Annotated in this window: 53 protein-coding genes, 1 tRNA gene and 2 pseudogenes; 34 read left to right on the top strand and 22 right to left on the bottom strand. The window is 47.5% G+C overall.

Annotated features, from left to right (window positions below):
- Positions 1-113 precede the first annotated feature (113 nt).
- The 13 genes from O3276_RS16860 (at position 114) to O3276_RS16805 (ending at position 12,900) form a co-directional block, all read left to right on the top strand.
- Positions 114-257, top strand: a complete 144-nt coding sequence (locus O3276_RS16860; RefSeq protein WP_269672369.1) for a hypothetical protein — start codon at positions 114-116, stop codon at positions 255-257.
- A gap of 134 nt (positions 258-391) precedes the next feature.
- Positions 392-2,608, top strand: a complete 2,217-nt coding sequence (locus O3276_RS16855; protein WP_269672368.1) for a class I SAM-dependent DNA methyltransferase — start codon at positions 392-394, stop codon at positions 2,606-2,608.
- Positions 2,605-3,738: a restriction endonuclease subunit S gene (locus O3276_RS16850; protein WP_269672367.1), complete on the top strand. Its 1,134-nt coding sequence runs from the start codon at positions 2,605-2,607 to the stop codon at positions 3,736-3,738. The genes O3276_RS16855 and O3276_RS16850 overlap by 4 nt, the downstream gene beginning before the upstream one ends.
- Entirely contained in the window at positions 3,735-4,784 is a 1,050-nt protein-coding gene (locus O3276_RS16845) for a type I restriction endonuclease (RefSeq protein ID WP_269672366.1), read from the top strand. Before O3276_RS16850 ends, O3276_RS16845 begins: the two co-directional genes overlap by 4 nt.
- Positions 4,714-6,984 carry a type I restriction endonuclease subunit R gene (locus O3276_RS16840; protein ID WP_269676009.1) on the top strand — a complete coding sequence of 757 codons (2,271 nt, stop codon included), beginning with the start codon at positions 4,714-4,716 and terminating at the stop codon, positions 6,982-6,984. The genes O3276_RS16845 and O3276_RS16840 overlap by 71 nt, the downstream gene beginning before the upstream one ends.
- Before the next feature lie 124 nt (positions 6,985-7,108).
- The gene (locus tag O3276_RS16835) at positions 7,109-7,717 is read left to right on the top strand and encodes a hypothetical protein (RefSeq protein ID WP_269672365.1); all 609 of its coding nucleotides are present in this window, start codon (positions 7,109-7,111) and stop codon (positions 7,715-7,717) included.
- Between the two features lie 422 nt (positions 7,718-8,139).
- On the top strand, positions 8,140-8,391 hold the full coding sequence (locus O3276_RS25830) for a helix-turn-helix transcriptional regulator (RefSeq protein WP_442876528.1): 252 nt from the start codon (positions 8,140-8,142) through the stop codon (positions 8,389-8,391).
- 2 nt (positions 8,392-8,393) lie between these two features.
- Positions 8,394-9,269, top strand: a complete 876-nt coding sequence (locus O3276_RS16830) for a toprim domain-containing protein (RefSeq protein ID WP_269672364.1) — start codon at positions 8,394-8,396, stop codon at positions 9,267-9,269.
- Positions 9,262-10,941, top strand: coding sequence for an AICE element replication initiation protein (locus tag O3276_RS16825; RefSeq protein ID WP_269672363.1), 1,680 nt, complete (start codon positions 9,262-9,264; stop codon positions 10,939-10,941). The genes O3276_RS16830 and O3276_RS16825 overlap by 8 nt, the downstream gene beginning before the upstream one ends.
- Positions 10,938-11,324, top strand: coding sequence for a hypothetical protein (locus tag O3276_RS16820; RefSeq protein ID WP_269672362.1), 387 nt, complete (start codon positions 10,938-10,940; stop codon positions 11,322-11,324). Before O3276_RS16825 ends, O3276_RS16820 begins: the two co-directional genes overlap by 4 nt.
- Positions 11,321-11,719, top strand: a complete 399-nt coding sequence (locus O3276_RS16815) for a terminase small subunit (protein ID WP_269672361.1) — start codon at positions 11,321-11,323, stop codon at positions 11,717-11,719. Before O3276_RS16820 ends, O3276_RS16815 begins: the two co-directional genes overlap by 4 nt.
- Positions 11,720-11,804: 85 nt before the next feature.
- A complete protein-coding gene (locus O3276_RS16810) occupies positions 11,805-12,470 on the top strand; it encodes a recombinase family protein (protein WP_269672360.1) in 666 nt (221 codons plus the stop codon).
- Positions 12,471-12,495: 25 nt separating this feature from the next.
- Positions 12,496-12,900, top strand: a complete 405-nt coding sequence (locus O3276_RS16805; RefSeq protein ID WP_269672359.1) for a hypothetical protein — start codon at positions 12,496-12,498, stop codon at positions 12,898-12,900.
- 170 nt (positions 12,901-13,070) lie between these two features.
- On the opposite strand, the gene O3276_RS16800 is transcribed toward O3276_RS16805, so the two are convergent.
- Positions 13,071-13,961 (bottom strand): hypothetical protein, encoded by an 891-nt coding sequence (locus O3276_RS16800; RefSeq protein ID WP_269672358.1) that lies wholly within the window; start codon positions 13,959-13,961, stop codon positions 13,071-13,073.
- Positions 13,962-14,152: 191 nt separating this feature from the next.
- Here O3276_RS16800 and O3276_RS16795 point away from each other — a divergent pair, with 191 nt between their 5' ends.
- Positions 14,153-14,572, top strand: a complete 420-nt coding sequence (locus O3276_RS16795) for a hypothetical protein (RefSeq protein WP_269672357.1) — start codon at positions 14,153-14,155, stop codon at positions 14,570-14,572.
- 277 nt (positions 14,573-14,849) lie between these two features.
- Here O3276_RS16795 and O3276_RS16790 read toward each other — a convergent pair.
- The 3 genes from O3276_RS16790 to O3276_RS16780 form a co-directional block, all read right to left on the bottom strand.
- A tRNA-Thr gene (locus O3276_RS16790) sits at positions 14,850-14,925 on the bottom strand.
- A gap of 186 nt (positions 14,926-15,111) precedes the next feature.
- Positions 15,112-17,916 carry an ankyrin repeat domain-containing protein gene (locus tag O3276_RS16785; RefSeq protein WP_269672356.1) on the bottom strand — a complete coding sequence of 935 codons (2,805 nt, stop codon included), beginning with the start codon at positions 17,914-17,916 and terminating at the stop codon, positions 15,112-15,114.
- A gap of 447 nt (positions 17,917-18,363) precedes the next feature.
- A complete protein-coding gene (locus tag O3276_RS16780; RefSeq protein WP_269672355.1) occupies positions 18,364-18,663 on the bottom strand; it encodes a hypothetical protein in 300 nt (99 codons plus the stop codon).
- Between the two features lie 453 nt (positions 18,664-19,116).
- On the opposite strand from O3276_RS16780, the gene O3276_RS16775 reads away from it, so the two are divergent.
- Positions 19,117-20,253: a hypothetical protein gene (locus O3276_RS16775; protein ID WP_269672354.1), complete on the top strand. Its 1,137-nt coding sequence runs from the start codon at positions 19,117-19,119 to the stop codon at positions 20,251-20,253.
- Between the two features lie 925 nt (positions 20,254-21,178).
- On the opposite strand, the gene O3276_RS16770 is transcribed toward O3276_RS16775, so the two are convergent.
- The 4 genes from O3276_RS16770 to O3276_RS16755 form a co-directional block, all read right to left on the bottom strand.
- Positions 21,179-23,248: an ankyrin repeat domain-containing protein gene (locus tag O3276_RS16770; protein ID WP_269672353.1), complete on the bottom strand. Its 2,070-nt coding sequence runs from the start codon at positions 23,246-23,248 to the stop codon at positions 21,179-21,181.
- A 170-nt stretch (positions 23,249-23,418) separates the two neighbouring features.
- Complete coding sequence (locus tag O3276_RS16765) at positions 23,419-25,149, bottom strand: ankyrin repeat domain-containing protein (RefSeq protein ID WP_269672352.1); 1,731 nt, start codon at positions 25,147-25,149, stop codon at positions 23,419-23,421.
- Between the two features lie 172 nt (positions 25,150-25,321).
- Positions 25,322-26,716, bottom strand: a complete 1,395-nt coding sequence (locus tag O3276_RS16760) for an LDL receptor domain-containing protein (protein WP_269672351.1) — start codon at positions 26,714-26,716, stop codon at positions 25,322-25,324.
- A gap of 551 nt (positions 26,717-27,267) precedes the next feature.
- Positions 27,268-29,052, bottom strand: coding sequence for a TNF receptor-associated factor family protein (locus O3276_RS16755; RefSeq protein WP_269672350.1), 1,785 nt, complete (start codon positions 29,050-29,052; stop codon positions 27,268-27,270).
- 265 nt (positions 29,053-29,317) lie between these two features.
- Between O3276_RS16755 and O3276_RS16750 the strand changes: the two genes are divergently transcribed.
- Both O3276_RS16750 and O3276_RS16745 read left to right on the top strand, forming a co-directional pair.
- Complete coding sequence (locus O3276_RS16750; protein WP_269676008.1) at positions 29,318-29,671, top strand: nuclear transport factor 2 family protein; 354 nt, start codon at positions 29,318-29,320, stop codon at positions 29,669-29,671.
- Between the two features lie 363 nt (positions 29,672-30,034).
- Positions 30,035-30,910, top strand: coding sequence for a protein kinase domain-containing protein (locus O3276_RS16745; protein ID WP_269672349.1), 876 nt, complete (start codon positions 30,035-30,037; stop codon positions 30,908-30,910).
- Between the two features lie 290 nt (positions 30,911-31,200).
- Here O3276_RS16745 and O3276_RS25825 read toward each other — a convergent pair whose 3' ends face one another.
- The 4 genes from O3276_RS25825 to O3276_RS16730 form a co-directional block, all read right to left on the bottom strand.
- Positions 31,201-31,308 carry a group II intron maturase-specific domain-containing protein gene (locus tag O3276_RS25825; RefSeq protein WP_442876604.1) on the bottom strand — a complete coding sequence of 36 codons (108 nt, stop codon included), beginning with the start codon at positions 31,306-31,308 and terminating at the stop codon, positions 31,201-31,203.
- Between the two features lie 23 nt (positions 31,309-31,331).
- Positions 31,332-31,457 carry a hypothetical protein gene (locus tag O3276_RS16740; protein WP_269672348.1) on the bottom strand — a complete coding sequence of 42 codons (126 nt, stop codon included), beginning with the start codon at positions 31,455-31,457 and terminating at the stop codon, positions 31,332-31,334.
- A gap of 44 nt (positions 31,458-31,501) precedes the next feature.
- On the bottom strand, positions 31,502-32,857 hold the full coding sequence (locus O3276_RS16735; protein ID WP_269672347.1) for a protein kinase family protein: 1,356 nt from the start codon (positions 32,855-32,857) through the stop codon (positions 31,502-31,504).
- 316 nt (positions 32,858-33,173) lie between these two features.
- Positions 33,174-33,521, bottom strand: coding sequence for a helix-turn-helix domain-containing protein (locus O3276_RS16730; protein ID WP_269672346.1), 348 nt, complete (start codon positions 33,519-33,521; stop codon positions 33,174-33,176).
- 584 nt (positions 33,522-34,105) lie between these two features.
- Between O3276_RS16730 and O3276_RS16725 the strand changes: the two genes are divergently transcribed.
- Entirely contained in the window at positions 34,106-34,297 is a 192-nt protein-coding gene (locus O3276_RS16725) for a hypothetical protein (RefSeq protein WP_269672345.1), read from the top strand.
- 97 nt (positions 34,298-34,394) lie between these two features.
- The gene (locus O3276_RS16720; RefSeq protein WP_269672344.1) at positions 34,395-35,273 is read left to right on the top strand and encodes a reverse transcriptase domain-containing protein; all 879 of its coding nucleotides are present in this window, start codon (positions 34,395-34,397) and stop codon (positions 35,271-35,273) included.
- Between the two features lie 69 nt (positions 35,274-35,342).
- Here O3276_RS16720 and O3276_RS16715 read toward each other — a convergent pair whose 3' ends face one another.
- Positions 35,343-35,900, bottom strand: coding sequence for a DUF6680 family protein (locus tag O3276_RS16715; protein ID WP_269672343.1), 558 nt, complete (start codon positions 35,898-35,900; stop codon positions 35,343-35,345).
- 529 nt (positions 35,901-36,429) lie between these two features.
- Between O3276_RS16715 and O3276_RS16710 the strand changes: the two genes are divergently transcribed.
- A complete protein-coding gene (locus O3276_RS16710) occupies positions 36,430-37,410 on the top strand; it encodes a transposase (RefSeq protein WP_269672342.1) in 981 nt (326 codons plus the stop codon).
- Between the two features lie 360 nt (positions 37,411-37,770).
- Here O3276_RS16710 and O3276_RS16705 read toward each other — a convergent pair whose 3' ends face one another.
- A complete protein-coding gene (locus O3276_RS16705; RefSeq protein WP_269672341.1) occupies positions 37,771-38,163 on the bottom strand; it encodes a helix-turn-helix domain-containing protein in 393 nt (130 codons plus the stop codon).
- Positions 38,164-39,065: 902 nt separating this feature from the next.
- Between O3276_RS16705 and ltrA (O3276_RS16700) the strand changes: the two genes are divergently transcribed.
- The 6 genes and pseudogenes from ltrA (O3276_RS16700) to O3276_RS16675 all read left to right on the top strand — a co-directional run bounded on the left by ltrA (O3276_RS16700) (position 39,066) and on the right by O3276_RS16675 (position 44,481).
- Positions 39,066-40,328, top strand: coding sequence for a group II intron reverse transcriptase/maturase (gene ltrA, locus O3276_RS16700; protein ID WP_269672318.1), 1,263 nt, complete (start codon positions 39,066-39,068; stop codon positions 40,326-40,328).
- A gap of 670 nt (positions 40,329-40,998) precedes the next feature.
- Entirely contained in the window at positions 40,999-42,261 is a 1,263-nt protein-coding gene (gene ltrA / locus O3276_RS16695; RefSeq protein WP_269672340.1) for a group II intron reverse transcriptase/maturase, read from the top strand.
- 585 nt (positions 42,262-42,846) lie between these two features.
- Positions 42,847-43,026 (top strand): hypothetical protein, encoded by a 180-nt coding sequence (locus O3276_RS16690; protein ID WP_269672339.1) that lies wholly within the window; start codon positions 42,847-42,849, stop codon positions 43,024-43,026.
- A complete protein-coding gene (locus O3276_RS16685) occupies positions 43,019-43,198 on the top strand; it encodes a hypothetical protein (RefSeq protein ID WP_269672338.1) in 180 nt (59 codons plus the stop codon). Before O3276_RS16690 ends, O3276_RS16685 begins: the two co-directional genes overlap by 8 nt.
- A gap of 334 nt (positions 43,199-43,532) precedes the next feature.
- Entirely contained in the window at positions 43,533-43,910 is a 378-nt protein-coding gene (locus O3276_RS16680) for a phage integrase N-terminal SAM-like domain-containing protein (protein ID WP_269672337.1), read from the top strand.
- Positions 43,910-44,481: pseudogene (locus O3276_RS16675) on the top strand (integron integrase). The gene O3276_RS16680 and the pseudogene O3276_RS16675 overlap by 1 nt, the downstream one beginning before the upstream one ends.
- Positions 44,482-44,939: 458 nt before the next feature.
- Here the strand turns inward: O3276_RS16675 and urtE are convergent.
- The 5 genes from urtE to urtA all read right to left on the bottom strand — a co-directional run bounded on the left by urtE (position 44,940) and on the right by urtA (position 50,514).
- Entirely contained in the window at positions 44,940-45,635 is a 696-nt protein-coding gene (gene urtE, locus O3276_RS16670; protein ID WP_269672335.1) for an urea ABC transporter ATP-binding subunit UrtE, read from the bottom strand.
- Between the two features lie 13 nt (positions 45,636-45,648).
- Positions 45,649-46,404, bottom strand: a complete 756-nt coding sequence (gene urtD / locus O3276_RS16665; protein WP_269672334.1) for an urea ABC transporter ATP-binding protein UrtD — start codon at positions 46,402-46,404, stop codon at positions 45,649-45,651.
- Complete coding sequence (urtC, locus tag O3276_RS16660) at positions 46,397-47,563, bottom strand: urea ABC transporter permease subunit UrtC (RefSeq protein WP_269672333.1); 1,167 nt, start codon at positions 47,561-47,563, stop codon at positions 46,397-46,399. The genes urtD and urtC overlap by 8 nt, the downstream gene beginning before the upstream one ends.
- A 3-nt stretch (positions 47,564-47,566) precedes the next feature.
- Positions 47,567-49,213, bottom strand: coding sequence for an urea ABC transporter permease subunit UrtB (gene urtB, locus O3276_RS16655; protein WP_269672332.1), 1,647 nt, complete (start codon positions 49,211-49,213; stop codon positions 47,567-47,569).
- A gap of 71 nt (positions 49,214-49,284) precedes the next feature.
- On the bottom strand, positions 49,285-50,514 hold the full coding sequence (urtA, locus tag O3276_RS16650; protein WP_269676007.1) for an urea ABC transporter substrate-binding protein: 1,230 nt from the start codon (positions 50,512-50,514) through the stop codon (positions 49,285-49,287).
- A 448-nt stretch (positions 50,515-50,962) separates the two neighbouring features.
- Here urtA and O3276_RS16645 point away from each other — a divergent pair, with 448 nt between their 5' ends.
- From O3276_RS16645 to O3276_RS16610, 8 genes are read left to right on the top strand one after another with little or no spacing between them, the layout of a single operon-like run.
- Positions 50,963-51,853: an urease accessory protein UreD gene (locus tag O3276_RS16645; protein ID WP_269672331.1), complete on the top strand. Its 891-nt coding sequence runs from the start codon at positions 50,963-50,965 to the stop codon at positions 51,851-51,853.
- Positions 51,854-51,883: 30 nt separating this feature from the next.
- Entirely contained in the window at positions 51,884-52,186 is a 303-nt protein-coding gene (locus O3276_RS16640) for an urease subunit gamma (protein ID WP_209204055.1), read from the top strand.
- 9 nt (positions 52,187-52,195) lie between these two features.
- Complete coding sequence (locus O3276_RS16635; protein ID WP_269672330.1) at positions 52,196-52,531, top strand: urease subunit beta; 336 nt, start codon at positions 52,196-52,198, stop codon at positions 52,529-52,531.
- Positions 52,528-54,246: an urease subunit alpha gene (gene ureC / locus O3276_RS16630; protein WP_442876527.1), complete on the top strand. Its 1,719-nt coding sequence runs from the start codon at positions 52,528-52,530 to the stop codon at positions 54,244-54,246. Before O3276_RS16635 ends, ureC begins: the two co-directional genes overlap by 4 nt.
- A 15-nt stretch (positions 54,247-54,261) precedes the next feature.
- Positions 54,262-54,753, top strand: a complete 492-nt coding sequence (ureE, locus tag O3276_RS16625; RefSeq protein WP_269672329.1) for an urease accessory protein UreE — start codon at positions 54,262-54,264, stop codon at positions 54,751-54,753.
- On the top strand, positions 54,737-55,411 hold the full coding sequence (locus O3276_RS16620; RefSeq protein WP_269672328.1) for an urease accessory protein UreF: 675 nt from the start codon (positions 54,737-54,739) through the stop codon (positions 55,409-55,411). Before ureE ends, O3276_RS16620 begins: the two co-directional genes overlap by 17 nt.
- A gap of 37 nt (positions 55,412-55,448) precedes the next feature.
- Positions 55,449-56,099, top strand: coding sequence for an urease accessory protein UreG (gene ureG, locus O3276_RS16615; protein ID WP_269672327.1), 651 nt, complete (start codon positions 55,449-55,451; stop codon positions 56,097-56,099).
- A gap of 46 nt (positions 56,100-56,145) precedes the next feature.
- Complete coding sequence (locus O3276_RS16610; RefSeq protein ID WP_269672326.1) at positions 56,146-56,349, top strand: HupE/UreJ family protein; 204 nt, start codon at positions 56,146-56,148, stop codon at positions 56,347-56,349.
- 264 nt (positions 56,350-56,613) lie between these two features.
- Here the strand turns inward: O3276_RS16610 and O3276_RS16605 are convergent, their stop codons facing one another.
- The 3 genes and pseudogenes from O3276_RS16605 to O3276_RS16590 form a co-directional block, all read right to left on the bottom strand.
- Complete coding sequence (locus tag O3276_RS16605; protein ID WP_269672325.1) at positions 56,614-56,907, bottom strand: HigA family addiction module antitoxin; 294 nt, start codon at positions 56,905-56,907, stop codon at positions 56,614-56,616.
- A pseudogene (locus O3276_RS25820) lies at positions 56,907-57,184 on the bottom strand (type II toxin-antitoxin system RelE/ParE family toxin). The gene O3276_RS16605 and the pseudogene O3276_RS25820 overlap by 1 nt, the downstream one beginning before the upstream one ends.
- Positions 57,185-57,321: 137 nt before the next feature.
- Positions 57,322-57,645 carry a helix-turn-helix domain-containing protein gene (locus O3276_RS16590; RefSeq protein WP_269672323.1) on the bottom strand — a complete coding sequence of 108 codons (324 nt, stop codon included), beginning with the start codon at positions 57,643-57,645 and terminating at the stop codon, positions 57,322-57,324.
- Between the last annotated feature and the right edge of the window lie 26 nt (positions 57,646-57,671).

The raw sequence follows: 57,671 nt of genomic DNA, 5'->3' as shown, positions 1-57,671 counted from the left end.
CCGAGCCAGGCGATAATCGAATTTCTTCATAATTATCCTCCTCATCTCAAGCCCCGGCGTACCTAGCGCAAAGCGCATGACCTTAAAACCAACAGAGAGGATGAGAGCGAACAATGAGTCAGAGTCAGCTAACAGCCATCTATAAATCACAATGTGACGCAGATGAGGATAAGCAACGAGATGTAGCCTATCGCCGGGAGCACATAAACTACCACTTTATTGGACCATGGATCAATAACCACAAAACACCGCTATAGAAGCCCTACTCCGCAACCAGTAGAATAATCCGTTTCATCATCACTGAGCAGGCTCTGAGCATTCCACGAACAATATTCTTATTCGGGGCTGCCATTATTGTCTTGAAAGTTGCGTTGAACGCCCTGGAGAAAGCATGTCCCAACTGGAAAATATCGAAGCCATCGAAAAACGACTGTGGAAGGCTGCTGACACGTTGCGTGGTAATTCTGAACTGGCCAGTAATGAGTATTTTCTGCCGGTAATGGGGTTGATTTTTCTGCGTCATGCTTACAGCCGGTTCCTTGCTGCACGGCGTGATATTGTTGCCAGCCTTCCCAGTCGTGGTGGCAAGACCCGTGATGTGACCAAGGAGGACTTTTCCGGGAAAGGGGCCATTTTCCTCAAACCGGAAGCTCAGTTCGATTACCTGGTTGCCCTGACCGATGCTGACGACCGCAGTGGTGCCATTATTCAGGCGATGGAGTCCATCGAGTCGGAATACAAAAACCTGGAAGGTCAGTTGCCCAAACAGGAATACCGCAATATCCCCAACGATGTTCTGAAAATCCTGCTGAACACCCTGAACCCGGAAGAACTGCAAACAGCCAGCGGTGATATTTTTGGCCGTATCTATGAATACTTCCTCACCCAGTTTGCCGATCAGGGGGCGCACGATGGTGGTGAGTTTTTTACGCCGGTGTCACTGGTGCAGTTGATCGTTAATATTCTGGAACCTGACCACGGCAAGATTTTTGACCCGGCCTGTGGCTCTGGCGGTATGTTTGTGCAAAGTGCCCACTTTATGGAGCGTCACAAGCAGAACCCTCAGCAGCTTACCTTTTTTGGCCATGAGAAAAACCGTGTGACCACTCGCCTGGCCAAAATGAATCTGGCGGTGCATGGCCTGGAAGGTAATGTAGAAGGGGGCGACAGTGCCATCACTTACTACAAAGACCCTCATGCCGGGCTATTCGGCACGGTGGATTATGTAATGGCCAATCCGCCGTTTAATGTGGATGAAGTGGCGGCGGACAAGGTAAAGAATGACCCTCGCCTGCCCTTCGGCCTGCCCGGAGAGAACAAAAGCAAAAAGGTGCCCAATGCCAACTATCTGTGGATTCAGTATTTCTACAGTTATTTGAACAGCACGGGCAAAGCGGGCTTTGTTATGTCCTCCCAGGCATCCAGCGCCGGGCGGGATGAAGCGACGGTGAGAGCCGATTTGGTCAAGACCGGTGATGTGGATGTGATGGTGGATATCCGGGGTAACTTCTTTTACACCCGTTCGGTGCCCTGCCAGCTCTGGTTTTTGAATAAGGCAAAACCGGCGCAGCACAAAGACAAGGTGCTGATGATTGATGCCCGTAATGTCTACCGCAAAATGACCCGCAAGATTTTTGACTTCAGCCCAGAGCAACAGCAGAACCTCACTGCGATTGTCTGGCTGTACCGGGGAGAGTATCGGCGGTTTATTAAGCTGGTGATTGAGTATCTGAATGAAACCCTGATTCGTTTGACCGATGCACTGTTACCAACCCAACATCAGCGGGGTTTGCTGTGGTGTGCGGTCAAAATGCAACGCCAATTGAAAACCCTGCGTGGTGCCGTGACCGATCTGGATACACCGCCTGACCTTGATCTGGAGGGTTTCAATCGCACCCTTGACCAGCTTTGCACCAGCCTGGCCGGATTAAAGCAGCAGGTTATTCCCTGTCGCCCGGCAGCCGGTGATCTGCCGCTGGATGACGTGCATCAGCTTGAGCAGGCCTACCGGCCTTTTGCCGACACCTGTCGTGATTTGATTAAGGATGTGGACCATGCCGTTAAGCTGGCAACAGGTATGACGCAACAGGCGATCCGCCAAATTCGGGAAGAATTGCTGGCTAAGGATGGGGAAGCCAATGAACTATCGGCGACCATGAAAGCCGGTACCGCCGATGTAGCCGCCATGGTCAGCCATGAGCAAAAGCTGAAAACCCTGAAGGATGAGATCAACGGTCTGGGCAAACGGCGCACTGAATTGCAGCGTAATGGCAAAGCCATTGAAGAGTGGCGTAAGGTGGCCGTTGAACAGCTTAAACAGGTGCGCTACTGCCACCAGCAGGCTCATTGGCTATTGTCCCGCTTTCCGGAAGCTCGCCTGTGTGATGTGGCAGGGCTGGTAAAGCTGGTCACACTGGCAGAGATTGAAGCCGCCGACTGGAGCCTGACGCCAGGGCGCTATGTGGGTGTGGCACCGGAAGCGGTGGATGCAGATTTTGATTTTGAGGCGGTGCTGAAAGATATCCATATTGAGATGGAAGGTCTGAATCAGGAAGCGGTGGAACTGGCGGCTAAGATTGCCCGTAACTTTGAGGGGTTGGGGGTATGATTAGACAAAAAAACCGCATTCCTCTAACGGAGTTAATAACGCTTCAAAGAGGGTTTGATCTGCCCGAGCGACTCCGAAAACCAGGTTCCGTTCCGGTAGTTGCATCCACATCCATCAATGGGTTTCACTCAGAGGCTAAAGTATCTCCACCAGGCGTTGTGATAGGTAGAAGTGGAAGTATTGGTGGAGGTCAGTACATTACAGAACCATTTTGGCCTTTAAACACAACACTATGGGTTAAAGACTTCAACGGTCATCACCCAAAATTTATTTACTATTTTCTTCGCAGTGTAGATTTTACAAGATTTAATGCTGGTTCAGGCGTTCCAACACTTAATAGAAACCACTTAGGCAGCATTCTAGCTCCAAATTTATCAATCGGTGAAGAAGAGAGTATTGCCGATTTTCTATCGACCTATGACCACCTGATCGAAAACAACCGTCGTCGTATTCAGTTACTGGAAGAATCTGCCCGGCTGCTTTATCAGGAGTGGTTTGTTCATTTACGCTTTCCCGGCCATGAGCATGCCAAGATAACGGATGGGTTACCGGAAGGCTGGGAGAAAACTTCAGCCAGTAATGCTATGGAAATAATGAGTGGTGGTACTCCAAAAACCAAAGTGGCTGAATACTGGAATGGTTCAATTCCATTTTTTACACCTAAAGACACCACAGACTGCGCCTTCACGTTTTCAACAGAAAAGACCCTGACGGAGCTTGGTTTAGACAAATGCAATAGCAAGCTGTATCCAAAATATACAGTATTCATCACTGCTCGCGGAACTGTTGGGAAGCTTAGTTTTGCTCAACAGCCAATGGCGATGAACCAGTCCTGCTATGCGCTTGAGGGCAAGAATGAGATCAGCCAACAATTCCTGTACTGTTCATTGAAATCATCCATAGAGCAATTCAGGGCAAGAGCCAGCGGCTCTGTCTTTGATGCGATAGTTGTGGATACATTTCATCGCATTCCATTTTTAAGGCCAACCCAGCCCCTGATCAATGAGTTTACCGAGATAGTAGGGCAAACTTTTGAGCAAGTTGACAAGTTAGCTTTGATGAATCGTAAACTCACCCAAGCCCGCGACCTGCTGCTACCCCGCCTAATGAACGGAGAACTAACCCCATGAAAAGGACGACCGAGGATGCCCTGGCACAAGAGCCCACAGCCGACTTTTTGCTTCAGGACCTGAACTGGAATGAGTCAATCTTTGCCCAGAATGAGGTTTTTGGTAAAGAAGGTACCCTTGGTCGTAAGTCCGATAGAGAAGTGGTGCTGACCCGCTATCTGGCAGAACAACTGATCAAACTGAACCCCGGCCTGCCGGATAGTGCTTATCGGGATGCATTGCAGGAGGTGGTCAGCATCAGCAGTTCATCGTCCATGCTGGCCGCCAACCAGGAGAAAGCGGCACTGCATAAAAAAGGGGTGAAGGTTACCTGTCAGGATGAAAACGGGCAGCGGGTGCAAAAGTATCTGCGGCTGTTTGATTTCGATAACCCGGAGAATAACCATTTCCTGGTGGTGCGGGAATTCTGGGTACGGGGCGATATCTACCGAAGACGGGCGGATATTATCGGCTTTGTCAATGGCATCCCGCTGGTGTTTATGGAGCTGAAGAATGTCCATAAAGAGCTGCGTGCCGCCTACGACCAGAACCTGTCTGACTATAAAGACACCATCCCCCATCTGTTTCATCACAATGCCTTTATTGTGCTGGGCAATGGCATTGAAGCCAAAATCGGCTCCCTGACCAGCCGGTATGAACATTTTAATAACTGGAAACGTCTGCACGAGGAGGAGCCGGGTGTGGTGGATATGGCCACACTGTTAAAAGGCACCTGTAGCAAAACCAACCTGATGGACCTGTTTGAGAACTTTATTCTGTTTGATGAGAGTTCCGGTGAGTTAATTAAGGTGGTGGCAGGAAACCATCAGTTTCTGGGGGTGAATGAAGCGGTTCAGGCGGTGGTTGAGCGGGAAGCGCGGGAACGGAAGCTTGGGGTCTTCTGGCATACCCAGGGCTCTGGCAAGTCCTATTCCATTGTTTTTTTTACCCGCAAGGTGCATCGCAAGCTGGGGGGGGAATTTTACCTTTCTGATCGTGACGGACCGGGACGATCTGGATACCCAGATTTACAGCACTTTTGCCGGGTGCGGGCTGGTCAACCATGACCAAGACCCCTGTGTTGCCGCAAGTGGTAATGACCTGCAACTGTTACTGGGACAACAAAAGAACTATGTGTTCACACTGGTACAGAAATTCAACAAGAAGGTAACGGTCCCCTATTCCAACCGTAACGACATTATTGTGGTGACCGATGAGGCACACCGCACCCAGTACGGCACCCTGTCGCTGAATATGCGTGACGCCCTGCCAAACGCCAGCTTTATTGGCTTTACCGGAACGCCGTTGTTCAGCGATGACCAGATTACCGCCAAGGTGTTTGGGGATTATGTCTCCACCTATGATTTCCAGCGGGCCGTTGAGGACGGTGCCACGGTACCTCTTTATTACGATGCCCGGGGCGAGGAACTGGTGTTTAAGGATGACGAAGGTAAGGAGCATTCGGTGGCCTCGCCCAAAGGGTTGAATGAGAAGATTGCCGAGAAGCTGGAAAAGCTTGAAATTGACGATGTGAATGTGGAGCAGCGCCTGGAGCGGGCACTGAAACGGGATTATCACATCATCACCGCTACCAGCCGACTGGACCAGATTGCACGGGATTTCGTCCGCCATTATGCCAACGGCTGGGAGAGCGGCAAGGCCATGATGGTGTGCATTGATAAAGTGACCTGTGCCCGTATGCACAAGCTGGTGATGTTCTACTGGGAAGAGCATATCCGGGAGCGGGAAGCCGACCTGAAGAACGCCAGGGATGAACAGGATAAGATCTGGCGCAAACGACAGATTCAGTGGATGAAAGAGACCCTGATGGCCGTAGTGGTCTCGGAAGAGCAGGGAGAGGTTCAGAAGTTTAAACAGTGGCACCTGGATATTCTCCCCCATCGCCAGCTGATGAAAGAGGGCTTTGCCCTGGCTGATGGCAAGCGACTGAATATGGAAGAGGCCTTTAAGAAAAAGGATCATCCCTTTCGGGTGGCCATTGTCTGTGCCATGTGGCTAACCGGGTTTGATGTGCCGACGCTCTCGACACTCTACCTGGATAAACCGCTGAAGGCCCATACGCTGATGCAGGCCATTGCCCGGGCTAACCGGGTGGCTGAAGGCAAGAGCAACGGGCTGATTGTGGATTACTGCGGCATTCTGAAAAGCCTGCGCAAAGCGTTGAGTACCTTTGCCGGACGGGGCGACGATGGCCGGGGTAAAGATGATGACGGAGTGGACCCAAACCATCCCAATACCGAGCTGCTGGATAAACTGGCCGAGGCGATTACCTTTGTCCGCAACTTTCTTAAGCAGCAGGGATTTGAGTTTGATGATCTGCTGAAGCAAACCGGGTTTGACCTAAATGCGGCCATTGATGAAGCCAAAGAGGCGATCAATGAGAATGACAAAACCCGCAAGCAGTTTGGCATTATGGCCCGGGAGGTGTTCAAGCTGTTCCGGGCCTGTATCAATGTCAGCGGGGTTCAGCAGTACCGGGATGAGCGGGATGCGATCCATATTGTCTACAAGCGGTTGCAGCAGGATCAGGAAAAGGCGGATATCTCCCATATTATTCAGGAACTGCACGGTATTGTGGACTCTGCCATTGAGACCCGGAGTGAGGTTCGGGATGAGGACGACCAGAGCCGTTTATACGATATCAGCAAGATTGATTTTGACCGGCTGAAAAGTGAGTTTGAAGCCTCAAAGCAGAAGCGTACCACCGTTCAGAGCCTGAAAACGGCCATTGACCAGCGGCTGCATAAGCTGATGATTCAGAACCCTCTGCGGACCGATTACCAGGATCATTACGAGCGGCTGGTGAAGGAGTACAACCAGGAAAAGAACCGGGTAGTGATTGAGAAAACCTTTGAAGAGTTGCTGAAGCTGGCAGACCAGCTGAACGATGAGCAGAACCGCGCCGTTCGGGAAGGACTGGATGAGGAGACCCTGGCGCTGTATGACATTCTCAGGAAACCTGACTTGAGCAAGAAAGAGATTGCCGCGATCAAGAAGGTGGCCACCGAACTGCTGGCCACCCTGAAGCGTGAGCGGCTGAAAGTGGCGAACTGGCGGGAGAAGGAGTCTGCCCGTGATGCGCTTCGTCAGCAGATTTATGATTTTCTGTATGATGACAAAACCGGGTTGCCCGTGGATAACTATGAGGAGGCGGATATTGAGCATTTGACGGATGGAGTTTATCAGCATATTTACCGGGTTTATCCTTCGTTGCCTTCGCCGGTTTATGGGGGCGCTGTGCATTAATTGCACTGCCAGTGCCTTATTCTTTAAATAAGGCACTATCTGAATTGATCAGGAATTTACCGTTGACGTTTATTCTATTATGATTCCAGTTTGTCATGTTTGAGAGCATTTGAGACAGGCTGTAATGAATAACAAAAAGATCAATCGGTTTATTAATATTGAAGAATTAGAAGAATGGATGAGCCGTAACAATAAAACCAGTCCAATACATATCGACTATACAACCATCATTGATTTTGAAGGTAAAAAGAAAGTCCTCCACAAAAAGACTGCACCAATCATCGATAAAAAACCACCAAGAAAGAAGAAAAGAAAAGATGACCGGCTTGTGATTCCCATCAGAGGTTACAGAGGAAACACTCTCCGAATACTCCGAAAAGAACTTATAAAATATGGGTATATCCCAAAGACGATTTCTTATCAGGAATTCTCGAATATATGGCATGGCTCAGGCGATAAGATTGAGTGGCTTGAGAAAAAAAATTCACTTGGGGTTTTCATTAAATCAATACCAATCACTGAAGGGGGAGAGTACGGAAAATGGCCTAGGCTAGCAAGAATATTCTGGTCGAAGAATTTCAAAATCACCAACTTACAACAGGACTCGGCAAGGGAGACAAAGCAGGTCATAGCTCATAGAAATATTTTTAATGGTATTTGGCAGAAGGCAACAAAAAAGATTCCTGAAGATAATCTGGCAACATTAAGTCAGAAAAGATTTATTTCGCTATGACGCACCGGTGTTGACTAATGCTTCCTAATCGTAAAACAAATGGAACAAAATTTGAGACACGTGATACACATGTGGGGAAAATAGAAGACAGTAATTAAAATAAAAATTACAAGTTAAACATAGTAGGTAAAAATAAAAAAATATACTCACATCTTTGCAAATAGAAGTATTAAAACCCTTTATGACAGTATAAGTATAAAAAATGACTAGCCTAGCATTCTCATTTCAAGAAGCTAGGCAAAAAAAACTTCAAATATATGATTCCATGTAATCTTTTTTCTTGTCACCAAATTCCACCAATGCAAAATAGTTTTGTCTACAGTGTTTCATGTTTATACAACAGAACCTATTTGATAAGTTGAATCTATCCTTCTGCTTCTAATGAGTATGAAAGGTGCTTAATTAATCGAATTGGAGTTTATATGATGGTCATACACAGGGACGTAAATACACCTGTCTGTTTATCGGAGACCAGCACACCTCGCCCTTCCCGCCAGATGATTCGCAGACAAAAAATCCTAGAGCACTTCGACCTCAGTCGCGCCACGCTCTACCGACTTCTGGCAGAGAAAAAGTTCCCAGCCCCCGTATACCTTCCTGGCGGAGGGGCACGTTGGATTTTGTCTGAGGTGGAAGCCTGGGCTGAACAACGCATTCAGGAGCGGGAGGTCTGATCATGAACTTTCCGGAAAAGTACCTGGCCGTCCTGGCAGACAACGCTCTTTCCCCTGCCAGGCCTATTAACTTTATCAATGATGGCAAAATCCATCGCTACTGCGTCATGGGCGACCGGGTTGGTAGCAAAAATGGCTGGTATGTACTGCATGGCTCAGAGGTCATGGTTGCAGGATCATGGAAAACTTCCCAGCAGGTGGTCGTTCACAATGCAGAGCTGCAAACATTATCAGCCCACGAACGGCAACAGCGACAGCGTGCCATTCAGGAAGCACAGTCCAAGGCTGCGGTTGAGCAGTTGCGGCAATACTCAGTGACTGCCCGCAATGTCAAAAGCCTCTGGGAGGGTTCTCCCATAGCCGACAAGGATCACCCATACCTGATCGACAAACGGGTATCAGCCTACGGGCTTCGCCAGACTGGGGATAACCTGCTGGTACCTCTCAGGGATGCCAGCGGGAAAATCTGGAGTGTTCAGTTCATCGAACCCAGTGGCAAAAAGTGGTTTGCCAAAGGTGGGCGTGTGCGCGGTTGTTTTCACTTGATTGGCGAACCGGGAACAAAGGGCACATTAATGGTCTGTGAGGGTTACGCCACCGGCGCGTCAATCTTCAATGTTCTCGACAATCCGGTATTTACTGCTTTTAACGCCGGAAACCTGATCCATGCAGCAAAGGCCATTAAAGAGGCTTACGGATCTTTCATTATCATGATGGCCGATAACGACCGCCAAACGCCGGGAAATCCGGGCATTACCCAGGCTATGAAAGCGGCACTTGCGGTAAATGGAAACATACTCTGGCCTCCTTTCAGCGAGGGTCAGCCGGGCACGGATTTTAACGACTGGCTGGTTCCTAAAGGAGTGGGCCATGAGTAAAAAAAATGACAGCCAGGTTTCACTTCAATCGTTGATGGAGTCTGCCGCTTCGTCGGCTCCCAATGCCTCAGTTCTGGATCGGATAATCACTTTGGCCAGAGCCAACTGTGATCTATTCACCGATGAAGCCGGGAAAGCCTATGCCTCATTCAGTAATAGCCGTGGTATTCGAGAGACCTGGGGAGTTGAGACCAGCGCATTTCGCAAGACTTTAAATCATTGGCACTACCAGGCTTGTCAGAAAGTGGCGAAGAAGGATGTCATCAGCGAATCCTGTGAGCAGTTGGCTGGCTTTGCCGCTCTTGAGGGTGTGAAGCACTCTGTTTTTATCCGCACCGCTTATGCTGATGATCACTATTATCTGGACCTCTGTAACGATGACTGGAGTGTTGTAGAAATATCCTCGTCGGGTTGGCAGGTTTTGCCTGTCAGCCCAGTGAAGTTTATCCGGTCCGATACGATGCAGCCCTTACCAGTACCTGTTGACGGAGGTGATATCAACGAGCTATGGCAATTGATGAATGTATCTGAGGAAGATCGCCTTTTGGTCTTAACCTGGATACTCGATTGTTACAGGCAGAATACGCAAAAGCTGGTACTGGAGCTTCTTGGTGGCCATGGTCGTGGAAAGAGTGAAACCACTCGGGTATTGCGGGGGCTTATTGACCCCAATACCGCATCTCTGCGTCGTATTTCCAGGCAGGATGAAGCGTTGTTTGTCAGTGCCCAGGCCAACTGGATACTGACCTATGATAATGTCAGTCATCTGACCGATGACCAGCAGGACTTACTGTGTCAGCTCTGTACCGGTGCGGCTTTTGTGAAACGAACGGCGTACTCTAATGCTGATGAAACGGTTCTGAGTGCCCTGCGACCTCAAATCATCAATGGTATAACACCTGTGGCCACCCGGCTTGATTTGATTGATCGCTGTATCAGTACTGAACTTCCACCTCTCCTGCCTGAAAAACGAACCAGTGAGACCGACCTGAAGCAGATGTTCGTAAAGGCTCAACCTTCTCTGCTGGGGTCATTGCTGCAATTACTTGCTGATGCACTTAAGCGCTTGCCAGATGTCCATATTGATGAGTTACCCCGGATGGCTGACTTCGCCTTGCTTGGTGAGGCTGTCTGCCAGGTCCTGGAGAGTAAGCTTCCGTTTATGGCCATTTTTCAGCGCAATAGCCATGCACTGATCTCCAGCAGTCTTGAGGGCAGCCCGGTGGCCAATACCCTGATGGCGTTCTGCCAGCAGTATGGGGAGGGTGTGGTATTCAGTGGCATTGTTAGCCACTTATTCCATCGTTTAGGCAGTTTCAAGTCCGATTACCATGGATGGCCAAAGAGTCCACGAGGATTTGGCAATGTGCTTCGTCGGGAGCAGAGTGCGCTCAAGCTTATGGGGATAACGGTGAACTTCACCGGGAAGCAGCGTCAGGGGCGAACTGTTGAAATCATTTATAAACCCATAGATCAAAGTGCACGACATCCACCACATGCGCCGATGGCGCTCTCTACTGTTCCAGTGAATGCATATGGTGCACAACCATCTGATCAACATACACCAGAGAAACCTGATCGGCCTGTTTCCAGCGCACATGGTGACTGTTGTGCACATCGCCAAGCTGAAAATAAGTCTGACGATGATGAGCAGATAGAGCTGGCCATATGAGTATGACTCCATTGCAGTTACTGACCTATCTGGAATTGCAGGGTGTTCGTTTAGCGGTCGACTCTACGGGGATTCTGAAAGCCGTTGGTCCCAAGTCCGTACTTACCCCGGTTACTGACCTGTTCCGGTATTACAAGCCTGAGCTGGTCAGTCTTATTACGCAGGATGGGTTTGATATTCTCGTGGTGAAAGAGGCCTTGCGGTTTATCTCCAACGGCCTTGCAGTCACACCCGAGCTACTGGTATTGAAATACTTTACGCCGGAGGACCTGATGGATCTCAGCACTGGGCAGTATCGCAACCTGACTGCATTGCGGGATCTTATCATCAGTGATCCTGACTACCCATTCAGGGATGAATGCAACACAGGAGGTGACCCGTGAACGTAAAGCAGGAACGCTTTGTAAATGCTTACCTGATGGTTGGTAATGCGACCCGAGCGGCTCGGGAGGCGGGTTACAGTGAACGTTCAGCCCATACGCAGGGGAATAGAATGTTGAAAAATGATGAGGTTTTAAATGCCATTGCAGAGCGCACTGATGCGCTTCAGCAGGAATCACTTATTACCGCAGAAAGTAAGCGGGATACCCTCTGGCGAATCGCCCAGTTCAATGCCCAGGTCATCGCTGATGATGAGGGTCAGCTCAAGATGCGTAATCCCAGGGCCGCCACCGCAGCCATTAGCGAGCTGAACAAGATGGATGGTGATTATCGCAAGAATGAGGGGCCGATAACACAGGTGAACTTCATTCAGGATTTCGGTGGCGGCGACGATTAACCCTTGCCACATGCACAACGGACGTTGTTGTTTGTAGCAAACCCTCTATAACTGTTTATACCAATAAAAATAAAGATGTCAGAGGATGGTTGTGCAGTACGTCGTCTATCGCAGAGTTTCTACCCGTAAGCAGGGGGATTCCGGCCTTGGCCTTGAGGCACAGGATCGGGATATCAGTCTTTATCTCCAGAATTATGAACCTGGCGATTATGAGTTGCTTGGCTCTTTCGTGGATGTCGAGAGCGGCACTCATGATGACCGGCCTGAGCTGGGCAAAGCCATGGATATGGCCAGAAAGACCGGTGCCACACTGCTGGTTTCCAAGCTGGACCGGCTGAGCAGGAAAGTCTCTTTTATTGCCTCGTTACTGGACGACAAACGGCTAAGTTTGAAAGTGGCCTGTATGCCCAATGCTGATAAGTTCCAGCTTCACATTTATGCCGCACTGGCAGAGCAGGAGCGTGATTTTATTTCGGCCAGAACCAAAGCAGCACTGAAGGAGGCTAAAGCTCGGGGTACTCAACTGGGTGGCCTGAGGGATGCAACCCACAAGCGCAATCAAGCAGCCCGGCAACAAGCTCAGTATCGAGCGGATCGGCTTAAAGCGCTTGTCCTGCCAATGGTTGAACAGGGTAAAACAACTCGGCTGATTGCTGATGCACTCAATCGTGCAGGTATTCTTACCAGCCGGGGGAACCGGTGGCAGAGCGGGCAGGTGTCCAGGTTGATTGGTCGGCTCAGGGAGAAATGAAGGGGGGGGGGGGGAGGTACCCGGTATGCTGGACATAACTTCCCTGTGGGTGCTTTTGTGCGTTGGGGGGGGGGTACACGCGCGGTTGGTGATTTTGTTTTTTGATGAATGTGATCAATTTACTGATTACCAGCAACAGTGCTGCGCTATTCTTTATTTGTGTGTACTGAAAACAGGGAGTATTCAGGCCATGGAAAGGGAAATTTTAAAGCAACGACTGTACTCATTTCTTCTGTCCAATCCAGATCAGCCGGTCAATGTACTGGCTCGAAATACAGGTGCATCCAAAGCTCTCGTGAACAACGTGCTTTATAAAGATACTTGCTTTGGTTCTACGAGTAGTGAGCCTCCCCTTTGGCATGTCGTACCAAGCAATACTCATACTGAAAAACCAGTTTATAAAGAATCCAATAAACGGTTAGGGAGCTAACAAGACATCCTGGTTGCAAAGTAGGAGAGGGCACTTTAAAACAAACGCTTGAGCTTTGCTGAAAGCGCAATCAGCAAACTAAGAACTTCATGGACAGGTATCTGGCTATCAATCAGTTATCTTTTTGTAGAGCTTCTGAGGATGGCCTTGCTCATGGAAGCTTCCATAAATTAGTCACAGATCTGTCTTACTGAAGAATTCAACCTGTTCTTCCATTCTTGCAGATAAGCTAAATCACCAGTTTGCCGCATCCATTTTCTGGCCTCTTGAGCTATGGCAGAGTTTTCAGATCGCATCGATTCCCCATCCAAAAAAATATAATCATCAGGATGCCATGAATGTAAACTGACGTCTTCTAGAATCGGCGCGATAAACACCCGTCTGTCTAATAGGTTTACGATTTCATTCTCAGGTAATTCTGCGCCCCAGGGCTTAGAAGCCAACTCCCAGGCAGCCATTGAAATGCCTTGCAAATGAAGTCTCGCGGGCTGATGCCCCCAGTTAAGCTCATCATAGAGGTGATCTCGATAAATTGTAGTTTCACCTAAATCACCAATAGCTTCCCTGATGACTACAGCAAAGGGGCTCAGACTTCTGTGGCTCTGAAGCTCCTCAAGACTAGGCTTTGAGGGTTTGATAATTATTACCTGAACTTCCGGCCAGCGTATCCCTTGTTCGGCGATGCCTCCCAAGTGATCAATGATTACACGTAAATTTTTATAGCAATGATGGCTTGGGTATATTTCATCAATATCCCCGGTCAGCCATTCAGGATTAATAGAGAATTTTTCGGAGATTTCATCAAGCAGTTCATTCGTTATTTTTGGTATGAAAGCGTCGTGAGAAATCAGGTCGGCAAAGGTTATGCCATGCTTTGGATTAACAAACCCAACGATATTTGCCCTATTGACACCATGAGTTTCAAAAACCTGAAAAATTCTATCAGCAACCTGATGTATAGGGCTTGCAGGCTCGGAATGACCAATGACTTTCTTTACCCTATCCATTATACCGAGCGAATCGGCCAGAGTAGATATGACTTCAGCAACAAAAGACAACATCTTTACCATCCTTGCGGTTGATTAGCTTTGCAAAGAAAATCAGCTTCTATGGCGTCAGATTATGGCATGTGGAGCATATGGCTGTATGCCACCAGTTTCTTGCAAAAAAAATCCGGAACTTCCAGAGATTGGATAGCTCCTATTTTTGCCCTAGTCTGATAGGTTACTTCACACAACTTGAGTGAACAGTTATGGCAGAGCAATTTTTTCTGAGTATCCGTCAACATGGTGGGGTGTACTATCGTGATGGGTTAGACCCCAAGGGGCCTGATGCATTAGAAGAATTTGATGATTTTTTGCTGAATCTGAAACTCGTACAACGAATTTTCTTCGACAATGAGACAATTACCGGGTTAGCAAACTTCTCATCGTCGGACAGTGATAATGAGAAATACCCATGCATCCAGTTTATGGCTGAAGACAGTCAGGGGCTGTCGATTTTATGCTCTTTGATTTTCAAACCTGCTGGGATGGGTGAGTATCATCGCTATAAGCGACAAATAGAGAGTATTACTATTGATGGTATTTGTGAAAAGGTTGAGCAAACGGATGATAAACCAGAGCAAACGGAAGGGGAACTTATTCTTGAAATGGAAGCCGTAGACGGTTGATCTTTATAATCCCGCTCACCAAATCGACATAAACCTATAGTATTGACGAACTATTCACTATAGGTTTCTTACCCGCATCACCTTCTTTGCAACTCTCAAAGTTATTGATCTACCAACGACATGCTGGTTCGGTAATGGGTACAGAAATTATGCTCTGGGGAAGGATAAATAACGGAGCTATAGGGTATCAGGCTAATAACCTATAGTGATACCTATAGTAAATCTCAGATAGCAAAAAGCCCGAAGTGCTTACTAACGCTTCGGGCTTTGCTGTGTATGGTGCCGGCACCAAGAGTCGAACTCGGGACCCACTGATTACAAGTCAGTTGCTCTACCAACTGAGCTATACCGGCAAGGAACGAGGTGAATAATATTTATGCCGGGTGTGTTTGTCAACTTCCATGTGCACTCTGATCTTTATTTTGTCGCCAACCCTAAAGCCACTATTTTGCTGTGCGTTCGTAGGAGGAGCCCGGGAGCTGTTAACAGCTGAGAATACCGCCGGTTCGTGTCTAATCCATACTTTCAGTGGAATTTTCTCAGGCCAGCAGTTTTTTATAGCGTCCAAACTGGAGCAGCGCTGCTGCTACCTTATTGTTAAAAGGCTTATTCACATGCATTTGCTGCAGCCGGAAGTGATGGGTTGTGATTGAGTCCTTATCCAGGCAGCTGTTGATATAATCGGCCAGGGCTTTATCAGAAGGGTCAAGCGCTTCGAGTAACGCTTTTTTTTCAATACTGCCCAGTTTTGCTCCTTTCTGTAACAGGCTCATAATGGTGACTGGTCGCAATTGCAAAGGTGAGGGTTGAGGATCATTCCAGACAAAGCACAAAGGTCCATTTTCAACGTCTTTGGTCTTTATCTTGTCGGTATAAGAGAGTGCCTCTGCATAGCCGCCTTTCCTGGCAAGGTCTGACAATTTTTTCAGGACTTCCATCTCGGCTCCATTCTTTTCTATCTGCAACTTGAAGGAAAAGGCCATGGCCTTTAAAGCCTCCAGCGGCACTCCCATGTCCTGGGCCACTGGCGTTTGTCCGTAGGGAAGGAGAGAAAGATGAGGTTGGCCATGTTGCAACAGGGTCGTGGTCAGGTTGGCACCTTCACTTAACACCGGGAACCGGGAGCTTTGCACCAGTTTGTTGAAACTCTGTCTTGGCACACTGGGCATAAGACACAGAAGCAATTGGCCCTTGCCTGCCGCCATCAGAGAGGCCCGGTCTTGCCGGACCCGAAAGTCAATCAGTGTGAAACCTGTGGTTTTCGCGATTTCGTTTAACACACTCTTGCCATTTTCTGCCCTGTCTTCATCTCTAAAAGCGCTGGTGGTAGTGGTCACCACCACCGGGAGAGCATCCGTTACCTGACCATGGTTTAGTTTAATAGCGCCAAGCCAATTGGTTAATATCGTTTTTTTTAAGTGGCGCAGTGCATTATGATGCAAGCCATAAACTACAGCGGTTTCTATTTTCCCTTTAGCGGATAAATCACAAAGCTGGTTAATAGCAGAGACTAATGTCAGTTGATGGCTATCGAGGGATTCGGTCGATATTTCAGCTTCTTTTGGTTGCAGATCACCACTGGGAATAATGGAGTTTACCGGTAGATGCAAAGGGTGGATATTACAGTCGGGCATTGAACTGTTGTCGTTATTGATATAAGTGAAAATGGACAAGAAAAAGTTGTAAAGCAATGACCATAGGAGTTGGCCGCTATGATTTTTTGTAACTGATGTATCGGTATCCAGACACATCGCTTCAAATTCAGAGTAAAAACGATAGGGTTTTAAACTAATATGGGACTCTTGCACATAGCCTAATTCTCGGTACATTGCTTCGGCCTGGAAAAAGGAGAGGGTAACGGCAGCATTGATTTTATTCTCACCACGCAGGTTACAGCTGGAAATAATAACTTTGGTGTCGTCTATATAAATTTCCTGAATGCCCAGTCTAATCTTTATTCCCGGCAGTAAGTAAGCCAGCTTGGATAACGCTATACGCTGTTTCTTGACATATCTTATCTGCTCTTCACTATTAAATCTTTGTCGTGTAATAAAGTCACTGTCATCCGGTGGTGACAGTTGTGCATGGATCGTTTTTGCGCCCAAAGCAACAAGGGCCTTAATCAGTTCGACAGATGCCGTGGCATCACCCATGGCCCAGAATCGACCTTGTTCTTCATTTTTATTTTTATAGACGGGGCAACGTACATAAACCCCTATTTCCGGCAATGCGCTTATTAAAGCTTTAGCCCGTGACAGATATTCGGTGGACGATGCACTTCCGGACAAGCTGTCATCCATGTGATCCAATAATGGGTGTGGATACTTTCGTAAGTTTTGCTTTTCTATTTTATTGGCAATCTTATTTTTTTCCCGCTGCCAGGTGTGCTGGAATAGCGTTTTATCAAAATTCTTTACCGGCCGAAAAGGTTGCTTCATTTTCTCCCGGGCATCTCTGATCAATTTTGCACAGACTCCATTCTCTTTACTGCTAAATTCAGCAGCATATTCCATTTTCGTCAGTCGTTTGATAAAGAACGGTTGCTCAAGAAGGTATTGTAAAATGTCATGATAGCCATGTTTTACCGCTAATTGGGTCAGAGAACTTAAGCCTTTTAAATCAGGGTCTCTAGGGGTGAAAGAGTCTGGATAGTTATGCACAAGCCATTTGACACAATCCAACTGGCCACACTCAACAGCATAGCGAAGAGCGCTATATGGTTGATAAAAAAAACCAGCAGTATGTAAACAGTGGAGAATAACGGCCACGCACTCTATGTGTCCATTTTTTATTGCGACCCAAATAGGGGAATCAGGCTTGGACAACAAATGCTTGCCATTTTCATAATCCAGCATGGTCATTAAACCGGCTTTATTTCCGTATTGAGCCGCCAGGTGTACCGGTGTTTTTCCTGATTTGTCAGGATACACCAGTTCATTTTCCAGTATTAAGAAGTTGGGGTAGTTATTCAGTAAAAATTTCAAACAATTGTTTTGTTTTGCTCTGGCTGCAATATGCAGAGGTCGTTCGTCGTTGTCATTGGTTGCCTGAAACAGGTGTTGAGCTCGATCAACCAACAGTCGGCATAGGTGTTCATGGCCGTGTAACACGGCCAGATGCAGGACGGAGTTACCCTCTGCATCTTCAATGGCCAGGGCAAAGGGGTTATTGGTAATGCATTCTGTTACTTTGTCTGTATTCCCCTGTTTTATCAGGTTTATCAGGTCCAGGGATGAATTATAAAGATGGTTGTGTTGATCCCATGAAGCCTCCTTTGAAAGTAATGGCAGGCCTGGTATATCCATCACCATTTGATGTGTCGTCAGTTGATCAGATGATTCCAAAAATGCTTCTTTATCACAGGATTTGGCAGAGTGGTGACTAAGAATGGGGTGAACCTGGTTTAGTTTTACCACTCTTTTGGTGTGTAAACTCTCTGGTGGCGCTGCATTTTGTGCAAGCGGTAATGACATGCTCTGGGCAGAGGGTATGCTAATTTCTACACCCGTTTGGGGATTATCCTTTTCAACTTGAACTGTGGTGGTTGTATCAATCCCCCCCCGGGTGATTAGGTAATATCGGTGTTATTCCCCCGGCAGGCTGCATTGCTCTCACTCTCCTAAAGATCTTGCTACATTAATGGTGTTTTTCTTTTTGATGAACGCCAGAACTCAAGGCCTATTAACCACTTAGAAAATTCTCATTTTTTAAAAAAGGACACCCATCTATCTTGTGGCAATGTTCAGGGCAAGAAACCAGGAGCCTGATCCGTTTTATCATTTCAACAGACGCTATTGCTCAAGCTGATAATACCGTTTCGGTTTTGGCATGCCATTTTTCATGGCCGGTCCGCTTAATGACTTCAGAAACTCCACCACGGCATAAATCTCGTCATTGTCCAGAGTGGCGCTAAACCAGTCATGCCCCTGATTGGATCGCCCCATTCCGGATGTGTTGTACCATCTTCTGAATTCCCTGACTTCCTCACTCCGGGGGTTGCCTTTGGCAGCGGTTTTCCAAAGGGCATAGCTTTCCGGAGAGATATCTTTTTCCTGGTAAAGCAGGCCTACTTTTTCAACAACTGTATTCATGATTATCAGTACAAAAAACTGCATTTTGTTTAATATGCTCGCCCTTCACTGACGTTTTGCGCTCCATCGCAAGGTATTTTAGCAGGTCTGCTGTATTGACAGTGAAAATCTACCCGATGGCATGCTGCAGCGCATTCATACCCTCAATCGTTTAAGAAATTCTCGTTCCGTCAAGCAGGGCTTTGCGAACCATCAAAGTATTTAAGGCCGTTAGTATTGCTAACCACTTTGTTATTTTTAACCTTTCCTTTACTCGGTATGGTTTGGAAGCAGGCAGATTATTCAACAAAAAAAGGACATAAGGCTAATCCAGATTGCAACGGGATCCGGCAAGGAGTGTTCAAATCTATTTGAAGGGTCGAAAGTCGAAACAGCCATGATTGTAAATGCAGTTCTTTGAAAGCACATAGCTGCTTTGAGATGCATTTTTAGTCAATCAACAGGGAGGTGGGTATGAACATTACTCAACAGTTTTTTATACGAAATACTGATAACAGCCACTGTCTTAAAGATACTTCTCATCATGAAATTCGCACATTTATCGACAAACATGTTCAGGCAGTCAATTCCGTCAAGATCATAACGCCTGACGACCCGCGTAAAATCTTCCCTTTATTGAAGATAATGGCTCGTCAGGCACAGCTCACCCTATGTAATCAGTTGCTGCGTGAGGATGGCCAGGTACAAGACAACCCTTATCTGAAATTCAGATCCTTTCCTAACAGGCTTTACACGTTCGATGAATCCATTCAGGGATCATTTGAAAAGAACAAAGGGCAGAGTCACCCACGAAAGCCCTGTGCATTATGCAATAACGATTCCAGGCTACTGAAAATCCACACCGGGGGCATTACCATCATCTCCAATTTCCGGCCTTACAGTGCTGAATGCTGGTTGATAAAACCCACAGAACATATTGATCAAAGCACCATATTTGTTAAAAGTTCAGAGCTCTTTGATTTGGCAACAGCCATGGGACCAGCCTATACCTTTGCCCATAGTGGCTACAGGGGAAACTCACAGCCGCATCTTCATATCCATGCAATGAAAGAGAATTTGCCCCTGCGAAAAGCGTTGGATAACGGACAACTCTCTTTGGAGGCTGACCTGCCGGTAATACAGTATGGGAAAACCACGATCCGTTGGATGTCCGGTGATCAAGCCCATAACACGGCACATTTTTCAGGAATTCATATTGCAGGTGAGCATTCTGCTGAATTTGCGCAAGTCTTTAATAATACTCTGAAATACTTAAGCAAAAGCGATGTCTGCGGTACTGGCGGCTACAACGTGGTCTATTGGGCAGACGATAATAACTCCTTGCACTCTTTCATTTTTCCCAGAAATCAAAATGCCAATGTTAATCCTCAATATGTGTCTGAAAAGCAGAGTTATGGCTGTCTTGAAATGAGTGGATTGTTAATCATGGCTCCGGTGAATGACAAAAAAGTGGGTGAACCGGCCGCAGAGGAACTTGCCTCAATGCGAGATAAGCCCTACGGGGATTTTGTCGCCAGGGCCAGAAATGAGCTTACCCGGCTTACCCCGGAGCAATGGCAAGAATTGGCTAGGCATCTGGAACACTACTGAATTAATTTCCCGGTTCAGAACTTGATCTCCATTCACCCTGAAGCGGAGTCGAAGAATGCCAGGCACAAACAAAAACAGATCCATCCCGGATCTGTTTTTTTACCTATGGACTCTTGTCCAATTGGTTAGGCATCCTGCCCTACTAAAGTCCCTGCACAGCCTTCATCCTGAAAATCCGGACATCCTGTCCAATGGCTCCCTGCCATGTCACATCCCTGATTTGTCAGCCATCCACCTTCCTGGCTGCTTTGACTTCCTGTCTCAACTGACGGCTTCCATTCTGAGGCTTTCACTTATCATTTACAGTCAGGGAATCCCCATACTCTGTGTAAGACATTTGCCACTGGTAACCGCTCCTTCTTTTATACAGGCCCTGAAGGTAACCACCAAACAACCCGGTATTTCAGGCAATGTGCATAAGTACACTCGAAAACCGGAATCAATCAAAATGACTGACAAAAGTAATCAACTACTAGTCGATAAAACGGGTTAATTTGATTTGTGGCAGCTGTTCCTGCGTTGGCGTATCATCGCCTGAATACGGGCACTGCAAGTACCCGTATCACATAATAAAAAACCTTGCCAGAGACAAGGCTGCAAATGCTGAACCATCAGCTGTTTGCGTTTTTTATTATTATTGGGGTGGTATTTATTCTTAGACAGAGAGTGAGTATTTGGTGTTCTTATTACCAGGCTCCGAAACAATCGTTACCGACTTCGGCAAACACTCAATGATTGAGCTTATGCTACGTATTTACCGAAGCAAAAGAATTGATCTACATCAATAAATACCCACTAATAATGCACGAATGATCGACCAGTCACTGCTGAGACCCGGTTCAGGGTTGACCAACTTTTGACCAAACAGAAAATAAGCAGGTTTTTAATCTAACAATACAATAACCTGAAAATATTAAATTCTTAGTTAATATTTACCCATCGAACCCGTTTCCAGCAGCAATTGATCGAGCTTTTTCTGATTATCAGCCGATAATTCCCCTGCAAGACTGAGTTTATGTTTACAGATAGCTTTATGAAGCCCTTTATTGCACGAAAGCAGTCGGTGTAATGCTTCAAACCGATGCTCAAACAGCCAGTCATATAATCTAATGTCTGAATGGTGAATAGCGTCGTTGTCTTCAGAGTTCTCTGTCTCATGGCAAATGGATTCACCCCAATCATGACTGTCCCGGACAGAATCATCCGACTCTGGATCTAACCCAACCCGGGCAAAATCACTTCTAGGTGCGTTATAGGTAGCTTCCATCTGGCTTATGAAGGAATCTTTGCATGAGTGGGCAAAAGGTTCACGGGGCAGGTGGACGAAAGGGTAAAGACTTATATTCGTGCTGTGCATATCTCTGGCTTTTGCCAGCAACGTTGCCAGTGTCATTTTATTTTGCGCACTCAAATTGTCGGCAATGACGTCAGAGGTGCTATCAATCAGATAAAAAACATCCGCATCACTGGTTAACAGTTTTCCAATATCACCTGCCCGGGTTTCTATTAACGTATCTGAAATAGCGCCTTTCAGAGTGTCGATATTTCCCGGAAAATTGTATTTATACGCGGCTTTCAGGACATAAGAACACAATTCCAGCTTGCGAAAATATTCACCATGATCTTCAAAAACGCTGAAACATGTGGCAAGCAGGGACTGGCCATTATGATCAAGGCGGTTCAGATGCAACCCGGATTTTATCAAATAGAGAAGCGTGTCAGAAACACGATAGAAGTAATAGGTGTTAATGTTCCGGGCCAGTTCATTGAAAGGGAGTTTTCCGTCGCTGGTGTGCTTATTGATATCTAACCCATGGTGGGTCAGCAAATTGATTTTTTCACTGTCGAGAAACCGACTTGCCATCATTGCATGAAGCGGACTGTTTTTGTAACGGTTGTCAGCGTTGTCGATACTGGCGCCAGCCCGCAACAGAAGCACAGCAAGACCGACCCATGACGTTAAGCTCAATGTTTCAGACAGCGCTGTCCTCCCGCTGCTGTTAACGGCGTCAAGGATTTCCTGACGGCCACCAGCCTTTTCCAGTAACCTGTCCATAAGCGCCAGGGAGGCACCAGTTTGACAGGCAACGTGTAATGGCGTGTTACCAAAGCGATCAGCAATCAGTTCGGCACCACGGCTCAACAGCAATTCCACCACGGTATCAGGATTCGTTGTGTACTTTTGTCCACCACTGCGTGAATGAAGACAGCTCGCTCGACAAAACTGGTGCAGTAAGGTTTGTCCCGCCTGATTGATGGGCTGATTGATATCAACACCATCTTTACTCAAATACCATTGCAGGTGATCCAGTATATTGGGGTCGGTTTCTCGCACTGGAGAATTCCAATACACGGTATCATCGGGCCCATACGCCGAAGTTTGGGTTATGTGCTGAACTTTTTTTGCACGAATATCAATACCCCGGCTCTCTAACAGCGTATCCAGTTCCTGAGTGTCAGCAATGCCTCGAAACAGAGTATTGCATTGGCAATCAGGGCTACGGATTAACCGTGTACCCGGGGTTTCGCACACAATCACCTGACGTCCATTAAATATCTCTGTCGTCTTAGGCTCCAGTGTCAGGTGGTGACAGACCACGACGGGTAATGCAATGGGCTTGAATGCCTTGAGATCATCAGGGGTGACTGAACGCATAACTGGTCCTCCAAAGCGGCTGTCACTATTAGCTCTCGACTTCTTGTCGTTAATAAATTCACAGTAATGATCACCGTTGTCTGGAAATGGTGAATCATCCCGGATATTCATCTCAACATGGTCGCACTCATTCCCTGGCCTGTATTTATCATCAGAAAAATCACACCGATCAGAGCGGGCCGACATATGCAGGTTTTGTATGGCTTGCCCAAAAACAACCCGTCCCGAAAATAATTTGTTACCGGTTTCATTTCGAAGTGAGTTGGCAGCCATTGCTGAAAATTGGCTGTTGGTGAGTTGTCTTGTATGTTTGAGAATGTTTAAAGCCTGTGTGTACATTGAATACCTCCGGAAATTTTTTACGATATTCATTGATCTCCAACCGTTATGGAGAGACTTCTGCAAATCACCCTGAAAACATTCATTCAAGTACATGACCATTTCAGACAACGCTCAAAACCTGCACTGACTGAGGACAAAACAGTAGAGAATTTTGATGGGTCATATCATTAACACTCACCAACTAAAGTAGTCTCCCTGAGCAATTGATCAAGTTTCTCTTTATTGTCAATGGATAATTCAACCACGAGCTTGTTTTTATATTGACCGATAGTCTTATGAATTTCTTTATGTGACAAAACCAGTTGACGTAATGCTGCAAATTGATAGTCAAAAAGCCAGTCATATAAATGAATATCTGAATATCGTACTGAATGATTGTCCTGATGGTCTTCAGTATCATCACAATCAGAATCCTCATTAATCTCTGTTATTTCAGAGCAATCCAGGTCTGATTTAAGTAGCCCAACCCCGGCAAAATCAGGGGTTGCCGCATTATAAACAGCGTCCATGTGACGCATAAAAGATTTTTTGCAAGAGTGTGCAAACGGTTCACAGGGCTGGTGGACAAAAGGGCGAAGGCTCCAATCCGGACGATACCTGTCTCTGGCTTGTTTCAACCACCCTTCCAATTTCTTTTTATTTTGTGCATTCAAATCGCTGGCAATGATTTCGATGGTGTTATCAATGAGATAAAAAACATCCGAAAAGCTTGTTAACAGTGTCCAGATATCCTTGGCATATTTTTCTATCAACGCATCCGAAACAGCGCCTTTCAGTGCATCAACATTTTCTGGAAAATGGTATTTATAAGCAGCTTTCAAGACAAAAGAACACAATTCAAGCTTTCGATAATAATCGATATTTCCGGCAAAAACATTGAAACACATGGAAAGCAGGGACTGACCATAACAATCAAGGCGGTTCAGGGCCAATCCTGCCTTTAACAGATAAAGAAGTACATCGGAATCAAAGTAGAAGTTACAGTAATACATATCCCTGACAAACTCATTGAAAGGGAGTATGCCTTCACTGAAGCAGTTATTGATATCTAACCCATAGCGAGTGAGGAAGTACAGTTTTTCACTGGTAAGTTGTTGATTTTCTATCATTGCACGAAGCGGACTGTAATGATATCGGTTGTCGGCGTCACCGATACTGGCTCCTGAGCGCAACAGAAGCACCGCTATACCAACCCATGATGATGAACTGAGCGCCTCGGACAGGGCTGTCTTCCTGTCGTTGTTGACTGCGTCAAGGATTTCCGGGCGGCCATTGACCTTTGTCAGCAATATTTCCATAAGCTCCGGGGTAGCTCCAACATTGCAGGCAAGGTGTAATGGTGTGTTACCAGCGCAATCGGGAAGCAGCGAGGCTCCATGGCTCAAAAGTAATTTCACCACCGTATCAGGATGCACAGAGTACAGCGTTTCCGGCTCCCTCTGATAGAGACAGCTCGCTTTACAGAACTGGTGCAACAAGGTTTGCTGCGCCTGGTTGATGGGCTGATTGATATCAACCCCCTCTTTACTCAGGTACCATTGCAGTTGCTCCAGTATATTTGGGCTAAATTCTCTCAGTGGAGAACGCCAATGCACCACCTCTCGGGGCCCATACGCTGAGGCCCGGATTGTATACCGGGCTTTTTTCGCATGAACATCTATAGCCCGGTTCTGTAACAACGTATCTAATTCCTGAATGTCAGCATCATCACGAAACAGCCTATCGCATTGACAATCAGAGGAACGGATGAGTCGTGTATTGGGGTTTTCGCACACGACCAACTGACGACCATTGAATAACTCGTCAGTGCGAGGCTGCATGGACAGGTGGTGACAGACCAGAACGGGGGATGCAGTGGGCGAGAATGACTTGAGATGTTCAGGAGTGACGGATGTCATGGTAAATATTTCAAAGTAGGTTTTTTGTACATTTCATTTAAAAAATGTTTATTCAAAAGAATCCGTTAAAAAAATACTGGCTGTCTCCTGAATATGACCAGAAGTCGAGTCTGGTATAAAAACGGAAATAATCAAGTCTTTCCTGTTTACTGACCCATTCTGATTTTTCCTGCTAAACAAGTTTCTGCTGCATTTCAAATGCTTCCCGTGATTCAGTGCCAATTGATGGGCCTGCTACAGCCGCCAATTGCTGCTGGGACTGCTGGAAAGACAAGGGATGCCAGAGTGATCGTGATAACGCTTGCCCTGTTGGTAATGTCGGAGTAGCCTGCTTAATGGCCTTGTAGCTTGCGTAGGCACAAAGGGCATAGGAGCCGACTCCCACTGCCAGGAAAGTGGGTATTGCGTACAAGGCATAGGCTGAGAGTTCGCTGGAGGTGTCTGTCGGGTGTTCATCAAATTCTGTATAGTTAGAACTAGTTTCAAGAATGATTTGTGTGGGCGTTGTGAGCTGTTCCGACGTTGTGGTTTGTGCTGGTGTTGTTAAATTGCTGCATAATTCCGCCCGCTCATCCGAGCCATCAGCACAATCGTAATCTCTATCGCATGAAACATAGGAAGGAAGACATTCACCGTTTTTGCAAATAAACCGCCCTAATTTGCTGCATTCATCCTGTGTGCAGTTCGTTTCATGGGAGCCATCAGCACATTGCGTGTCTGCACCAGAAAGTCCACTACATCGAAACCTTAACGAAATACATTTGGTGCCGTCAGCACAAATAAACCGCTTTAATTTGTTACATACATCCGGTGTGCAGTAGTCTTCATCGGAGCCATCCCCACAATCCATATAACGCACTCTCTTACTTCCATCACATTGATACTCCTTACCGATGCACTCGCCATTGTCACAGGTGAATTGATCATCTGCGCATGCCGCCCGAGGCGCTGTGGTTGGGTCGGGCGTTGGGGGAGAGGCAGAAGCTGTCATTGCTTCTGGCGTTGTTGTTTGTGCAGATATCGTTGTTTGTGCAGACGTTGTTGTTTGGCTGGATGTCGGGGTTTGAACGGAAGCGGTTATTGCTTCTGGCGTTTGGGTTTGGCCAGGAGTTATTAAGGTTGAGGGAGTAAATTCTGTATCGATAGCAGTAGTTACAGGGGGAGTTGTTGCAGATAAGGGTGAGTGCAATTGACTGGATCTGGATTCCGCCTGAGCCATCTGCTGCTGATTATACAAAGCCGCAAAAAACAGCATCGATTCTTTCAGCCCTGGTGCCACAGCACCAACATAGGGTGAACTCATCACCTGACTGAAAGCAAAGCCTGCCGCACGGCGCATCAAAATTGTTCCCGCCTTCAGGGCAACACCGGCAAGTTGTCTAACCTGATAGTCAACAATCGGTTTGTGTTCATGCTTCTGCGCCAAATCATTCCCACACCGGATATACCCCTGGCAAACAATGATACCTGCCTTCTTGGAGGTTTGTGTGACCATGGTTTGAGGGTTGAATGCGTTTGGTAAGGAAGAATCAATTTTCATTTGATAACCTTTTGGATAGCCGATCATTCCTCCATACAAATGTACCCATGGCATGATGTGCCGATACCAGAGCAGGGCTGTTGATTATTGACCGCCTTTCTGGTCAGTCGCCAAAGGCTAACCAGTCCATGGGTTATGGCAGTAAAATAGATGTTTTTCTAATACTTGCCGCAAATATTTAATATCGTTGAAGCTGAGCACGCCGAAGCATCAACAAGCCCTGACAGCACGCAATTTTATCTTCAATTAGTCTCTGTTTATACGTTGTATGGCTGGCATGAGCAGAGTAAGGTTCTGTTGCTGTATCCTGTTCCCCCTGTATTTATCCGATAAAGTTCGCTCAGAGAATCTCCATATAATTTGGCCAGGATTGCACCTATCATACACCCTTCAACCGCCTACCCTGCACAGCAACCAATAACACCACCAGCAGCAGCACCAACTAATTCGGGTTTGCCAACACCTGGAGAGATAATATCAAAACTGTAAACATAATTATTTTGAGGTTGCATATCAATGGACTCTTTGCAGGTATGGAAATACAGCTTTCAAAGACACTCTGGCATTTGAACATTCGACTATTCAATTTCAAACGGAATATACTCAGCCTTAATGGCCATCTCATCATTAAATTTATAAATAGGTTTGCCAAGATCCTTTTGTTCCCATTTAAGCATCATTAAATTAAAGAAATCTACAGTTACAGTTTGTGCTTGATGTTCGTCATAACAAGATTGAACTTTTACCACTCTATTTTTCGATTTCACTGGTATAACCGTTGATATGTCTATTTTTTGATGGTCTTCGATGTTATGTCTTCTATCCAGTAGTGAAACTTTTATTCCTCCGGATACCGGCCAGGTCAATTTTTCGTCATGCTTTCCTGGCATAACCTGTGCGCGAATTGTCGCCCTGGTATGATTTGCATGGTAGGTACCTTCGAAATCCAGAATGAGTTTGAAACAGTATCCTTCATCTGACGTATAAAAAACCGGGCTATGTAATACATGATCACTGTGTCGGGTACCGTTAATTATTTGTTTGCAATTTCGGATGGGCCAGCTGATCAGTCCGCTACCTTCGATCACGTCGTATGGCGAATTATAAAAATTGGGTTTGATCTGAGCGACTGACAGCACTTCTATCGTTGTTTTGCTCTCGGAATCCAAATAGCAGTATTCAGAATCCCACTTCGGGGGTTGTAAACTGCGCAGTCTGCAAAATTCTTTAAATCCCACAAGAGGAAGCGGGGTCTTTCCCGGGGATCTTCGGCACTCGCCCGGAGCTCTTGATAGATGAATCGTCATTTTAATGTCTTTCTTATGTTTGCTGTGATCTTTCATAATAAATTTCATGGATTCACTGCAGGGCCATTCGGCTTTGCCATCATTGTCTCCATTGATCACACGAACGTACAAAGACAGGTATTCATGACTTTGTTTCACTAAAAACAACTGAAAGGTATGGTTGTTGATTTGGAATGGCTTACTCTTCTGTATTACCCCACCCGTTTTGTTTAAGTTTTCAGCATGATCAAATTGCCATGAATAGACAACATCCCCAGCTCCTGCTGATGCAGATGGTTGAGCGACAGTTGCGGGTGGAACCACCTTGGATACATTATCCATTTTGACCTTCGGGGGTCCGGCTTTCGTTTCGGTGTTGGAGGTATGGCTGTCATATCCGGAACGTACGGACAATTGTTGATCATTAACAATTGTGCTTATGACGGTTGACAATGAGCAATTCTCAGACTTAGCTGTTTCCAATTCCACATCAAGTAATTTTATTTTCTGGCTTTGTGACTGGACTTGCTCAGTCAGCCTCTTATTTTCCTGAATCGTATTCTCCAGCTCTTCCTTTAAGGCGTCTGAATCAGTGTTACTTTCAGGCTGTATTTTTATATTGTGTTCATATCGCTCTTTTAAGTATTCTATTTCTTCTGTCAGATACTTTTTTGATGTTGGGCCATTACAGTTATAGACATGAACTTTCTGATAATTTTGAAACTCCCCTTTCCAGCTGCATTGTGGTTCCAGGCACTCGACAATAAGACCATTGATCTCTCTCGCATAAGCTGCATCGACAAAAATATCTTTTATATTTATGCGGCTGTTACATTCAGCCAGGGGGCAGGTTATCTCTCTGTCTTTAATATTTCTTTCTATGCATGGCTTACAAATGATGTGTCCGCATGGCAGCTGATAAGGATCGGAAAGAATATGTGGCCTTGGCTCTGAATATAGACAGGTAAACTTTTTTTGCTTGGAAGGGTCCGGAATCAGAACCGGTGGATACGGATAGACACGCTGAAACTCAGGCATTGGTGTATCACGATTTAGTGTTCCTGATAATGTGTTCATATTGAAATACCTGAGTTCAATGTCAATGTGTCTGTTTGACCTGTTTTCTTCAACCAGGTTCCCTGTTTTTTTATTCCAATCGATATCGCCATCACAGCTCTTGCAAAGGCTATTACCATTGAACCCTGGTCATCACGCTCCTTGTTCCATGTGTACGATAGTGCAGCAAGTCCGTGTATCTGGACGTCCATTAATAAGTCCCATCTTTTATTGGATTTTGAACATTAGTAGCTTGAGACATTAACTTTAGCATCATTTTGACTACATTCTCGAGAAGTATAACGATAGCTCGTTTGTTCAACACAATCGTAATTTACCCGATAAAGTCACTGGCCTGGTTGGCTTTTTAAAAGAGTTTGTTGAGGACTATCCCGATTACACCTATGACATAAAGCATATTTATGTTGATGGTAATTACGTGATTTTCCATTCACATGCTACTTTGAAGAAAGAAGACAGGGGTAATGATAAAAAAGGAATGAATATTGTTGATACTTGGCGGCTTGAAAATGGCAGGATCGTTGAGCACTGGGACTCAATTCAAGCACTGGATGACTTTATGCGACTTTACTCTCTAATTAACGGTGGCGATATTAAGAACAATAACGGCGTCTTCTGATTTTACATTATATTAAATGCAGGTGCTTGCTGTTGCACATTAACCCGGATATTTCATAAACTACCCCGAATCTCGCGCCGGACTTTGTCGCTCTAAGGGATTTTGTGAGGGAGCGCCGTACCGGGGAGTACAGTCGACTGAGCAAAACTCCCTTAGAGCGGCAAAGGACAAGCGAGATCGGGAGCACGTTTATGAAATATCCGGGTTAAGCACCTACCCCCGTTTGTGCGGCGCAGTCCACACGAAGAAGCTGTTGTTATAAGAATCTTATCCGGAATATTTTCGCAGATTGGCAGGTAGAAATTTATCAAACGCTTGACTAGAAAAGTCATTTTTTCCATTTGCTTTAATACTGGTAAATATATGCAAGCCCAGAGCTCACTAGCGATAGCAAAATCACCCATTGGAAGCAGTAGAGAAGTTGATACTTACCAGGAAGGTCAAGTACTCGAATTTAAATTTTCAAATTACAAGGTGATGCACTTAATCGGCTCAGGAGCAAATGGCAAGTGCTTTGTTGCTAAAAAACAGGATGCCGATGAATATATTGCAATTAAAAAAACGAAAAAAGATATAGGATGCTATGAAGTTGAATGTTTGAAACAACTTAACCCCCATACAAACATAGTACGTCTTTTAGGTTTTCAGGACACAGCAACCTCATATTATCCATATAATATTGCATTAGAGTTGGCTGACTGTGACTTGGCTGACATGATAGGTTTATTTGGTATAGATTCTATCACCCTGGAACCTGATCAAATTGCTCACATTTTCAAAAACATTATTGCAGGATATTTATATATAAGAGAGAAAGATCTTATAGATTATGCGGATCTAGCTGATTCTAACACACTGTATTTTTCTAAAGATTGTCATTTCAAAATATCAGATTTTAATAATAAAATAAAAATAGATAGTGATCCAGAAAGAATAAGGTCACTTTCTTACATACTTTATAAAATAGCATCAAAATTTTCTCATAAGTGTAAAGCAATCCAATCTGCAAATCAGAGAGCAGTATGTAAACCTTTTTGTCGTGAAACCAATTTATCCACTCCATTATTAAACAAAAATAATTGGCAGAGTGTTCTAACAAAACGTGAAACGGAAATTATTTTAAAGATGTTTGAGTTGAAGACAAGCTTTAATGAATTAAATGAATACATGTCAGAGTTAGAGGGTAGATCCTCACCCTTTGAAAAACCACCATCTTTAAAGCCGATGCGTATGATATGATGCTGCCTTATAACCGGGATAGAGTAGAGTTTCACGACTCTGCTCCTCTCACATTATGAGCAGCCTTTGACCATCAGTCCAACAGGCTCATAGTCTCACGTTTGAAATAGACAGCCATCGGGATAATGCAAGAAAATGGGTATTGGTTCTTTAACCCACTCCCTTAGTATCTGAGCGTTTTGATGTTACCCAGCTAATACAAACAAGATAAAGAACAGTATCAAAGAACAAGTTGCACAATGCGGCCTGCGTGGGTGAACAAAACCAGGATAGGACAAAGCCTCACGACCCTATTGCTTCCATACATAACACCGCAATCGTCGTCGAATCCATTTGTCCAGATCCCACAGAGGGCTTAGTATTTCAGCAATGTCGAAATACGCTTTCCAGCCAAGCAGGGATTTTCTCAGCTCTACAATAATCAGGGTGAGTGAATGGCCTTTCGTTCGACGACTATCTTGAAAAACTCCGGCTCTTTAACAGTCCCCTTCAGTTTCACCAGCGCTTTATCACTGACCTTCACTTTCAGTTCCCGTCGGCTGGTCACAATCTATCCTTATTCGTTAGCTGCTGACATGCAGGATGTGTCACTTATAGCACTCTACCAAGTAGTTCAATAAACTCCTTTTTATCTGAACTTCTAATACCCATACTTCTTCTTCCCCATTCTTCTATGTAGCTTGACTTGAAGGTTTCTTTGTATTCAGGTGGAATTTCTTTCATAAGTTGTTGCAACTCAATTTTCAGACAAGGAGAAGTTGTTGTTTTTACGTAATCCGTATATTGATCCCAATCTATTAGATATAGATGATGGCTATCTGTATTAACTAACCAGTTCGCAGAATGTGGATGGTTATGCATATGTGGAACACTCACATTTATACATTTTCCAGATGAATCTCTGAATACTTGAGTTTGATGTGGACTAGTATGAAGGCGAGCCAAGTATAGAGCTATTCTCTTATATATAGAGTTGAACTCTTCTGATGTAAATTCATTTTTTGTTTTTGCCTGATGTAATGTCAAGCCTTCAACAAATGGAACCATTTTAAAAAATGCCAGCTCGTCATAAATGAGACCGTGTACTGGAACACAGGCGAACTTGTATGTACTTACGACGGGAGTGACACTGATGTCTGACCCAGCTTCACTAAGCAATCCTTTGTTTAGTGACGCTTGTCGGACACTAGTTAATACAGTAAAAGTTTCAGGGTAGTTTTGTTTGAGCTCGGTCATTCGTCCCCATATATGTTTTATTACATATCGTTCTCCATTTGTATTTTCAACTAATATGACGCTATTGTTGTTGGCGTTACTCAAGAATTTAATAAAATGAAAATCAATATCTTCACCATGCTGAATTAAATATAGTTTTTTTGCAATGGCGGGGGAATTCAAGATTAACTGATCTTCACCAATGCATTCCAGTATTTCAGACAACAAATAATCTAAAGGCTTTAGCCTGATTCTAAAGGAATACTCACTCAGATACGCAATACAATAACCACTAAGTTGTTTTGGCAAGCCTTCATTTTGGGATGCCAAATCAAAGTCTGAGGCTTGCTCATCTTTCATGCTAAAAAAATCGTAGTGCTTTTTTAAGCAATCATATTGATCTGGAAATAAAGTAGCGGAAACCTCTACTGAAATACCTGCATGGGCTTTCTTGTTATTTCCTGGAAAATAAGGAACGGGTGATCTTCCTCTCTGTTCTTCAAACCTCATAGTGTTGTTACTTTGGCAGGAGTCATAATCTACAACCTTAACACCTTCAAATATATCAGGCCTGGTGTTAAATACTTTCCCGTCAACCTCAATAATAACTCTGTTAGCAGTGGTTCTGTGACACTCTCGTGAAAATGCTATGAACCTGTCAATTGGCAGGACAGAAGCAGCTTGAACCAAGTGAGGAGGCTCGGTTTCCACAATTTTGGGAATTGCTTCCATATTTTATTTTTCCTGCTTGCTAAAACCACATCATAATCTTTCGACAATATTTACTATAAATAGTTCCTTGCATTATCAGAGTATGAATAAGCTGCTAACGCCTGCATAATCGGCGGTCCGTCTAGTAGGTAGTAGGACCCTGTCCGAGAATAGACTGCACTACTGCGGTGGCAGCAAATTGGTCTAAAAATTCCGTTTTGTTCGGCAAATAGCCCCGCTATTCACCTCACAAAACGAAATTTTTATCCTCAATTTTCTGCCATCCTCGCTACGGGCGCTATTCTCGGTCAGCCTCGATGCTTATTCGTTATGTTTGCTATTCTGCCCAGGAAGTATCAGTCATGCGAGGGTCGTCGATCCGCTGGCCGAAGCAGTTGTAGTGATCTTCCTTGACTTGTTTGAAGACAAAGGGCTCGAACAGCATTCGGTAGGCTTTTGTTTTAGTGCCGGTCGCATCTTGCCGGAACATGCTTTCGATGAACTGTTCCTGTTCAAGTTTTTTCAAGCATTCACTGACTCGGTGCCGGGTTATGCCAACCATATCACCAAGGATTTTCTGACTGGGCCAGCACTCACCTTCACTATTGGCAAATGTGGCCAAAACAATCAGCAGCAGCCGTTGAGTAGGCAGTAGGCTTGCCATCTCATCGGTATGTATTTTCACCCTCAACAATCTCATCACTCCGATTGTGTACGCGAACGAAATCATGGCTATACTATCCCCTGAGCCATTACTCGCTGAGTGACGGCTCGTTGATTCGAGAGAAACCCGGTTAGGAGTGCCACCTCCGTCTGAGCCGGGTTTTTTCTTATGTGTCAGAAACATAGACTCTGTTAAAAAATAGGCAAGAAAAAAGGGGGTCGTGTACACGATAGGGCTGTTCGATATGAACAGGCAAAATAATCGAGGTCTCGACACAAACAAGATTAAAGAACAGTATCAAAGAACAAGTTGCGCAATGCGGCCTGCGTCGGTGAACATAATCGGGATAGGGCAGAGTCTCACAACTCTCTGACGACTCACCGTACCTGGCGACAGAATCTTTAACCAGCTTTGAACAATGATCTACTAAGTTGCGTACTTGAACCGGCTAATCTGGCAAGTGTATGCGACTGCATGGATGCAGGAGGTAGTGCGAAGCAGGAGCAAGAGCCAGGAAACGAGTCAAAAGCAACAAGGGGGCTCCGGGTATCGATGGAGTCACCATTGAAGCTTATCCAGACTTTGCCAAACAGCATTGGCCTTCAGTGCGTCAAGCCTTATTGGACGGAACCTACCAGCCATCACCCGTGCGCCGACATGTTATAGAAAAGGCGGACGGCGGTCAGCGTTTGCTGGGAATCCCTGCCGTGATGGATAGGGTCATACAGCAGGCCATTGTGCAAGTGCTGACCCCTGTCTTTGATCCGGGGTTCTCTCCAAACAGCTTTGGCTACTGACCACCGGGACGGTCAACACACGACGGAGTCCGTCAGGTTAAGCAGTTGATCAACCTGGGGCTGCATTACGCCGTTGACGTTGATCTGAGTAAATTCTTTGGCTGGTTTTTGCTCCTGCAAAACCAGACTTCCCACCTTCCATGGCGGTCATACGGTTAATCACGACGTTTTGATGTCTAGGGTCTCCCGTAAGATCCGCGACAAACGCCTTCTGAAACTGATTGGTCGCTACCTGCGCTCCGGAGTCATGATTGAGGGCAATGTCTACCCGACCAGGGTTGGCATGCCACAGGGTGGGCCTTTATCACCCTTGCTGTCTAATGTGGTCCTCGACGAACTCGACAAGGAGCTTGAATATCGGGGTCATTGCTTTGCAAGATACTGTGATGATTTTGTGATTCTCGTCAAAAGTCAGCGTGCAGGGGATCGGGTGATGCACAGCATTACCCAATTCATTGAACGCAAATTGAAACTGAAGATTAACTCCCGGAAAAGTAAAGTTGTGAAAGCAACAGAAAGCGAATTCCTGAGTTTCACCTTCACAGGGAAGAAAGTTCGCTGGGCCCAGAAGTGTCTGGACCGATTCAAATACCGGATACTCAAGTTGACCAGTCGTCGCTGGGGTGTCTCAATGCAACATCGGTTACGCAAACTGGCGCAATATATCCGGGGTTGGATGGGGTATTTTCGGTTATCGGAATATTACCGACCAATTCCCCTGCTGGATCAATGGATACGTCGGCGAATCCGTTGCTGTTTTCTGAAGCAATGGCGCAAGCCAAAAACCCGTTTCAAGAATCTGGTCAGGTTAGGCGTTGATAAAGTGAACGCCGCCAAGATCGCAGCCAGCAGCAAAGGGTATTACCGTCTGAGTAAAACTTATGCGGTACAACAGGCACTGAATAACAATTACCTCGCGAAAATTGGGTTTGTTTCATTGAAAGACTTATGGATCAGGTTTCACCATCATCGCTGAACCGCCCGGTGCGGACTCGCATGCCGGGTGCTGTGGGGAGGGTTGGAGAAAGACTAGCCCTTACCCGATTTACACCTCGTTGACTTCCTGGTTGGAAGGTTTTGGTGCTGGAATATTGGTGACGTGCATTGGAACCACCAGGTCACCTTTAAGAATACCAAGAACACCTTTCCTGATAAGGTGTTGCTCATTTTCTACGTCAACATAGCCTTGAGGGAAATAACATGTATTTTTGATATGCTCTTTGTCAAAATCATAACCGAGAGAAGACGACATTTTATACAGCAATTCAATGAAAAGATCGTTCCTTTTGGAGTTGCGTATATCCTCTGGTGTTGTTGTATCAGCCAAATTGTCGAGGTAAAGCTTCCATGCGGCCACTACAGCTTTATCGGATTTTTTTGTTCCAAAAAACTCCACATCTATCATGTTTAAGGCTTCGACATGAGATGGAGTAAGAGCTGCTGCTCTGGTTCTCATCAAGGTTTTGAAGATCCATTCCTTCCCAGCTCTTTTTTGACGTTTGCGATCTAAAAACTGACTGACCTGAACCGCTACGATTGGGCCAAAAAATACTGCAAAAAGGGTGATCACTTCCAAATATGTGACAGTGAATTCACTTTCCATTCTGAATTTTTCTCCACGTTAAATGTAGTTTTCCATGGATGAATAATACCAATTAATTTGTAGAGAAACTTGCAGAAAACTCGATATTTAATTGAGGGGTGTAACGCCTGCATAAGCGGCTGCGCGTCTAGCGCCGTCCGCTGGATGCTCTTGGTACGCCCGGCATGGGCATGAACTGATGGGGTGAAAGTCCCCTGTGGGAGAACCTACATCTGACTGGCGGTAAAGACGCCTGCTGATGACAACCACTAGCTTAAGGCAAGTGCAGTCCCGCGAGGGGCTGTGCGGAGGCAGTCTGAGTGCAAAGGTGCGAGCCGACGTACAGAAATCGCATATAAGGCTGAGTCTCTGGGCGAGTGAGCCAAGGATCACAAAGCCCTCAGAAAAATAAAGGACACCCAAAAATTTGACAAAAATAAAAAAAATAAAGGACACCCAAAAATTTGACTAATCGGCCACACAGTCTATTTTTCTTCTGAAGCCTCTTAAGGGCATTAAGGAAATCTACCCAGTAACCAAAAAAAATGACATGACGACCGCCCGAAAAAACCTCATAGATCCAGCCAGTACGCCCTACTACCACTGCATGGCACGCTGCGTTCGCAGGGCCTTCCTATGCGGCAAAGACAATTTCTCAGGCAAAAACTATGAGCATCGCAGGCAGTGGGTGGTTGATCGGTTGAAAGCGCTTTCTGGTATTTTTTCCCCGGAAGTCTGTGCTTATGCAGTGATGTCGAATCATTATCATGTGGTGCTCCATATCAATAGTCAGCAAGCCAAAAAATGGGACACCAAAGAAGTCTTACAACGTTGGACGCAGCTGTTTTCAGGCCCGCACCTGGTTCAGCGTTTTCTTGTCGGCGATCAGCTGGGCAAAGCAGAGCTGCTGCGTGTCGAAGGATATGCCCAGGAGTACCGCAGTCGTTTAATGGATATCAGCTGGTTCATGCGCTGTCTCAACGAATATTTAGCCCGGCTGGCCAATAAAGAGGATGAGTGCAAAGGGCGCTTTTGGGAAGGTCGTTACAAAAGTCAGGCCCTCTTAGATGATGCCGCATTGCTGACTTGCATGGCCTATGTCGACTTAAACCCCATCCGGGCAAAAATTGCCGCAACGCTGGAAACCTCAGAACATACCTCTATTAAAGAGCGCATTGAGTCATACGACAGCGGAAACGAAAAAAAACAACAGGCACACTTGAAACCGTTAAAAGCTCAGGGTCAAAACCCGGAACAGGCGATTCCATACCCACTCAGTAGCTACTTTGAACTGGTTGACTGGTCTGGCCGAATTATCCGCAAAGGCAAACGTGGTCGTATAACTGACGATGTACCACCTCTCTTGGAGCGCCTGGGTATTGACCCAAAAGAATGGCTGGAGACTATGCGCTGGAATAATCGTTTTCACCGCGCAGTCGGCAAGCTGGCTTCACTGAAGGCTTATGCAGAAAGCACCGGAAAATGCTGGGTTCATGGGATGTCTGTGAGCGGTGCTCTCTACCCTGCCTGATCAACGTATTTTCATTTACTTTAATGTGGCCAGAATTTTCTGAATGTGCTTTCTTATATTGTCTTGATAGTGTCTTCTATCTGGCTGTTGCTGAGTGCTTTTTATACCCTTCTTGGTTGGTATCAATGATAATTTCTTAAAACGATCAATACTATCATTTAAAAAAATGAATAAATGACGTACTCTCTTCACTTTTTAAAAAGTGGGTGTCTTTTTTATTTTATTTTGAGTACCGCATGGAGTCGAAAAAAGATCAGGCAAAGGTACACGAAATACTAGCGACACTGACTGAACAACTTAAATGCGTTTAACCTCTTGCATCACGGGCGAAGTCCGGTGGATGCGGTTGTTATGTTTGCTTTACTCTGCCCAGGAAGTATCGGTCATGCGAGGATCGTCGATCCGCTGGCCAAAGCAATTGTAACGTTGTTCCTTAATCTGTTTGAACATAAATGGTTCAAACAGCATTCGGTAGATTTTGGTTTGCGTTCCTTCAGATGTTTCCCGCTTCTGGCTTTCGATCAGTTTTTCGGCTTCCAGTTTTTTCAGCCCCATGTTAACAGTTGCATGGCTGACGCCGATAATTCTTGCCAGCTTGTTTTGACTGGGCCAGCATTCGCCCTCACTGTTGGCAAAGGTGGCCAGTACGACCAACAAGTATTTTTGGGTCGTTGTCAGGTTATCCAGACCGTTGGTATTAAGCTCAACCCGAATCAATTTCATCACCCCGATTGTGTAGGCGAACGAGATCATTGCTATACTGACTCCCGAGCACTAGCTCGTTGCTATACAGAGAAACCCGGTTAGGAGTCCCACCTCCGTCTGAGCCGGGTTTTTTCTTGTGTGTCAGAAACATAGCCAGCCATCGGGATAATGCAAGAAAGTAAAGCTAATGTATTGGCCCACCCCCTCAACTGGTTAAAATTTTGATGTTAACCAGTTGATACAAACAAGATAAAGAACAGTATCAAAGAACAATTTGCGCAATGCGGCCTACGTGGGTGAACATAACGCCTAAATCAGGTGCGCCGTAGGCGTCACCTGGATTTACTTGGTACGCCCGGCATGGGCATGAACTGATGGGGTGAAAGTCCCCTGTGGGAGAACCTACATCTGACTGGCGGTAAAGACGCCTGCTGATGACAACCACTAGCTTAAGGCAAGTGCAGTCCCGCGAGGGGCTGTGCGGAGGCAGTCTGAGTGCAAAGGTGCGAGCCGACGTACAGAAATCGCATACAAGGCTGAGTCTCTGGGCGAGTGAGCCAAGGATCACAAAGCCCTCTGGTTCGTGAGACACGGTAAATGCGGCGGTTGTGCACTGAAAGTCCATGTTCTTATCCGGGGAGATCTGTTCAACATGCGATTGGTAAGTTCCCAGTTCTCAGCCACTGGTTACAACAGGCTCGGCGAACAGTGACTCATCATCCTGTTCGAGCAAACCCGATGGCAACCAATAGCGCCAGCAGAGGTAACCCTGCGTGGTGATTGGACAGAAGTCAGCAGAGGCCATAGTAGCTGTACGACAAAAGTCATTAATGGACGGGAAGTCGTCAGCGAAGGGCCGAACATCGATGACAAAGAGGAGACTGATTCCCTCAGGGCGATGCAGCCGTCCGGCGACTCACCGTACCTGGCGACAGAATCTTTGACCAGCTTTGAACCATGATCTACTAAATTGCGTACTTGAACCGGCTAATCTGGCAAGCGCATGGAAACAGGTCAGAAGCAACAAGGGTGCTCCGGGTATCGATGGAGTCACCATTGAAGCTTATCCAGACTTTGCCAAACAGCATTGGCCTTCAGTGCGTCAAGCCTTATTGGACGGAACCTATCAGCCGTCACCCGTGCGCCGGCATGTAATAGAAAAGCCGGACGGCGGTGAACGCTTGCTGGGAATCCCAACCGTGATCGACAGGGTCATACAGCAGGCCATTGTGCAGGTGCTGACGCCTGTCTTTGACCCGGGATTTTCCCCAAACAGCTTTGGCTACCGACCGGGACGGTCAGCACACGACGGAGTCCGTCAGGTTAAGCAGTTGATCAACGGGGGGCTACATTACGCCGTTGACGTTGATCTGAGTAAATTCTTTGATACGGTTAATCACGACGTTTTGATGTCGAGGGTCTCCCGTAAGGTCCGCGACAAACGCCTTCTGAAACTGATTGGTCGCTACCTGCGCTCCGGAGTCATGATTGAGGGCAATGTCTACCCGACCAGGGTTGGCATGCCACAGGGTGGGCCTTTATCACCCTTGCTGTCTAATGTGGTCCTCGACGAACTCGACAAGGAGCTTGAATATCGGGGTCATTGCTTTGCAAGATACTGTGATGATTTTGTGATTCTCGTCAAAAGTCAGCGTGCAGGGGATCGGGTGATGCACAGCATTACCCAATTCATTGAACGCAAATTGAAACTGAAGATTAACTCCCGGAAAAGTAAAGTTGTGAAAGCAACAGAAAGCGAATTCCTGAGTTTCACCTTCACAGGGAAGAAAGTTCGCTGGGCCCAGAAGTGTCTGGACCGATTCAAATACCGGATACTCAAGTTGACCAGTCGTCGCTGGGGTGTCTCAATGCAACATCGGTTACGCAAACTGGCGCAATATATCCGGGGTTGGATGGGGTATTTTCGGTTATCGGAATATTACCGACCAATTCCCCTGCTGGATCAATGGATACGTCGGCGAATCCGTTGCTGTTTTCTGAAGCAATGGCGCAAGCCAAAAACCCGTTTCAAGAATCTGGTCAGGTTAGGCGTTGATAAAGTGAACGCCGCCAAGATCGCAGCCAGCAGCAAAGGGTATTACCGTCTGAGTAAAACTTATGCGGTACAACAGGCACTGAATAACAATTACCTCGCGAAAATTGGGCTTGTTTCATTGAAAGACTTATGGATCAGGTTTCACCATCATCGTTGAACCGCCCGGTGCGGACCCGCATGCCGGGTGCTGTGGGGAGGGCTGGAGAAAGACCAGCCCTTACCCGATGTACGCCCGGCATGGGCATGAACTGATGGGGTGAAAGTCCCCTGTGGGAGAACCTACATCTGACTGGCGGTAAAGACGCCTGCTGATGACAACCACTAGCTTAAGGCAAGTGCAGTCCCGCGAGGGGCTGTGCGGAGGCAGTCTGAGTGCAAAGGTGCGAGCCGACGTACAGAAATCGCATACAAGGCTGAGTCTCTGGGCGAGTGAGCCAAGGATCACAAAGCCCTCTGGTTCGTGAGACACGGTAAATGCGGCGGTTGTGCACTGAAAGTCCATGTTCTTATCCGGGGAGATCTGTTCAACATGCGATTGGTAAGTTCCCAGTTCTCAGCCACTGGTTACAACAGGCTCGGCGAACAGTGACTCATCATCCTGTTCGAGCAAACCCGATGGCAACCAATAGCGCCAGCAGAGGTAACCCTGCGTGGTGATTGGACAGAAGTCAGCAGAGGCCATAGTAGCTGTACGACAAAAGTCATTAATGGACGGGAAGTCGTCAGCGAAGGGCCGAACATCGATGACAAAGAGGAGACTGATTCCCTCAGGGCGATGCAGCCGTCCGGCGACTCACCGTACCTGGCGACAGAATCTTTGACCAGCTTTGAACCATGATCTACTAAATTGCGTACTTGAACCGGCTAATCTGGCAAGCGCATGGAAACAGGTCAGAAGCAACAAGGGTGCTCCGGGTATCGATGGAGTCACCATTGAAGCTTATCCAGACTTTGCCAAACAGCATTGGCCTTCAGTGCGTCAAGCCTTATTGGACGGAACCTATCAGCCGTCACCCGTGCGCCGGCATGTAATAGAAAAGCCGGACGGCGGTGAACGCTTGCTGGGAATCCCAACCGTGATCGACAGGGTCATACAGCAGGCCATTGTGCAGGTGCTGACGCCTGTCTTTGACCCGGGATTTTCCCCAAACAGCTTTGGCTACCGACCGGGACGGTCAGCACACGACGGAGTTCGTCAGGTTAAGCAGTTGATCAACGGGGGGCTACATTACGCCGTTGACGTTGATCTGAGTAAATTCTTTGATACGGTTAATCACGACGTTTTGATGTCGAGGGTCTCCCGTAAGGTCCGCGACAAACGCCTTCTGAAACTGATTGGTCGCTACCTGCGCTCCGGAGTCATGATTGAGGGCAATGTCTACCCGACCAGGGTTGGCATGCCACAGGGTGGGCCTTTATCACCCTTGCTGTCTAATGTGGTCCTCGACGAACTCGACAAGGAGCTTGAATATCGGGGTCATTGCTTTGCAAGATACTGTGATGATTTTGTGATTCTCGTCAAAAGTCAGCGTGCAGGGGATCGGGTGATGCACAGCATTACCCAATTCATTGAACGCAAATTGAAACTGAAGATTAACTCCCGGAAAAGTAAAGTTGTGAAAGCAACAGAAAGCGAATTCCTGAGTTTCACCTTCACAGGGAAGAAAGTTCGCTGGGCCCAGAAGTGTCTGGACCGATTCAAATACCGGATACTCAAGTTGACCAGTCGTCGCTGGGGTGTCTCAATGCAACATCGGTTACGCAAACTGGCGCAATATATCCGGGGTTGGATGGGGTATTTTCGGTTATCGGAATATTACCGACCAATTCCCCTGCTGGATCAATGGATACGTCGGCGAATCCGTTGCTGTTTTCTGAAGCAATGGCGCAAGCCAAAAACCCGTTTCAAGAATCTGGTCAGGTTAGGCGTTGATAAAGTGAACGCCGCCAAGATCGCAGCCAGCAGCAAAGGGTATTACCGTCTGAGTAAAACTTATGCGGTACAACAGGCACTGAATAACAATTACCTCGCGAAAATTGGGTTTGTTTCATTGAAAGACTTATGGATCAGGTTTCACCATCATCGTTGAACCGCCCGGTGCGGACCCGCATGCCGGGTGCTGTGGGGAGGGCTGGAGAAAGACCAGCCCTTACCCGATTTATGCGTATTTTACTGGCAGGTTGTATTCAGTTTATGCCCATTCTCTTGAAGCCAGGCTATAAGATTATCTTGATCCCATCTGGGACTCTTACCAAGATATATATCTGGCTCAGGAAATGATACGCGATCATTCCTATTCTCTGTAATTTGCTCAAGTCTATCAGTTATATTTTGCATATCATTCGGTTGTTTAGTTGGAACTCTATTTCCTTTAGTTATAGATTTAGACCTCATGCGTTCAAGTGTTCTTCTGCTTATACTTAGCAATTTGCAAACATCATCAATTGTAAGATATTTCATCTAAACACCATAAGTATTGACCTATCTTTACCAGCTATTTGGAGTCTCGTTGCACCCCGTTTTAATCTGAACTATATCTTAGTCAGCGACCCCTCCTGTGACAAGATAACGCATAAAGATGCTTTTTGTCGTATTTTGACGCAGTGAAAAACCTAAACTACACTGACTTCGTTTCGTTAATCTAGCTGTCAGCAATATATTACCCGGAGGATTTATGTCTGATCAATTCATAATGAAAGGAAAGCAAACGATCGTCTTAAACAACCCATGTGATGTAGAAAAAGTAAATACAGCATGTGATTTAATGGAAAAGCTGACAGGTAAAAGCTGGTCTGTGAACAAATGGTTTAAGAAAAATGCTATGGCAAAAGTCGAGGAATATGAAAATGAGTAATAAAAAGAATTCCAACAGAGCTGCTGTAGGAGAAAAAATAACAATGAAATTTGGGACAAATCAAAGAAAACGAGTTTCAAAAGTAGTCAACAAACAAAATATTACACCGCATGATTTCATTATAAAGGCAGGTGTCGATGCAGCTGAAGATTTATTAAATGCACCGAGATAATACTTTCTTTATACCATAAGCCGTTCCGGTGTTTGGGACGGCAGCATACGCATAACAGTCGTTTACACGAATCAGTTTCGCATAACATACTGTAGATTCGCTATACGTACCAGCCGATCCCCCCCATACAGCGCGACTTACATAACGTTCTGCATTCTAAAGGCTATATCTTCTGATTCGTATTTTGTAATTCGTATATTTTTCGGTCAAGCAACCCGTGTGATTACAGATTGCTTTATTTTTATTCAAAACAACAAGTTAACCATTCAGTTGATTTTCTGCATATACGAACTAACTTTTACTGTATAAAAGCACAGTATCAAGCAGAACTTATATGAGATTACAAGAACGCTTTCAAATTGCCATTCGCTCTGCCGGTTACTCTCTGTCTACCGAGCGCAGCTACTGGGACTGGATTAAACGCTTTATAAAATTTCATAAAATGCGCCATCCCGATCTACTGACTGGCGATGATGTCCGTGATTTTCTCACTTATCTGGTGATGAAAAAACACGTTGCTGTCAGTACTCAGCAGCAAGCATTGAGTGCCCTGGTCTTTTTATACAAACAAGTGCTGAGGCGTGACAGCTTTACGATCAATGACTGGCTAAAAGCAAAACGGCCAAAAAAACTTCCTGTTGTGTTTTCGGTGACTGAAGCCAACTCTGTTTTGTCCTATCTCAAAGGCACACCATTATTAGTCGCCCATTAATGTATGGTGCCGGCCTTCGACTGAAGGAAGCTCTGCGTCTCAGAGTTCAGGATGTTGATTTTGGGCGTATGGAAATTACCGTTCGCCATGGCAAGGGTGGAAAGACAGAATGACTCTGTTGCCCAAAGCGTCTGTTGAAACATTACGGTCTCAGATTGAATCATCCAGGTTGCTTCACCAAAAGGCGCTTGAAGAAGGTGCCTGCTTTGTTCATCTTCCACATGCATTGGCCAGAAAATATCCCAACGCTGGAAAAGAACTGGCATGGCAGTATATTTTTGCCAGTACTCAATTGAGTAAAGATCCAAGAACCGGCAACGTAGGCCGCCATCACATCAATGAGAGGGGGATTCAATCTGCCGTAAAACACGCTGTCAGAAGGGCAGGCGTGAACAAAAATGCCAGCTGCCACACTTTCCGGCATAGTTTTGCGACACATTTGCTGGAGAGCGGATACGATATCAGAACCGTTCAAGAGTTGTTGGGTCATGCCAATGTCAATACGACAATGATATATACCCATGTACTCAATCGCGGTGGTAAAGCGGTTTTAAGCCCGGTTGATCGCTGATAAAAAATGAAGGCCAGATCAACAACCAGAAGCTTAAAAAATAATAAAATATTTCTGAACAGCACTCACGCTGCCGCCCCTCTATTCCATTTCCTCGAGTATTAAGGCAGTTCCAGGTTATAAACGACATTTTATGAATAATTACAAAGACTCAAAATAGTACCCCCGAACGGGTTACCGAAGTAACTTTTTCAATGCTCCCACTCACCCCACCTGTCCGATAATTTCCACCTGCTGGTCTTGAGGTATCTCTTAAACGACAATATTATTGTTAATGGTCGGTATTGTACAATGTGGCTATATCGGAAAGGCAGAAGCCAGAGCTGGGGTAAAACCAGCAGATCCGCTACAACCGGATTTATCCACCGAGCTTTTGGTGCCACGATAGTCGCACTTAAGATAATAAAATATCCGGAAATCAGGGCTCCAGCGGTAACACTAAATAGAATTAACAGTGATCAAACAGTCATTAAACGACGAACGGCAACTTCATCCATGGCGTCGCCGGTACCTGCCAGAGCAACCTCGCCTCGATCCAGCACCACAAAGGTATCCGCCAGGTCACGGGCAAACTCAAAGAACTGCTCAACCAGCAGAATGGCCATCTCACCCCGGTCCCGGAGCAGAGCAATAACCGACTGAATATCCTTGATAATGGACGGTTGAATGCCCTCCGTTGGCTCATCCAGAATCAACAGCTCTGGTCGGGTTACCAGTGCCCGGGCAATGGCCAGCTGTTGTTGCTGACCACCGGACAAATCGCCACCCCGACGATGGCGCATCTGTTGCAACACGGGAAAGAGATCAAAGATTTCCGGATCAATCCGCCGCTTTGCCCGGGGCAGACAGGCAAAACCGGTTTCCAGGTTTTCCTGCACCGTCAGTAAAGGAAAAATCTGCCGCCCCTGGGGAACATAGGCGATACCGTTCCGTGCCCTTGAGTGAGCGGGGCTGCTGGCAATATCCCTGCCCTGCCACAGGATCTTGCCAGAGGCGGGTGTTACCCGCCCAGCAACAGCGTTCATCAGGGTGGTTTTGCCAACACCATTGCGCCCCATAACGCTGGTCACCTGTCCCTTATGCGCGGCAATGGTTACCGACTTCAGGGCCTGGCTGGCACCGTAAAACACATCAATGCCCTGTACTTCCAGCATCCAATTGTTCCTCCTATCTGCCCAGGTAAACGTCGATGACTTTTTGATTCTGCTGAACATGGTCCAATGAGCCGGACGCCAGCACACTGCCTTCATGCAGCACCATCACCGGGCACTCCAGCGCCCGGATAAACGCCATATCATGTTCAACCACTACCACACTGCGCTCTCTGGCCAGATCTTTTAACAGATCCGCCGTTCTGAAGGTCTCTTCGTCGGTCATACCCGCCGCCGGTTCATCCACCAGCAATAGCTCCGGTTCCTGTAACAGCAGCATGCCAATCTCCAGCCACTGTTTCTGTCCGTGGGATAATGCGGCCCCTAACCACCCTTTTCGGTCTGACAATCGGATCAGTGCCATCACTTCATCGATTCTTCTGGCACCTTTTGTGCTGAGCACACCAAACATGGCCGCAAAAGGCGTTCGTCGTCCAGTCAGGGCCAGCTCCAGGTTTTCCCAGACCGTCAGGCTTTCAATCACAGAGGGCTTCTGAAACTTCCGGCCAATCCCCATATTGGCGACGTCGGTTTCGTCATAGCGGGTCAAATCCACGTTGCCACGGAAAAACACTTCACCGGAGTCAGGTCGGGTTTTACCGGTCACCACATCCATCATGGTGCTCTTACCCGCGCCATTGGGGCCGATAATCGCACTCAGCTCTTTTTCCCCCACCATAAAGGAGAGTTCATTCAATGCCCGGAAGCCATCGAAACTGACCGTGACATTGTTGAGATAGAGCAAAGTGTCGTTGGGTATATGCTTATCCATCCACTAACTCCTTTCTCTCAACTCTGTTGCCCTGCGGATCCCGGCGCTCATTGATAAAGCCCGCTATCTGTTGATAAAGCCCGACCAAACCTTTAGGCAGCCAAAGCGTAGTAATAACAAACAGCGCCCCCAGGGCAAACAGCCAGGCATCGGGCATAACGCCGGTAAACCAGGTTTTTGCATAGTTAACAACGACGGCACCAATCACCGCACCATAGAGTGTTCCACGACCACCGACGGCTACCCAGACCACCAGCTCAATAGAGTTGATGGGAGAAAACTCACCCGGATTAATAATGCCAACCTGGGGAACATAGAGGGCACCGGCAATACCGGCAAGCACCGCCGACAGGGTAAACGCCACCAGCTTGTAGTGTTCAACCCGGTAGCCCATAAAGCGTACCCGGCTCTCGGCATCACGCACTGCCACCAGCACCCGGCCATAACGGCTGCTCACCAGCCAGCGACACACCAGGTAACCCAGCACCAGTGCCAGTGCAGACGCCATAAGCAGTACCACACGGGTACGGTCACTTTGCAGGCTGAAACCCAGCAGATCCTTAAAGTCAGTCAGGCCATTATTACCACCAAAGCCAAAGTCATTCTGGAAGAACAATAGCATCAGGGCATACGTCAGTGCCTGAGTAATGATGGAGAGATAAACACCGGTCACCCGGGAACGGAAGGCCAGCCAGCCAAAAAGGAACGCCAGCAGACCGGGCACCAGGGCGACCATTACCAGGGCAACAGCGAAAGAGTCAAACCCATACCAGTACCAGGGCAGCTCCTGCCAGTTCAGAAACACCATAAAGTCCGGCAGCTCCGGGTTGCCATAAACACCACGGTCTCCAATCTGGCGCATCAGGTACATGCCCATGGCATAACCGCCCAGGGCAAAAAATGCCCCATGACCCAGGCTGAGAATCCCGCAGTATCCCCAGACCAGATCCAATGCCAGAGCCAGCAATCCATAGCAGAGATACTTCCCCAGCAGAGTCACGGTATAGTTGCTGACGTGCAGGGGAGAACCTTCCGGCATCAATGTGTTGAGCAGTATCACCACAACCGTGATTGCCATTACTGACGACAGAAGAAGTTTACCGGCACGATCTTCAAGCAACAGTCGGGATAAAAACCCCTGTTGGAATCCATTCGTCATGTGTCAGCCCTCAACTGCCCGCCCCTTGAGCGCAAACAGCCCCCGGGGTCGCTTCTGGATAAACAGAATGATGAATACCAATACCAGAATCTTGGCGACCACGGCACCAGCCCAGGGCTCCAGAAACTTATTCACCACACCCAGCCCCATGGCAGCGACCAATGTGCCCCACAGGTTTCCTACGCCGCCGAACACCACCACCATAAAGGAGTCAATAATGTAATTCTGGCCCAGGTTTGGCCCAACATTGGTCAACTGCGACAGGGCGACGCCCGCCACACCGGCAATACCGGAGCCCAGGCCAAAGGTCAGGGCATCCACCCGGCCGGTAGGAATACCCATGGAACTGGCCATGGCACGGTTCTGGGTCACTGCGCGAATATTCAGCCCAAAGCGGGTGTAACGCATCACCAGCAGCAGCACCATAAACACCAGCAGACTGAAGCCAACAATGTATAAACGGTTCCAGGTAAGCGACAGCGCCTCATTAATGACCCACGAGCCACTCATCCAGGCGGGGGTTGCCACTTCCTGATTCAGTGGTGAAAAGATCGTTCTTACTGCCTGCTGAAGAATCAGGCTGATACCAAAGGTCGCCAGCAGGGTTTCCAGGGGACGGCCATAGAGATGGCGGATAACCAGCCGCTCAATCAGCACCCCGGCAGCACCGGCAACCAGAAAGGCCAGGGGTATGGCAATAAACAGGGACTGATCAATCAGCTCCGGGAATACAGACTGAATGACGAACGTCGTATAGGCACCGAGCATCATCATCTCTCCGTGGGCCATATTAATCACGCCCATCACCCCGAAAGTAATCGCCAGCCCGATAGCCGACAGCAACAGCACAGAGCCAAGACTCAAGCCAAAGAAGATATTTTCAGCCACGGTATAGTACTGCTGTCGCTGGTCAATTTCGGCCAGTGCCGTTGTGATGGTTTGTGCCAGCGCGGTATGGTCCGTAGCAGTTACTGCCTCCGCCAGCGCGGAACGAATAAAGGGGTGATCAGAACTGGTGAGTACCTCAACCGCTGCTATTTGTTCACTGATCGAACCCGTCTGCAAGCGATCCAGGGCCAGGGCCATATCCAGGGCATTGATAACTCCCTGGTTCTCTTCGCTGGCCCTCATAGTTCTGAGTGTACCCAGCGTTTTGCTATCCAGCGTTTTCAGAGAGGCGTATATGGCATTTATGCGAGTTTGTGGGTCACGGGCTTTCAAGTCCCAGGATGCCAGTGCTGTTTTAATGATTGAGCGCAGTTGATTATTAATTCTTACTTTTTTCAGCGCTCTTTTCTTTACTGTGCCAAGGACTGAAGACGCACCTTGCAACTCCCCCTGGGCAGGGAAAGGGTCAAAAATCCGATACTGTTTATCCGGCGTCTTTTCGGCGAACACCAGTCGTTTATGCTGCTTCTCAACAAACAGTTTGCCATTGAGCCAATGTTCCAGAATCTGTTGGCTGGACTTGCTGCCTTCTTCCGCCAGAGACGTAATCACAGCTTCCAGCTGTCCCCAGGAACTTTTGCTTAATAATGGTTTAAGGTCTTCGGGCGACACCGCCAACACCGGCCGCGATAAAATCAGCAGCAGGAACAGGAGAAAGCGGGCTGGCAGACTGTGAACCACCCGCCGGAGGTTCTGATTCATAATACATCCCTATATGCCCATTCCTCCCTTACGGGAGGAGGAGGGCATGATTGTCATATCATCTTTATAAATCAGTAGTTCTGGCCGGAGCAGACGCCGGTTTCCAGGTTATAGTTGCCGCACTTAACCGGTGCCGACCAGTCAGCAACAATTTTGGAACTTTCCGGCAGGAAGTCAGTCCAGGCATCGCCAATAACGCCACCTTTGGTTTCCCAGACAATCTCAAACTGACCATCATCCTGAATCTCACCAATCAATACCGGCTTGGTCAGATGGTGGTTGGTATTCATCACCGCTGTGCCACCGGTCAGGTTAGGAACGGTAATGCCATACATCGCTGAACGCACTGAATCAACGTTGGTGGTACCGGCCTTCTCAACCGCCTCAACCCACATATTGAAGCCGATGTAAGTGGCCTCCATCGGGTCATTGGCAACACGCTCTTCATCCTTGATAAAAGACTGCCATGTTTCAATAAATTCGTCGTTGGTGTCACTTTCAGCACTCATGAAATAATTCCACGCCGCCAGGTGACCTACCAGTGGCCCGGTATCAATGCCAGAAAGTTCTTCTTCACCCACCGAGAAGGCAATCACCGGAATCTCTTCAGCCGAAACCCCCTGGTTTCCCAGTTCCTTGTAGAATGGGACATTGGCATCGCCATTGATGGTGGAAATCACCGCGGTCTTTTTACCGGTATTACCAAACTTCTTGATATCAGAAACAATGGTCTGCCAGTCTGAGTGACCGAACGGCGTATAATTGATCATGATGTCAGCATCTTTGATGCCTTTGCTTTTCAGGTAGGATTCCAGAATTTTGTTGGTGGTTCTTGGATAAACATAGTCGGTACCGGCCAGAACAAAACGGGTGACCGCGCCACCCTCTTCGCTCATCAGGTAATCCACCGCCGGAATGGCCTGCTGGTTGGGTGCCGCGCCGGTATAAAACACATTTTTCGAGGACTCTTCCCCTTCATACTGAACCGGGTAGAACATCAGACCATTCAGCTCTTCCACCACCGGCAGTACCGATTTGCGGGACACGGAAGTCCAGCCGCCAAAAATAACATCGACGTCTTCCTTAACCAGCAGCTCCCTGGCTTTCTCGGCAAACAGGGGCCAGTCCGAGGCCGGGTCAACGACCACTGCCTCCAGCTTCTTGCCAAGCACCCCACCATTTTTATTCTGCTCTTCCACCATCATCAACACGGTATCTTTCAGCGTGGTTTCACTGATGGCCATGGTGCCGGAAAGGGAGTGAAGCACCCCAACCTTAATGGTGTCTGCAGCCTGAGCCATTACTGACCATGACAGTGCGGCAGTAGCCACCGATGCCGTTAAAAAGTTCCTGGATAGTTTGTTTAACCGGTTGTTCATAGCTTCCCCGCTATCTATTGTTCGCTGTTCGTTTCCTGAACAGGGGATAGCAAGAGGTGTGCCATGGTCAGTTTCAGTGCTTGCGCCATGGGAAAGCGGGCTGGGAAAGAGAGCCTCCGCCCTGAATTTTCCAGACCGGCAGGCATTCGCCGGAAACAACAGGGGGTACGCCATATTTTGGCGCGCCTTGCAGGCATATTAACTAACGCCGCACCAAATCAAGGCATTCATAATGACCATTTGGTCAGGTATTATGTCGGCGACAAGTGACGTATTCAGTGAAATACTGTGTCTGGCACAGGTTTTGCCATTGATCACAAAAAGATCACCAATAAATGATCCCGGATAAGAACAAGCACAAGGCTGTAATATGCAAGCATCATCGGGTGAGACAGAGAGCAACCAGAGCAGCAGGCCTGATAGCGCCGGGGCATCGTCGTCGGGTTGGCGTGCCGGGTTAGACGTAGAACTTAAACACCTGAATGGCCGTACCCTGATGGGGAGAACCCGCCATTATGGGCCGCTGCGCATTCAACGTCCTTTCTGGCCGGAAGGCAAAGGCCTGACCCATCTTTATATTCTGCATCCTCCCGGTGGTCTGGTGGCCGGAGATGAACTGGTACAGCGCTTTGCCATCAGAAAAGGTGCCCATGGGCTGGTCACAACCCCGGCTGCCGGTAAAGTCTATTTCAACGGCAATGGTCAACTACAAAAACAGACAACGCATATCACAGTCAGCGACTCAGCCTCCATGGAGTGGCTGCCTCAGGAAACCATCCTGTTTAATGGTGCCATTACCGAGCTTGATACCCGCATTGAACTGAACGGCGATGCGCTCTTTGCAGGCTGGGATATTATCTGTCTGGGTCGAACCGCCAGCGGTGAGCAGTTTACCCGTGGGCAACTCACCCAGCATCTCACCCTGACCAGGGACAGCAAACCGCTCTACCTTGACAGGCTCGATTTTGCTGCCGGGTCAGCACTGCCCACGTCCCTTCTGGGGCTCAATAATCACACGGTCTTGGGCACCTTCCTGATCACTCTGGAAAGCCCGCCAGACTTATCCGGCCTGCACAGCCAGCTGGTCGATAAAGGCTGGCACCGGGTAACCGCCATCACCTGGCGGGCCGGTGTGTTTATTGTGCGTTACCTGGGCGATTCATCAGAACAGGCCAGAACCATTTTCACCTGGATTTGGGAAGCTGAGAGAGAACGATTCAATGGCCGAAAAGGGTGTCGGCCACGCATCTGGAATACCTAAATTAACGAATAATTAAAGCAGGATCTCACTATGGAACTTACCCCCCGGGAAAAAGACAAGCTGCTTCTCTATACCGCAGCACTGGTTGCCGAGCGTCGTTTAGGGCGCGGGGTCAAACTGAACTACCCGGAAGCCATTGCGCTGATCTCCATGCATATCATGGAGGGTGCCCGTGACGGTAAAACCGTGGCCCAGTTGATGAATGAAGGCCGTGAAGTGATCACCCGTGAGCAGGTGATGGACGGTATTCCGGAAATGATCCACGAGGTTCAGGTGGAAGCCACCTTCCCCGATGGTACCAAGCTGGTCACCGTCCATAACCCCATAGCCTGAGGATTGTTCATGATACCAGGTGAAGTGATTGCCTCTGCCGACCCCATTGAGATTAACGTCGGCAGGGAGACCCTGACCCTCTCGGTGGCCAATACCGGTGACCGTCCTATCCAGGTGGGTTCCCACTACCACTTTTATGAAACCAACCCCGCCCTTGCTTTTGACCGTGAGCAGACCCTCGGGTTTCGCCTGAATATCCCGGCAGGGACGGCTGTCCGTTTTGAACCCGGCCAGGACCGACAGGTCGAACTGGTTCGCTATGCTGGCAAACAGACCATTTACGGATTCCGTGGCGAAGTGATGGGCACACTGCCAGAACCAAAACAGCCGGGAGAAGCACAATGACCATCAAACGTACGCAGATGGACCGGCAAACTTATGTGGATATGTTTGGCCCCACTGTAGGCGACAAAGTTCGTCTGGGGGATACCGAACTGTTTATCAGCCCTGAAAAGGATTACACAGTCTACGGGGATGAAGTGAAGTTTGGCGGTGGCAAGGTAATCCGGGACGGTATGGGTCAAAGCCAGCGGCCCGGCGCTGAAGTTGTGGATACCGTTATCACCAACGCCCTGATTCTCGACCACTGGGGTATCGTCAAGGCTGATATCGGTATCAAACAGGGTCGTATTGAAACAATTGGCAAGGCGGGTAACCCGGATGTTCAGGAAGGTGTGGACATTATTATCGGCCCGGGCACCGAGGTGATTGCCGGAGAAGGGCAGATCATCACCGCCGGCGGTGTCGATGCCCATATTCACTTTATCTGCCCCCAGCAGATTGAAGAAGCCCTGACCTCCGGTGTCACCACCATGCTCGGTGGCGGCACGGGGCCTGCCACCGGCACCAATGCCACCACGTGTACGCCCGGCACCTGGCATATCAGCACCATGCTCAAGGCCGTGGACAGCCTGCCCATGAACATTGGCTTTCTGGGCAAAGGCAATGGCAGTCTGCCGGAAGCCCTGGAAGAACAGGTGCTGGCCGGTGCCATGGGCATGAAACTCCATGAGGACTGGGGAACCACACCGGCTTCTATTGACTGCTGTCTGACGGTGGCGGAGAAATACGACATTCAGGTGGCAATCCATACCGACACCCTGAACGAATCCGGTTTTGTCGAAGACACACTGGCCGCCTTTAAAGGTCGGGTGATCCATACCTACCATACGGAAGGGGCCGGTGGTGGCCATGCACCGGATATTATTAAAGCCTGTGGCGAAAGCTATGTACTACCATCGTCGACTAATCCGACACGCCCCTACACCGTCAATACGGTAGATGAGCATTTGGACATGCTGATGGTCTGCCATCATCTGGACCCCAATATTCCTGAAGATGTGGCCTTTGCCGACTCCCGTATCCGCCGGGAAACCATTGCGGCGGAAGATATTCTCCATGACCTGGGCGCTTTCAGTATGATCGCCTCAGACTCTCAGGCCATGGGACGGGTCGGCGAAGTGGTCAGCAGAACCTGGCAGACCGCCCATAAAATGAAAGTACAACGGGGACTGTTGCCAGAAGATAGCGACGCCGGTATGGATAACTTCCGGGCTCGCCGCTATATCGCCAAATATACCATCAACCCCGCCATTACCCATGGCATTGCCCATGAGGTAGGCTCCATTGAGCCGGGTAAACTGGCTGACCTGGTACTGTGGAAACCGGCATTTTTCGGCGTTAAACCGTCACTGGTGATTAAGGGGGGTGCTATTGCAACAGCACCGATGGGTGACCCGAATGCCTCTATCCCGACACCGCAGCCGGTTCATTATCGCCCCATGTTTGGCTCTATGGGGCAGGCCGTTGCCGATACGTCATTGTCGTTTGTTTCCCAGGCGGCACTGGACGCTGGTATTGGTGAAAAACTGGGCCTAAAGAAAACCTTATCTGCCGTTAAAAATACCCGGACCATCCGCAAGGCGGATATGGTGCTTAATACCTGGCAGCCCCATATGGAGGTTGACCCGGAAACCTATGAAGTCAGAGCCAATGGCGAACTGCTGGTGTGTGAACCGGCAGACGTGGTGCCGCTGGCCCAGCGTTATTTCTTATTCTGAAACCGAGGATCGTTTATGTTGAAGTTAATCGAGCGCCTCCCGACAGCGAGCAGTGAGTTTTCTGATGAACTTCTGCTCCCTTTTGATCAACGCAAACGTGGACGACTGAAAGCTGTTACTGTGAATGGCCGGGATGCCGGTATTTTTATTGACCGTGGCGACGTTATGCGTGACGGCACTCTGCTGCAAGCTGAAACCGGCGAAATCATCCGCATTACTGCCGCCAGTGAAGCCGTCACCACCGCCCGTTGTAAGGATCCTTTGACCTTTGCCAGGGCCTGTTATCACCTGGGCAACCGCCACGTTCCCTTGCAGATAGGCGACAACTGGCTACGCTACCAGGTTGACCATGTTCTGGATGATATGGTCTCCCTGCTTGGACTGGAACTGGACCATGAACAGGCTCCCTTTGAGCCTGAGAACGGTGCTTATAGCAAAGGTCATTCCCATCATCAGCACAGTCATGCTCACGAACATGGACACGCCCATCATGAGCATCACCACTGAGTCCCTGCTGGGTCTGCTGCATCTGGCCAGCCCGGCACTGCCGGTTGGTGCGTTTGCTTACTCCCAGGGGCTGGAAACCGCCATTGACCGACAGTGGTGCTATAACCGTGAGACCACCGGCAACTGGATCAGTGAACTGATGCAACAGGGCATGGCCCGTCTGGATATACCGGTGTTTTTCCGGCTGTACGATGCCTTTGCAATAGAAGAGCAGAAACAGGTTAAGCACTGGAATGAAACGCTGCTGGCTTTTCGGGAGACCAGGGAGTTATACGATGAAGACTGCCAGGTTGGCCGAGCCTTCGCAGTCTGGGTCAAGTCCATGTATCCGGACGAAGCCCGTACGGACTGGTTGCAATCGCCGACACAGGCCGCCATGTTCGCCCTGTCCTCGTTATGTCATGGCATCGATAAGAAAACCGCTGCGACAGGGTTGCTCTGGTCCTGGTGTGAGAACCAGGTAACCGCAGCCACCAAAGCCGTTCCCCTTGGCCAGACCGATGCCCAGCATATTCTGAAGCGTCTGATTCACGGGATAGAACCCGCACTCACCCTGGCCCAGTCACTGGCAGATCATGAAATCGGTAACAACCTGATGCACTTTGCCATGGCCAGTTGCTGGCATGAGCATCAGTATTCGAGGCTATTCCGCTCTTAACCTGACCATTTACCCGTTAATAACAAGGACAATCACCATGACAACATCAAGAACCCCACAAACCCTGCGTGTCGGTGTCGGTGGCCCGGTCGGTTCCGGTAAGACCGCACTGTTGACCAAACTCTGTGCCGCCATGCGCGACCATTACAATCTGGCCGTGGTCACCAACGATATTTATACGAAAGAAGACGCCCAATTTCTGATGCGCAATGAAGCGCTGGACGAAGACCGGATCATCGGGGTAGAAACCGGTGGCTGCCCACACACCGCCATTCGTGAAGATGCCTCCATGAATCTGGCGGCAGTTGATGAGCTGTGCCAGCGCCACCCCGGTCTTGAGCTGGTTCTGGTGGAGTCTGGTGGCGATAACCTCAGTGCCACTTTCAGCCCGGAACTGTCTGATCTGACCCTCTATGTCATCAACGTTTCTGCCGGTGACAAAATCCCACGCAAAGGTGGCCCGGGCATTACCCGCTCCGACCTGCTGATTATCAACAAAACAGACCTGGCCCCTTATGTTGGAGCCTCTCTGGAAGTGATGGATCGGGATGCCAGAAAAATGCGGGGAGACCGCCCGTTTTTCTTCACCAACCTGAAGGCCAACGAAGGCGTGCGGGAGATCATCGATTTCATTATCGATAAAGGCATGCTGGACGCCAAAATGCCGGAAGCAGCAGCGACCACGTAGAACATCCAACGGTTTAACTGATAAAATTCAAACAAGGAAAACAGGCATGAACATCAAATTACTGTCACTGGCCAGCGTGAGTCCCCTGATCGCCAGTCAGGCTATGGCCCACCCGGGAGATCACTCTACCGGTGGTGTGATGACAGCTATCTGGCATCAGCTGACGGAACCGGATCATCTGTTGTTTGCCGGTTTAGTGGCTGCTGCTGTTATTGTTGGCGTGAAGGTTTATCAGAAGAAGAAAGCATAGGGCCTGTTGAGCAGAAGAGCATCAGAGCGGGATTTCTCTGATGCTCTCAAATACGGTCTTACTCAGCTATCTCAATAATTCAAGGGAAAAGTGATACAAAATAGGTTTTTGGGAATTTATTCTTTTCCCATATCAAAAACAAGACCTGCAAATTATAAAAAACTTTCAGGTTTGCACAAAGCATATAACGCCAAATTCAGCGGCTGCCGAAGGCAGTCCGCTGGGATTTTTTGTTAGGCTCACGCTTTTGATTTTTGTCTGGGTCTATACGGTTAAAAATTTGAGGGGTTGTAGATCTGAAAGGTTTATTCTCTTTCGTGCTTGCCATATTTCATAATTATCCTGCATTGCAAGCCAACTTTCAGGTGTCCGACCAAGAACCTTTGATAATCTCAGTGCCATTTCCGGTGAAACTGCACTTTTTCCTTTTATAACTCTGTTAAGAGTTGAAGCAGCTACACCAAGCTGTTCGGCCAGATAACGACAACTAATTGCATAAGGCTCCATGTAAATGGATTCTATAAACTCTCCAGGGTGAGGTGGATTGTGCATGGACATTAGTGATAATCCTCATAGTTAAGGATGTACGCATTGCCATCCCGAAATTCAAAGGTAACTCGCCAGTTACCACTCACTGAGATTGACCATATTCCTGACCTATTACCCTTCAATGGATGAAGAGAAAAACCAGAAGGTCAATATCATCAAGCACTTGGGCAGTATCGATTGCAGTCAGCTGCATTCTTAGCTTCTTTGCGTGCCTGGCCTGAATTCCAGCCTTTTTGCCCGTATCAAAGAACTGTTTGCGCCCTTTATGTTTGAATGATTTAATCATGCCAATGAGTGCAGCTTATTGCGCAACACGAATCAATAATGGAGGTTTGTACGATGTTGCAGAGTGAGCCTAACGCTTGAAGTAACCGGACGCAGCGGAGCGGAGTTCCGGTTGACTGACATGTTATGTTCACTTACTTACTCCAAGCCTTCCGCCCAGAAAGCATCAGTCATTCGAGGATCGTCGATCCGCTGGCCGAAGCAGTTGTATTGTTCTTCCTTGATACGCTTGAACATAAATGGTTCAAACAGCATCCGGTAGATTTTGCTGGCATTACCTCCGTTTCTGGTTTTCCGGTGACAGCTTTCAATGAATTTTTCTTTTTCCAGCTTTCTCAAACTGGTGCAGATCGTTCCTTGGGTTACGCCAAGAATTTCTGCCAGTGCTCCCTGGCTCGGCCAGCACTCCCCTTCAGAGTTGGCAAAGGTCGCCAACACAACCAGTAAGTACCTCTGGGTCATGTTCAGGTTTTCCAAACCTTCTGTAT

Source organism: Endozoicomonas sp. GU-1, from assembly GCF_027366395.1.
Taxonomy (GTDB): domain Bacteria; phylum Pseudomonadota; class Gammaproteobacteria; order Pseudomonadales; family Endozoicomonadaceae; genus Endozoicomonas.
The sequence above is the reverse complement of the archived record's forward strand: the minus strand, read 5'-3'. Positions and strand labels throughout refer to the sequence as shown.

Excerpts from the sequence above, each read along its gene's own strand:
- O3276_RS16845 (WP_269672366.1), top strand. The coding sequence starts at position 3,735 with ATGAAAAGGACGACCGAGGATGCCCTGGCACAAGAGCCCACAGCCGAC.
- O3276_RS16680 (WP_269672337.1), top strand. The coding sequence starts at position 43,533 with ATGAGATTACAAGAACGCTTTCAAATTGCCATTCGCTCTGCCGGTTAC.
- urtA (WP_269676007.1), bottom strand. The coding sequence starts at position 50,514 with ATGGCTCAGGCTGCAGACACCATTAAGGTTGGGGTGCTTCACTCCCTT.
- O3276_RS16830 (WP_269672364.1), top strand. The coding sequence starts at position 8,394 with ATGAACTTTCCGGAAAAGTACCTGGCCGTCCTGGCAGACAACGCTCTT.
- O3276_RS16810 (WP_269672360.1), top strand. The coding sequence starts at position 11,805 with ATGGTTGTGCAGTACGTCGTCTATCGCAGAGTTTCTACCCGTAAGCAG.
- O3276_RS16645 (WP_269672331.1), top strand. The coding sequence starts at position 50,963 with ATGCAAGCATCATCGGGTGAGACAGAGAGCAACCAGAGCAGCAGGCCT.
- ureE (WP_269672329.1), top strand. The coding sequence starts at position 54,262 with ATGTTGAAGTTAATCGAGCGCCTCCCGACAGCGAGCAGTGAGTTTTCT.
- O3276_RS16855 (WP_269672368.1), top strand. The coding sequence starts at position 392 with ATGTCCCAACTGGAAAATATCGAAGCCATCGAAAAACGACTGTGGAAG.
- O3276_RS16820 (WP_269672362.1), top strand. The coding sequence starts at position 10,938 with ATGAGTATGACTCCATTGCAGTTACTGACCTATCTGGAATTGCAGGGT.
- O3276_RS25830 (WP_442876528.1), top strand. The coding sequence starts at position 8,140 with ATGATGGTCATACACAGGGACGTAAATACACCTGTCTGTTTATCGGAG.
- O3276_RS16775 (WP_269672354.1), top strand. The coding sequence starts at position 19,117 with ATGAACATTACTCAACAGTTTTTTATACGAAATACTGATAACAGCCAC.
- urtB (WP_269672332.1), bottom strand. The coding sequence starts at position 49,213 with ATGAATCAGAACCTCCGGCGGGTGGTTCACAGTCTGCCAGCCCGCTTT.
- O3276_RS16850 (WP_269672367.1), top strand. The coding sequence starts at position 2,605 with ATGATTAGACAAAAAAACCGCATTCCTCTAACGGAGTTAATAACGCTT.
- O3276_RS16835 (WP_269672365.1), top strand. The coding sequence starts at position 7,109 with ATGAATAACAAAAAGATCAATCGGTTTATTAATATTGAAGAATTAGAA.
- O3276_RS16690 (WP_269672339.1), top strand. The coding sequence starts at position 42,847 with ATGTCTGATCAATTCATAATGAAAGGAAAGCAAACGATCGTCTTAAAC.
- urtC (WP_269672333.1), bottom strand. The coding sequence starts at position 47,563 with ATGACGAATGGATTCCAACAGGGGTTTTTATCCCGACTGTTGCTTGAA.
- O3276_RS16745 (WP_269672349.1), top strand. The coding sequence starts at position 30,035 with ATGCAAGCCCAGAGCTCACTAGCGATAGCAAAATCACCCATTGGAAGC.
- O3276_RS16765 (WP_269672352.1), bottom strand. The coding sequence starts at position 25,149 with ATGACATCCGTCACTCCTGAACATCTCAAGTCATTCTCGCCCACTGCA.
- O3276_RS16710 (WP_269672342.1), top strand. The coding sequence starts at position 36,430 with ATGACGACCGCCCGAAAAAACCTCATAGATCCAGCCAGTACGCCCTAC.
- O3276_RS16635 (WP_269672330.1), top strand. The coding sequence starts at position 52,196 with ATGATACCAGGTGAAGTGATTGCCTCTGCCGACCCCATTGAGATTAAC.
- O3276_RS16735 (WP_269672347.1), bottom strand. The coding sequence starts at position 32,857 with ATGGAAGCAATTCCCAAAATTGTGGAAACCGAGCCTCCTCACTTGGTT.
- O3276_RS16610 (WP_269672326.1), top strand. The coding sequence starts at position 56,146 with ATGAACATCAAATTACTGTCACTGGCCAGCGTGAGTCCCCTGATCGCC.
- O3276_RS16770 (WP_269672353.1), bottom strand. The coding sequence starts at position 23,248 with ATGTACACACAGGCTTTAAACATTCTCAAACATACAAGACAACTCACC.
- O3276_RS16620 (WP_269672328.1), top strand. The coding sequence starts at position 54,737 with ATGAGCATCACCACTGAGTCCCTGCTGGGTCTGCTGCATCTGGCCAGC.
- O3276_RS16605 (WP_269672325.1), bottom strand. The coding sequence starts at position 56,907 with ATGTCCATGCACAATCCACCTCACCCTGGAGAGTTTATAGAATCCATT.
- ureC (WP_442876527.1), top strand. The coding sequence starts at position 52,528 with ATGACCATCAAACGTACGCAGATGGACCGGCAAACTTATGTGGATATG.
- O3276_RS16590 (WP_269672323.1), bottom strand. The coding sequence starts at position 57,645 with ATGACCCAGAGGTACTTACTGGTTGTGTTGGCGACCTTTGCCAACTCT.
- O3276_RS16825 (WP_269672363.1), top strand. The coding sequence starts at position 9,262 with ATGAGTAAAAAAAATGACAGCCAGGTTTCACTTCAATCGTTGATGGAG.
- O3276_RS16685 (WP_269672338.1), top strand. The coding sequence starts at position 43,019 with ATGAGTAATAAAAAGAATTCCAACAGAGCTGCTGTAGGAGAAAAAATA.
- O3276_RS16715 (WP_269672343.1), bottom strand. The coding sequence starts at position 35,900 with ATGGAAAGTGAATTCACTGTCACATATTTGGAAGTGATCACCCTTTTT.
- O3276_RS16795 (WP_269672357.1), top strand. The coding sequence starts at position 14,153 with ATGGCAGAGCAATTTTTTCTGAGTATCCGTCAACATGGTGGGGTGTAC.
- O3276_RS16705 (WP_269672341.1), bottom strand. The coding sequence starts at position 38,163 with ATGATCTCGTTCGCCTACACAATCGGGGTGATGAAATTGATTCGGGTT.
- O3276_RS16780 (WP_269672355.1), bottom strand. The coding sequence starts at position 18,663 with ATGAATACAGTTGTTGAAAAAGTAGGCCTGCTTTACCAGGAAAAAGAT.
- O3276_RS16760 (WP_269672351.1), bottom strand. The coding sequence starts at position 26,716 with ATGATCGGCTATCCAAAAGGTTATCAAATGAAAATTGATTCTTCCTTA.
- O3276_RS16755 (WP_269672350.1), bottom strand. The coding sequence starts at position 29,052 with ATGAACACATTATCAGGAACACTAAATCGTGATACACCAATGCCTGAG.
- ureG (WP_269672327.1), top strand. The coding sequence starts at position 55,449 with ATGACAACATCAAGAACCCCACAAACCCTGCGTGTCGGTGTCGGTGGC.
- O3276_RS16800 (WP_269672358.1), bottom strand. The coding sequence starts at position 13,961 with ATGTTGTCTTTTGTTGCTGAAGTCATATCTACTCTGGCCGATTCGCTC.
- O3276_RS16805 (WP_269672359.1), top strand. The coding sequence starts at position 12,496 with ATGCTGGACATAACTTCCCTGTGGGTGCTTTTGTGCGTTGGGGGGGGG.
- O3276_RS16640 (WP_209204055.1), top strand. The coding sequence starts at position 51,884 with ATGGAACTTACCCCCCGGGAAAAAGACAAGCTGCTTCTCTATACCGCA.
- urtD (WP_269672334.1), bottom strand. The coding sequence starts at position 46,404 with ATGGATAAGCATATACCCAACGACACTTTGCTCTATCTCAACAATGTC.
- urtE (WP_269672335.1), bottom strand. The coding sequence starts at position 45,635 with ATGCTGGAAGTACAGGGCATTGATGTGTTTTACGGTGCCAGCCAGGCC.
- O3276_RS16860 (WP_269672369.1), top strand. The coding sequence starts at position 114 with ATGAGTCAGAGTCAGCTAACAGCCATCTATAAATCACAATGTGACGCA.